At 60.1% G+C, this 42,624-nt stretch carries 36 protein-coding genes and 1 pseudogene; 12 read left to right on the plus strand and 25 right to left on the minus strand.

What is annotated here, in order from left to right:
- Positions 1-232, plus strand: a 232-nt coding sequence (locus PMI32_RS28300; RefSeq protein WP_032828538.1) for a LysR substrate-binding domain-containing protein, incomplete at its 5' end; no start/stop codon positions are given.
- 45 nt (positions 233-277) lie between these two features.
- On the opposite strand, the gene PMI32_RS28295 is transcribed toward PMI32_RS28300, so the two are convergent.
- The 14 genes from PMI32_RS28295 to PMI32_RS28230 form a co-directional block, all read right to left on the minus strand.
- Positions 278-1,564 carry an MFS transporter gene (locus PMI32_RS28295; protein ID WP_008023993.1) on the minus strand — a complete coding sequence of 429 codons (1,287 nt, stop codon included), beginning with the start codon at positions 1,562-1,564 and terminating at the stop codon, positions 278-280.
- 82 nt (positions 1,565-1,646) lie between these two features.
- Positions 1,647-3,008 carry an outer membrane beta-barrel protein gene (locus tag PMI32_RS28290; protein ID WP_008023994.1) on the minus strand — a complete coding sequence of 454 codons (1,362 nt, stop codon included), beginning with the start codon at positions 3,006-3,008 and terminating at the stop codon, positions 1,647-1,649.
- A 98-nt stretch (positions 3,009-3,106) separates the two neighbouring features.
- Positions 3,107-4,234, minus strand: coding sequence for an NAD(P)-dependent alcohol dehydrogenase (locus PMI32_RS28285; RefSeq protein WP_008023997.1), 1,128 nt, complete (start codon positions 4,232-4,234; stop codon positions 3,107-3,109).
- Between the two features lie 18 nt (positions 4,235-4,252).
- Complete coding sequence (locus PMI32_RS28280) at positions 4,253-5,722, minus strand: aldehyde dehydrogenase family protein (protein WP_008023998.1); 1,470 nt, start codon at positions 5,720-5,722, stop codon at positions 4,253-4,255.
- Between the two features lie 49 nt (positions 5,723-5,771).
- Positions 5,772-6,767 carry an amidohydrolase family protein gene (locus PMI32_RS28275; protein WP_008024000.1) on the minus strand — a complete coding sequence of 332 codons (996 nt, stop codon included), beginning with the start codon at positions 6,765-6,767 and terminating at the stop codon, positions 5,772-5,774.
- 14 nt (positions 6,768-6,781) lie between these two features.
- Positions 6,782-7,711, minus strand: a complete 930-nt coding sequence (locus tag PMI32_RS28270) for an MBL fold metallo-hydrolase (RefSeq protein ID WP_008024002.1) — start codon at positions 7,709-7,711, stop codon at positions 6,782-6,784.
- Between the two features lie 50 nt (positions 7,712-7,761).
- Complete coding sequence (locus PMI32_RS28265; RefSeq protein ID WP_008024004.1) at positions 7,762-8,610, minus strand: VOC family protein; 849 nt, start codon at positions 8,608-8,610, stop codon at positions 7,762-7,764.
- Between the two features lie 20 nt (positions 8,611-8,630).
- On the minus strand, positions 8,631-10,289 hold the full coding sequence (locus PMI32_RS28260; RefSeq protein ID WP_008024006.1) for a bifunctional 3-(3-hydroxy-phenyl)propionate/3-hydroxycinnamic acid hydroxylase: 1,659 nt from the start codon (positions 10,287-10,289) through the stop codon (positions 8,631-8,633).
- Positions 10,290-10,307: 18 nt separating this feature from the next.
- Positions 10,308-11,147: an IclR family transcriptional regulator gene (locus PMI32_RS28255; RefSeq protein WP_008024008.1), complete on the minus strand. Its 840-nt coding sequence runs from the start codon at positions 11,145-11,147 to the stop codon at positions 10,308-10,310.
- 3 nt (positions 11,148-11,150) lie between these two features.
- Entirely contained in the window at positions 11,151-12,002 is an 852-nt protein-coding gene (locus PMI32_RS28250; RefSeq protein WP_008024009.1) for a fumarylacetoacetate hydrolase family protein, read from the minus strand.
- A 19-nt stretch (positions 12,003-12,021) separates the two neighbouring features.
- A complete protein-coding gene (locus PMI32_RS28245) occupies positions 12,022-13,377 on the minus strand; it encodes an MFS transporter (protein WP_008024012.1) in 1,356 nt (451 codons plus the stop codon).
- 334 nt (positions 13,378-13,711) lie between these two features.
- Entirely contained in the window at positions 13,712-14,911 is a 1,200-nt protein-coding gene (locus PMI32_RS28240; protein WP_008024014.1) for an MFS transporter, read from the minus strand.
- 22 nt (positions 14,912-14,933) lie between these two features.
- The gene (locus PMI32_RS28235; RefSeq protein WP_008024017.1) at positions 14,934-15,605 is read right to left on the minus strand and encodes an SDR family oxidoreductase; all 672 of its coding nucleotides are present in this window, start codon (positions 15,603-15,605) and stop codon (positions 14,934-14,936) included.
- Complete coding sequence (locus PMI32_RS28230; RefSeq protein ID WP_008024020.1) at positions 15,592-15,990, minus strand: VOC family protein; 399 nt, start codon at positions 15,988-15,990, stop codon at positions 15,592-15,594. The genes PMI32_RS28235 and PMI32_RS28230 overlap by 14 nt, the downstream gene beginning before the upstream one ends.
- A 97-nt stretch (positions 15,991-16,087) precedes the next feature.
- Between PMI32_RS28230 and PMI32_RS28225 the strand changes: the two genes are divergently transcribed.
- On the plus strand, positions 16,088-16,984 hold the full coding sequence (locus tag PMI32_RS28225) for a LysR family transcriptional regulator (protein ID WP_008024023.1): 897 nt from the start codon (positions 16,088-16,090) through the stop codon (positions 16,982-16,984).
- A gap of 19 nt (positions 16,985-17,003) precedes the next feature.
- Here the strand turns inward: PMI32_RS28225 and PMI32_RS28220 are convergent, their stop codons facing one another.
- The 3 genes from PMI32_RS28220 to PMI32_RS28210 form a co-directional block, all read right to left on the minus strand.
- Positions 17,004-18,116 (minus strand): alkene reductase, encoded by a 1,113-nt coding sequence (locus PMI32_RS28220; protein ID WP_008024024.1) that lies wholly within the window; start codon positions 18,114-18,116, stop codon positions 17,004-17,006.
- Between the two features lie 91 nt (positions 18,117-18,207).
- A complete protein-coding gene (locus PMI32_RS28215) occupies positions 18,208-19,410 on the minus strand; it encodes an alpha/beta hydrolase family protein (RefSeq protein WP_008024026.1) in 1,203 nt (400 codons plus the stop codon).
- A 41-nt stretch (positions 19,411-19,451) separates the two neighbouring features.
- Complete coding sequence (locus PMI32_RS28210) at positions 19,452-20,621, minus strand: FAD binding domain-containing protein (RefSeq protein WP_008024028.1); 1,170 nt, start codon at positions 20,619-20,621, stop codon at positions 19,452-19,454.
- 184 nt (positions 20,622-20,805) lie between these two features.
- Between PMI32_RS28210 and PMI32_RS28205 the strand changes: the two genes are divergently transcribed.
- Positions 20,806-21,729: a LysR family transcriptional regulator gene (locus PMI32_RS28205; protein WP_008024030.1), complete on the plus strand. Its 924-nt coding sequence runs from the start codon at positions 20,806-20,808 to the stop codon at positions 21,727-21,729.
- A gap of 23 nt (positions 21,730-21,752) precedes the next feature.
- On the opposite strand, the gene PMI32_RS28200 is transcribed toward PMI32_RS28205, so the two are convergent.
- Positions 21,753-22,610 (minus strand): oxidoreductase, encoded by an 858-nt coding sequence (locus PMI32_RS28200; protein WP_008024032.1) that lies wholly within the window; start codon positions 22,608-22,610, stop codon positions 21,753-21,755.
- A 134-nt stretch (positions 22,611-22,744) separates the two neighbouring features.
- On the opposite strand from PMI32_RS28200, the gene PMI32_RS28195 reads away from it, so the two are divergent.
- From PMI32_RS28195 to PMI32_RS28185, 3 genes are all read left to right on the plus strand, one after another.
- A complete protein-coding gene (locus PMI32_RS28195) occupies positions 22,745-23,692 on the plus strand; it encodes a LysR family transcriptional regulator (protein WP_008024034.1) in 948 nt (315 codons plus the stop codon).
- Between the two features lie 205 nt (positions 23,693-23,897).
- Positions 23,898-24,377, plus strand: coding sequence for a (2Fe-2S)-binding protein (locus tag PMI32_RS28190; RefSeq protein WP_008024036.1), 480 nt, complete (start codon positions 23,898-23,900; stop codon positions 24,375-24,377).
- Positions 24,374-26,539 (plus strand): xanthine dehydrogenase family protein molybdopterin-binding subunit, encoded by a 2,166-nt coding sequence (locus tag PMI32_RS28185; RefSeq protein ID WP_008024038.1) that lies wholly within the window; start codon positions 24,374-24,376, stop codon positions 26,537-26,539. The genes PMI32_RS28190 and PMI32_RS28185 overlap by 4 nt, the downstream gene beginning before the upstream one ends.
- Before the next feature lie 33 nt (positions 26,540-26,572).
- Here the strand turns inward: PMI32_RS28185 and PMI32_RS0128545 are convergent, their stop codons facing one another.
- From PMI32_RS0128545 to PMI32_RS28170, 6 genes and pseudogenes are all read right to left on the minus strand, one after another.
- Entirely contained in the window at positions 26,573-27,430 is an 858-nt protein-coding gene (locus PMI32_RS0128545; protein ID WP_008024040.1) for an XdhC family protein, read from the minus strand.
- Complete coding sequence (locus tag PMI32_RS30505; RefSeq protein ID WP_008024042.1) at positions 27,409-27,744, minus strand: XdhC family protein; 336 nt, start codon at positions 27,742-27,744, stop codon at positions 27,409-27,411. The genes PMI32_RS0128545 and PMI32_RS30505 overlap by 22 nt, the downstream gene beginning before the upstream one ends.
- Before the next feature lie 24 nt (positions 27,745-27,768).
- The gene (locus PMI32_RS30970) at positions 27,769-28,632 is read right to left on the minus strand and encodes a methyl-accepting chemotaxis protein (protein WP_443216489.1); all 864 of its coding nucleotides are present in this window, start codon (positions 28,630-28,632) and stop codon (positions 27,769-27,771) included.
- Positions 28,624-29,694: pseudogene (locus PMI32_RS30975) on the minus strand (methyl-accepting chemotaxis protein); the annotation flags it as partial. The pseudogene PMI32_RS30975 and the gene PMI32_RS30970, both read right to left, overlap by 9 nt.
- A gap of 136 nt (positions 29,695-29,830) precedes the next feature.
- Complete coding sequence (locus tag PMI32_RS28175) at positions 29,831-31,312, minus strand: aldehyde dehydrogenase family protein (protein ID WP_032828541.1); 1,482 nt, start codon at positions 31,310-31,312, stop codon at positions 29,831-29,833.
- Between the two features lie 57 nt (positions 31,313-31,369).
- The gene (locus tag PMI32_RS28170) at positions 31,370-32,302 is read right to left on the minus strand and encodes a DMT family transporter (RefSeq protein ID WP_008024049.1); all 933 of its coding nucleotides are present in this window, start codon (positions 32,300-32,302) and stop codon (positions 31,370-31,372) included.
- A 411-nt stretch (positions 32,303-32,713) separates the two neighbouring features.
- Here PMI32_RS28170 and PMI32_RS28165 point away from each other — a divergent pair, with 411 nt between their 5' ends.
- Entirely contained in the window at positions 32,714-34,156 is a 1,443-nt protein-coding gene (locus PMI32_RS28165; RefSeq protein WP_008024051.1) for an aldehyde dehydrogenase, read from the plus strand.
- 9 nt (positions 34,157-34,165) lie between these two features.
- On the opposite strand, the gene gcvA is transcribed toward PMI32_RS28165, so the two are convergent.
- Positions 34,166-35,068, minus strand: a complete 903-nt coding sequence (gcvA, locus tag PMI32_RS28160; RefSeq protein ID WP_008024054.1) for a transcriptional regulator GcvA — start codon at positions 35,066-35,068, stop codon at positions 34,166-34,168.
- Positions 35,069-35,237: 169 nt separating this feature from the next.
- Here gcvA and PMI32_RS28155 point away from each other — a divergent pair, with 169 nt between their 5' ends.
- The 5 genes from PMI32_RS28155 to PMI32_RS28135 all read left to right on the plus strand — a co-directional run bounded on the left by PMI32_RS28155 (position 35,238) and on the right by PMI32_RS28135 (position 42,539).
- Positions 35,238-36,584: an MFS transporter gene (locus PMI32_RS28155; protein WP_008024057.1), complete on the plus strand. Its 1,347-nt coding sequence runs from the start codon at positions 35,238-35,240 to the stop codon at positions 36,582-36,584.
- Between the two features lie 103 nt (positions 36,585-36,687).
- Positions 36,688-37,482, plus strand: coding sequence for an enoyl-CoA hydratase/isomerase family protein (locus PMI32_RS28150; RefSeq protein WP_008024059.1), 795 nt, complete (start codon positions 36,688-36,690; stop codon positions 37,480-37,482).
- A 4-nt stretch (positions 37,483-37,486) separates the two neighbouring features.
- Positions 37,487-39,577, plus strand: a complete 2,091-nt coding sequence (locus PMI32_RS28145; protein ID WP_008024061.1) for an acetate--CoA ligase family protein — start codon at positions 37,487-37,489, stop codon at positions 39,575-39,577.
- Positions 39,574-41,628 (plus strand): 3-hydroxyacyl-CoA dehydrogenase NAD-binding domain-containing protein, encoded by a 2,055-nt coding sequence (locus PMI32_RS28140; protein WP_008024063.1) that lies wholly within the window; start codon positions 39,574-39,576, stop codon positions 41,626-41,628. Before PMI32_RS28145 ends, PMI32_RS28140 begins: the two co-directional genes overlap by 4 nt.
- Positions 41,629-41,651: 23 nt before the next feature.
- Positions 41,652-42,539 (plus strand): NAD(P)-dependent oxidoreductase, encoded by an 888-nt coding sequence (locus PMI32_RS28135; protein ID WP_008024065.1) that lies wholly within the window; start codon positions 41,652-41,654, stop codon positions 42,537-42,539.
- The last annotated feature ends 85 nt before the right edge of the window (positions 42,540-42,624 follow it).

The raw sequence follows: 42,624 nt of genomic DNA on the forward strand, positions 1-42,624 counted from the left end.
GGTGGCGGCGGCCGCCGCAGGTCTGGGCGTGCTCTACGAGCCGGAGTTCATCGTCGCCGATGCCATTCGCCAGGGGGCGCTTGAACGGGTCACGCTTGACGCCCCGGCCGCCGATCTGGGGGGCATTCACCTGGTGCGTTCGTCCGATCGCATGCCGCCGGCGAAGGTTCGAGTGATGATCGATTTCCTGGTTGGAGCCTTCAATCCTGTTGCGCCGTGGTCACTGCCTTGATGTGAGTGACCCGTTGCGACCGGTAAGCCGCAACGGGAAGCGGGATCAGTCAGGTTTGATGTTGCTCATGCCCAGTCCAGAGGCCGGGAACCCTTGGTCCGACAGCGATTTGCGCTTGCTCAGCAGGGTTTCCTTCAAGAACAGGCTCACCACCAGGCCGATCCCCAGACTGCCCAGCGCCAGCAACAGGGTTTTCTCGATGCCGTAGTGTTGGGCGATGAAACCTGCCAGTGCGGGAGCCACAGCACCACCGAACAACTCCGCCGCGCCCACCACCAGCCCGGTCGCGGTGGCGATCTGCGAAGGCGTTACCGACTCGCTGGTCAACGGTCCGTTGATCACGCAAATCATGCTGAAGTTAAAGAAGGTCGTCATGAACAACAGGCCGAACAGCTTCAGCGGTTCGGCGCCGGTGTTGGTCAGCAGCCAGAGGAACAAGGCCGTGGCCACGAATGAAATCAGCAGCACCGGTTTGCGTCCGAAGCGATCCGACAGCGAGGGCATGATCATGTCCCCGGTGAACCCGCCGAAGCCGATGGCCGACATGACGAAGCCCATTTGTGGAATGCTCAGGTGCAGGTAATCGGTCAGGTAGTTGGCCGTCATCACGCTGACCACGAACAGGCAGGTCAGCGCGCAACACATGCAGATGATGTTCAGCGGCATGTTGCGGTGGCGCAGAACGGTCAGCCAACTGTGTTTCTCGACGGGTTCAGCGGTGGTGGTCGCCTTGGTGGTCTGCGGCCGGGTTTCCTTCAGGTTGCGGTAGATCAACCAGGCCAGGACGAACCCCGGCAGCGCCACGATCGCAAACACCCAACGCCACGACGGCACCACGGCGAGCAATTGTGTTGCAATGATCGGCGCCAGCCCCAGCCCGAGCAGGGGAAAGAACCCCAGCTGGATGCCCATGTTTCGACCGCGCCGCAGCGGATGAGAAACCTCGGCGTTGGTGGCGATCGAAGTGGTGGTGAACGCACCCTCGGCTACCCCCATGACGGCCCGGATCATCAGCAGCGAGGCGATACCCGAGGCCAGCCCCGAGACGCCGGCCAACAGTGAAAAGATGATCAACGAAGGGATCAGCACTTTGCGTCTGCCGATCGTGTCCGAGATACGACCGATCAGGATGGACGACAGCGCCCAGGCTAGAGCCAGTACTGCTGAAATGTTGCCCAGGTCCTGATAGTCCAGGGCCAGGTCTTTCATGATCGCCGGGAACAGCGGCAGGATGATGAAACGGTCCAGGCCGACCAGGCCAAAACCGAACGCCAGGAGCAGCACGGCTTTCCATTCGTAACGCGAGTCCCATGCAGGTTTGTTGTTGTTCATGGTTCGGGTTTCCAGTTTTCAGGGATGAGAGGTGCCCATGGCCCGGGGTTTCCAGGGCCAGGTGCGGCTCGGGAACAGCGGTTTAGAAGTAGAACAACGCATCCACGGTGGCGGTCATCTGATTGCGATCGCGGCCGTTTCCGAAGGGGTGATCCTCACGATTGCCGTCGAACCAGTCGTAGCGAAGTTCCGGGCGCAGCGAGAGGTAGCGGTTGACGTCATAACGAAAGCCGGCGGTGACGGCATTGAAGTCGCCGTGAGCGGCGCTGACCGGGAACAGGGCGAAACCATCCGGGTCGCTGAAGTGCTCGCCACGCACCGAGAAGGCCAGGTCTTTGCGATAGCGATAGGTCACCACCGCGTTCGCTCCCCACCACTTGGCGCCGTCAAAACCCGGACCGTTGACGATGTCGACAGTGCTCTGTTTACCGTCGCCCGCCTGATGGCCGTAGACCATTTCCGCGCCCATCGACCAATGCTCATCGAACGCATGCCAGCCGTTCACCGAGTGCTGTTGCTTGAGTTGACCGTCCGGAGAAATCAGCCGTTGGATCGGTGCCTGAACATCGTCGGTGCTGGAGTTCTCCTCATTACCGACGACGAACTCATAGTCGACCCACGTTTTCATGTCTGGCGTGCGCCAGCGCACGGCGCCAGTCAGCGATTTGCTGTCGTTGTTGTCACGCAGGTTGTTCCAGCCTTGCACCACGCCCAACTCGACACCCAGCACACCGCTGGCGTTGCTCATCAAGCGAGTGCCCATCAACACACCGGAGAACGTTCCCGGCTCCGAGACCAGGGCGTAAGTCTTGGTGGCGAAAGCGTTGCGCGCTTCGCGAATGTCCGGCGGGATTTCATAGCCGATTCCCGGGCCAAAGATCCCCGCCATGACGGTCAGGCCGGTGCCGATCGGCACGTAGGCGGTGGCGGCCAGGTTGGGTACGGCCAGGAACCGTTGTTTGTCCCGTTGAGCCTTGGCCGGATCATCGTCGCCGGGGGAGTTCACGCCCCAATGCATGTCCCAGCCGAAGGTGCGGGCGAACTGGGCATTGCGCCCATAGTTGCCCTCGAAGGTGAGACCGAACGAGAACTGCTCGGGGGTCGGACCGGGCAGGGGCGTGACCCTGGGAATGACGTTCGACTCCAACGGCTTATCGATGAACAAACGCAACGAGCCGAACTCCACGTTCTCGTCACCGGCACCGATGATCGGGAAATTGCTCATCCCGTCGTGCCGTTCGGAATGGGTCGAATTGTTGTTTCGCGAGAAGGTGGTCTCCGACAAACCGGAGACGATGATCCCGGTTTCTTTCTCAAAGTTGTCGCCGAAAATCGAGGTAAATAGCGCGCCTTCGCCCCGGTCTTCGGTCGGTGCGGCATGGGCGATGAGCGTTACGCAGGCGGCCAGAGCCGCACCAAGCTGAGTGATCTTGATGGTATGCATTGCCTTTTCTCTTGTTTTTTTAGGTAGGCGAAATCACTGCCCGCCCGGTTCAGGCGATGGCCTGAAGACGGGAGGGCAGCCTGTTGCTTGCGCGAGGTCTATCCCATACGCAGGATCGGTTTGACGGTCAGGCCGCTGTGAGCGTCGGCAACGGCCTGGTTGATGTCATCGAAGTCGTAGAAGCGCACCAGCTTGTCGAAGGGGAATCGGCCCTGGCGATACAACTCCAGCAAGCGCGGTATGAATACCGAGGGAATGCTTTCACCCTCGATGACGCCGCGAATAGTCCGGCCCTGGGTCATCACTTCGTTGACGTCGAAGCTCGCCTCCGTGCCGGCCGGTGGTGCCCCGACGATGGCGCAGGTGCCGCGTGCCCGCAGCGCGTCGATGGCTTGACGCAACACGGCAGGGCGACCACTGGTTTCAAGAGTGGTATGCGCACCGCCGCCAGTGATTCGGCGAACCTCCTGCACCGGGTCGACGTCGCGGCTGTTGATCACATGGGTCGCTCCCAACTCTTTAGCCAGTTCCAGGCGCCCGGGGGTGATGTCCACCGCAATCAGCGTGGTTACCCCGGCGATCCGCGCGGCCATCAGCGCGCTCAAACCCACGGCCCCGGCCCCGAACACCGCAAATGAAGTACCAGCCTTCGGCTGCAAGACATTCAGCACCGCGCCGGCACCGGTTTGCACGCCACAGCCCAATGGGCCCAATAACTCCAGCGGCAAGTCCTTGTCGACCTTGACGATGTTGCGGCGGTTGGCAATCGAGTAGGTGGCAAACGATGACTGACCAAAGAAGTGATCGTGGATCGCATGCCCGTGGCTATCCTGAGTCGAACCGCTGCCATCGAGGCGGCGGCCCCCAAAATTCAACGGGAAGGTGTGGGTGCAATACGTCGCCTCGCCGGTGCTGCAAGGTTCGCAGTGGCCGCAGGAGAGGTAGGTCATCACCACGTGGTCGCCGACGCTGAAGTCCTTCACATCGGCACCGACCGCCTCGATCACACCCGATCCTTCGTGGCCGAGAACCATCGGCAACGGGCAAGGGAAGTATTGGTCGCGCACGATCAGGTCGGTATGGCACACCCCGCAGGCCACCACCCGCACCAGCACCTCATCGGCGCGTGGCGCTTGCAGTTGAATCTCTTCCATCAGGAAGCGACCGCCTTTTTCCCGGATCACCGCTGCTTTGGCGCGGCGCAGGTTTGACTGTGGCTGTTGCATGAGCAATCACTCCTCGGGTCAGAATGGATAAGGACGTGGCGCGTGCTGCACGCTGATCCAGTGGTCGGTGGTGAAGGCTTCGATGATCCAGTCACCGTTGAAACGTCCCAATCCGCTGTTTTTCACCCCGCCGAACATACTGTTGGGACTGTCGTTGGCCGGAATGTCATTGATGTGCGCCATCCCTGCCTGAAGCTGCTGGGCAAAGCGCAAGCCACGGCCTTCGTCGCGGGTGAATACCGCGCTGCTCAAGCCATACTCGGTGTCGTTGGCCATGTTCAAGGCGTGGATTTCGTTGTCGGCGCGGATGATCTGCGCAATCGGGCTGAACAGCTCGGCCTGGGCCAGCGCCGAGTCGTTGCTGACCGGGCCGAACACATGCGGCGGCAACACCAGCCCCTGCGGCTCGCCGCCGAGCAGTTGCGGCAGGCCGTCGGCGCGGGCCTGGGCGATGTGCGCCAACGCACCGTCCATCTGACGTCGATTGATCAGCGGGCCGATCACAGTGTCGGCGGCGTCCGGGTCGCCAAACTTCAAACGCGACACCCGTTCGACGAACAGCTCGACAAAGTCGCTGTAGAGCGACCGATCAACAATGATCCGGTTGGTGCTCATGCAGATCTGGCCCTGGTGCAGGAAGCGCCCGACCACCGCGGCATGCACCGCATGCTCCAGATCGGCGTCATCGAGGACCACCAGCGGCGCGTTGCCACCCAGTTCCAGCGCGACATGCTTTAGGGTGCTGGCGGCGGCGATCTGCGCATTGATATGGCGGCCGACGTTGTTCGATCCGGTAAAGGAGATAAAGCGCAACGCGGGATGTTGAACGAACGCATCGCCAATCTCACTGTTCTGGCCGACCACGACATTCAACAGTCCGGCCGGCAGCCCGGCTTCTTCGTAGATCCGCGCCAGCAGCAGGCCGCCAGTGATCGGGGTTTCCTGCGATGGCTTCACCACCACGGCGTTGCCGAGGGCCAGCGCCGGGGCGATGGAGCGGTGTGACAGGTGCATTGGCCAGTTCCACGGGCTGATCACTCCGATCACCCCTAGCGGTTTGCGATAGACGCGGCTTTCCTTGTCGGCGATATCGATCGGCAGGATCCGCCCCACGACCCGGTTGGGGAAGGTTGAGGCTTCGAGCATGCCGTCGCGCACGGCAGCCCATTCCATGTTGGCTTTGGTGCGGGTGCTGCCGCTTTCGCGGATCAGCCAGCTGACGATTTCCTCGCGGCGGGTCTGCATGATCTGCACCGCCCGGTGGAATACCGCGCTGCGTTCGGCCGGCAATGTGCGCGCCCAATTCAGCTGTGCGGCCTGCGCGACCTGGCAGGCGTGCTCAAGGTCCGTGAGGTCGGCCAGTTGCAGTTCGGCGATCACGTCGCCGTTGTACGGGTTGGTGTCCAGCAACGGGCGACCGCTGCCGCCGCTGCGTTGCTCACCGTCGATGTATTGACCGGCAAAACCGGTGTAATGACTGGTGCTCATGATCTTCGCTCTCTATAGGATGGCGAGCGCCAGGCGCTCATGGGCGTTCTCAGCCTCGGCGCAAACGCGGGAACAGGCGCAGCGCATTGCCTCGGGCAATCGCTTCGTGCTCGCTGGCGCTCAAGCCTTCGAGCGCGCGGAAGTTGTTCACGTTGGCTTCGACGTTGGCGGCCGGCTGGAACGGAAAGTCCGTGCCGAACAGGATCTGCGACAGCGGCGCCAGCGTGCGTAAACCGTCGAAGGTCGGCTGGTTGGCCGACATCGCCACGTCGTAGTACAGCCGTTGCAGTTCCTCGATCACTTCGGTCCCCGGCTTGGGGGCCGGCTTCATCGCCGGCATGCCGGACAACAGCGCGATGCGTCGGGCAATCGAGGGCAACACACCGCCAGCGTGGGGCAGGATCAGGTTCAGGTCCGGGCAGCGCTTGAAGGTGTTGGAAAACACCAGGTCGATCACCGTCCGTGCGGTGTCCACCGGGAATTCAAACAACGGCGCCGGACGACCCAGGCCGACCGCGTCGAAGCATTGCGGCGAGGTCGGGTGCAAAAACACCGTGGCCTGACGACGGTTCAGCTCATCGAAAATCGGTGCCAGGTCTTCACTGCCCAGGTACTTGCCGTCGGCGTTGGTTTCGATCACCACACCGTCGAATTTCAATTCATCGAAGGCGTAGGCGATTTCTGCCAGCGACTCCTCAACGTGGGGCAGCGGCAATGTGGCGAAGCCGCCGAAACGGCCGGGGTGTTGCTGAATCACGGCGGCGGTGTCTTCGTTGATCGCACGGGCCAGGGCCACGCGTTCATGTTTTTCTTTGAGAAAGCCAACGCTGGGCGACGACACGGACAGGATCATCGTGTCGATATTGCCGGCGTCCATCACCGCGAGGGCTTTCTCCGGTGACCACTCCGGCACTGGATAACCGCCGTCCAGGGTCAGCAAGCCGGCCTTGGTCAGCGCGGCCTTATAGGTCGGTGACAGGCAATGGGCATGAACATCGATCAGGCCGCAGTGACAGCGCGCTGTCGAATCGGTTGGCAGGGACATGGGTAATCCTCGACTCAATACAATTGCAATTCGATCGGCAACCAGCGGTAGCTACCATCGCGTTCGACCAGATGGCCATGCCCGGGGAACGGGAAGTGATAGGACAGAACGGCGTAGCGTTTGCGTGCTACTTCTTCCAGGACTTTCATGCGGGTTTGGGCGGCCGCCGCATTGTCATAATCGAACAGGAAGCCCCATTGCGGCCGCTGCAACAGCAGGATCTGGTGGTGACACAGATCGCCCCAGAGCACGAGCGTCTGCGCCTGGCTTTCGATTTTGTACACGGTGTGGCCCGGGCTGTGGCCGGGGGTGCTGACGGCGGTGATGCCCGGCAGCAGTTCGAAACCGTCACCGATCAGGATGATGCGTTCCAGCTCCACGTACGGCGTGAGGTTCTTATGCGCACCCAGGAAGTGGTCGCGCATGTGTGGGTTCATCGCTTCGCCCTTGGGCGTCGAAAGAATGCTCAGGTCGGTCCAGTAATCCAGCTCCCGTGGGTCGATGGCGATCCGCGCATTGGGGTAGAGCAACTGACCGTCATCGTCCACCAGGCCCCAGCAGTGGTCGGGGTGGGCGTGGGTCAGCGCGACGATGTCGATGTCCGCCGGGTCGATCCCTGCGGCACGAAGGTTAGTGATGGCCTGGCCGGTTTGAGCACCGAAGGTCTTGATGCCGAACTCGGCGTTGACCCCGGACCCGGTATCGAACAGCACCAGTTGGCTGCCGGTGTTGACGATCAGGATATTCTGGTTGAGTGACATCCGGTCTTTGGGCAGAAAGTTGTCTTCCAGCAACTGGTCGATTTCCTTCGGATCAGCCCCGATGAAGGTCGGATGCGGGGCGCCCATGTGCAAGGGGCCGTCGGTAATTACCGTGCATTCGAATTCGCCATGCATGAAACGGGTCCAGCCACCTTGCAGTTGCTGAGTGAATGAAGCGCTCATAGGTCACCTGTCTGTTGTTTTTGTCGAGTTGATTGAGAGGGGGGCGCTGCTTAGCTTCTGATCCAGGCCTTGCCCCAGGAGTTGAGTGAGTATTCGCAGTGCGGCCAGACACCGGCTTCGCGTTCCGGGCCGGTCACTTCCAGTTCGCTGGAGATCTCCAGACGGTTGCGGTCGGCATCCACCACCATGAAGAACAGGTTGTTGCCGGGACCATGGCGGCCGGGGCCGAAGAAGATCGTGATGCGCTCTGTGGCGAAGCGATCACCCCAGTCGCGAATGTCGTTCCATTCGTTGGTCTCGTAGCAGTGGTGATCCAGTTCGTTGCGCGAGCCACGGAAGAACGCCAATGAATGGTGTTCGTTGTCCGAGCGCATGAAGCGGGTCATGAGTGCGCCGTTGGCCTCATCGACGACATCGTCGGACACGGTGAAACCGACCTTGTTGATGTAGAAGTCCAGCACCGCTTCCAGCTCGGTGGTCTGGAACACTACGTGCTGCAAACGGCCGGGCATGCCGGGGTGGCTGGCGTCGGGAATGTCCCGGCCAACGCCGAACAGCAATTGCCGGCCCTGGGGGTCGCGGATGCTGAAGGCGTTGTCTTCCAGCAACGGCGAGCGGACGTCCTCGGTCTGGCAATCGCGAGCCTGCAGGTTGATGCGCAAACGGCTGAGGCTGGCCTGGTCGGCGACACCATAGGCGGCGGCGAGAAAGCCGTTACTGTCGGCCGGGCTGATCAAGACCGCGCGTTGCGGCCCGGTCAACACCCAGGTGCCATCGGCTTGTCGGTAGCCCTGCAAATCGAGCATGCGTGAGTAGAAATCGACCTGGCGCTGCGGCTCTTTGCTGGAGAGGTGCAGGTATAACAGGCGCGCGGGGGTTTGAGTCTGCAACGTATGCATGACGGTCTCCTTGGCGGTGATTACGGAGTAAGGGTTTCGACGAGGGGGCCGGGCAGGTCGATCGCGGCACTGGCCGGGACCTGGTGAATACCCAGCAGAGCGGCGAAACCGTCGGCGATGGTTTGCTCCTCGGCGAGGGGGAAAATCGCCGCGACATACCGGTCGGGACGCAACAGCAACAGTTGCCCCGATGGCTCGCCGAGCAAGGTCGCGAGGGCGCCGTCGCGGTCTATCCAAACAGGGTCTGTGCAGGCAGAATCGATCGTGCTGCCCTTGGGCAGAACCAGGATTCGCCGTGCTTCGAGGCGATCCCACAGCGGGTGTTGCAATGCACTTAGTCGACTGTCGACGCGGGAGGCGTATTGCAGCAGGGCGAAACCGGTGCCGAGGACTTTATCCAGCAGCACTGAAGTGCCCGTGGCGTCCACGACCGTCGGCTGCGGGAACATCTGCCCGCAACTCAATTGGCCGCTGCTGCCGGTGCCGATCACCAGGCCCTGGGTGAAGCGTGGCTTGGGCTTGAAGCGCATTTGCAAGAAGTAGTCGCGCAGCGGTGGCAGCAGGCCGATCACTCGGAAGGCCGCGCTGATCAGGTTCGCCCGCCAGACACTGGAAGGTGCCATGACCACACCCAGGCCCAGGGCCAGTTTGATCAATGCCCAGGCATGATCGCGGCGTTCGGTTTCATAGCTGTCCAGCGCATCGCTGCTCAGGTGTCCCTTGAACACACCGGCCAGTTTCCAGCCCAGGTTGTGGGCATCACGCACACCGCTGTTCATGCCTTGCCCGGCGTAGGGCGGGGTCAGGTGCGCGGCGTCACCGGCGAGGAAGATCCGGCCTTCGCGCCAGCGCTCGGCCACCCGGGCGTGGAAGGTGTACACGGTCTTGCGCACGATGCAGATCGGCTTGTCACCACGAAAGGGTTTGACCAAGCCTTTGATCCGCTCTTCGTCGAGCATCTCTTCGTCGCTTTCATCGGCCTTGAGCATGAACTCGTAGCGCCGGGTGCGATGGGGCCCAGGAACATCCACGGTCGGACGGCGTGCGTCGCAATACATCCGGCATTGCCAGAACGGATCGTCGTCCTGATCGGTGTCCACCACCAGCCAGCGCGACTGGAAGCTCGAACCGACCATGTTGATACCCAGCTGTTTACGCACCGGGCTGCGGCCGCCGTCGCAGGCCACCAGATACCGCGCCTTGACGGTCAGGATTTCTCCATTGGCATCGCGCACGCTGGCGGTAACGCCCGTCACGTCCTGCTCGACATCCAGCAATTCATGGCCGAAGCCCACGCGCAGGTTGTCGAAGCGATGCATGCCTTCATGCAGGGTGGCTTCGAACAGTGGCTGGCGAAATGCGTTGCGTTTGGGGAAGCCATACAGGGTTGAAGTCGGCTCGACCTTGCCGAAGCAACGGCCGCCCGGGCGAGTGTAGTAATGCACGCCGTAGCCGGGCACGACATCTTTGAGCACGGCTTGATCCATGCCCACGGCCTGCATGGTGCGCAAGGACTCATCGTCGATCGACACCGCCCGTGGTTCTCCCACCGTGCTCTGTTTGCGATCGATGATGAACGTCTCCACACCTGCCTGGCCCAGGTAGTTGGCCAGCGTCAGACCGGTGGGGCCGGCGCCGCTGATGAGCACGCCGGTGTTGATAATCTTGGAAGTGGTCATGATCAATACCGATGCTGTTTAGTCCAACGGCCGGGGACGTCCGGAAAAAGCCTGCATGAGTTGCGAAAGCTTCTGTGCCAGTTCCGCCACTTGCTGCCCGTATTCGTCATCGCGTTCGGGATCGCATTCACTGTCCTGACGTACGCAACTGATACTGCCGATGGCCTTGCCGTCGCTGTCGAAGATCGGCGCCGCGACCCCGCAAATGCCGCTGTCCACTTCGGCCCGCGAGACGACATAACCCTTTTTGCGCAGGCGCTGCATCGAGCGACGAAATTCCTCCCAGTTCTGCCCCAGATTGCTCAGGCGAACCTCTTCGTGCTTCTCCAGGTACAGGCGGTTGTGCTGGCGTGAACCCAGGTTGGCGAGAATGGTCTTGGAGGTCGCGCCGAGGAACAACGGGCGTGGCGTGCCACGGGTGTAGCTGACTTCACTGGCGAGGCTGCCGCTCTGGTGCACGCAGACCACCTGGTCCTTGAACAACCGGCAGGTCAGCCAGACTTGTTCTGCGCTCCATTGCGGGAACTCGCGCTCAAGTTGATTGGCGGCGCGCACCAGCGGATCGCTGACGCGCAGTTGCCGATCCCAGGTGATGATCCGCGCACCGAGTGCATAGCGGCCGGCTTCAACCTGGAACAGCAAATCCACGTCGGCCAGTTCACGCACATAGCGGTAGATCGTCGAGCGGGTGAAGCCCATGGCAGCGCCCAGGTCGTCGACGGTCCACACCGGTTGGTGCTCGGTGAACAGGTCCAGCACTTTGAGCATGCGCTCCAGGCTGGAACCCTTGGTGTCGGCGGCGCTTTCTGTTGCCTCGGCCAGCGCTTGGGCCGCAGCGGGTTTGTTGGCGTCAGTCATGGTTCAAATCTCGTCCGTGATGGTGTTGCGAAGAATGTCGAGGCCGGAAATTTCCACTTCGACCACGTCGCCCGGTTTCATCCACACCGGCGGTTCACGGAACGCGCCGACGCCGCCGGTAGTGCCGCTGACGATCACGTCGCCGGGTGCCAGTTCAGTGAAGGTGGTGCAGTACTCGATGAGTTTGCGCACGTCGAAAATCATGTCGCTGGTGTTGGTGTGCTGCATGATTTCGCCGTTCAGCCGTGTGGTCAGTTCCAGCGCCTGCGGATCGGGGATCTCATCGGCGGTCACCAGCCATGGACCGAAGCCACCGGTTTGCGGGAAGTTTTTACCGGGCACGAACTGAATCGTATGTTTCTGCCAGTCACGCACGCTGCCATCGTTGTAGCAGGCGTAACCGGCCACATAGTCGAGGGCGTTTTCGGCTTTGACATGGCGCGCTTTCTTGCCGATGACGATCGCCAGCTCACCTTCGAAGTCCAGCTTGTGCGAGGCCTTCGGGCGCAGGATGGATTGCAGGTGCGCGGTCTGGCTGTCGGCGAAGCGGGTGAAGATCATCGGGTAGGTCGGCATGTCCCGGCCGGTTTCGCGGACATGGGTGGCGTAGTTGATGCCGATGCACAGCACTTTGCCTGGGTTGGGGATCACCGGCATGAAGGTGACGTCGCTCAGGGCCACCCGTGGCAGTGCGGCAAGGCTGGCCGGGGTCAGGCTGTTCAGCAGACCGTGGGTGATCGCGGCTTTCAAGTCGTAGCCCAGGTCGGCCTTGAGCGGTTGCAGGTCGATGACCTGGTCGCCTTCGACAATGCCGTAGGTCGGGATTCCCTGGTAGAAGAAACTGGCAATTTTCATGGTGTGTCTCCTGAAAGGATTAATAAGTCGGGGTAGGGTGAGAAGCGTTGTAGCGGCGCTGGCTGAAATGAATCGCCAGCAGCGCGCACAAGGCAATCAGGCTGGGAATCAGTGCCGCCATGAAAACCTGCTGGACATGCCAGCCAAGGCCGACCATCAGGCCGCCGAGCAACGGACCGAGGATCGATCCGATCCGGCCGACACCCAGCGCCCAGCCGATACCGGTGGAGCGAATTTCTTGTGGATAGAGTTCGGCGGCCAAGGCGTTCAGCCCGGCCTGAGCGCCCTGAACCAGCACGCCCATCAAAAACAGAATGGTCAGGAAACTGGCGGCCTGGAGCGGCAACATCACCAGCAGCAGAACCAGCACCTGATAGGCCAGAAACTGCGCAATCAGCACACGATGGGCGCCGAGTGCATCCATCAACTTGCCTTGCACCAGGGAGCCGATGACACCACCCAGGCTGAACAGCACGATGGCCTGGATGCCGGTATGGGCGGGAAGTTGGGCGCTGCTCAATACCGTCGGCACCCAGCTCATGATCGAGTACAAAATCAGCAGGTTCATGGCATAGGGCAGCCACAGCAGCAGGGTACGACGCCACATGCCTTGCTCGAACAGGCGGCGTGGCGAAACACGCGGCGCAGTCGTCAATGGGCGATTAAACAGCGAGTCGGGAAGGGTTTTCAGATTCGGTGCCAACCGTGAAACGATTCTGAGCACGTGATCGCGGTTGGCCGGTGTACGCGACAGGAACTCCACCGACTCCGGCAAACTGCGCCACAACAGGTCGGCGATGATCAGCGGCAGCAGTGCACCGCAGATAAACACTGCCCGCCAACCCAGGGCCGGCAACAGTTGTTCGGCAATCAAGCCAGCCGCCATAGCCCCCAGTGGCATGCCGCAAAACACCAACGTGACTGCACTGCGAGCATGACGTTTGGGGGTGTATTCGCAGACCAGGGCAATCAGATTAGGGATGGCGCCGCCCAAGCCCAGGCCGGTGAGAAATCGCGCCAGCAACAATTGTTCGTAGGTCTGGGTCACGGCGGTGAACAGCGAGAACACACTGAAGGTCACGACGCAGCCCAGCAGGACTTTTTTGCGGCCGATGTGATCAGCCAAGGGCGCCAGGCTCAACGCACCCACCATCAGTCCCAGCAGGGTACTGGCGAACACCGGGCCAAAACTGGCCGGTTGCAAGCCCAACGATTCAGCCATCGGGCCGACCAGAAAGCCCATGACTTGCGTATCGAAGCCGTCGATGGCGGCAAGGATCACGCACAGGCCGATCAATTCAAGCTGCAGACGCCCCATGGGACGTTGGTCAATCACGTCACTCAGGACGTTTTCTGTTTCAGGCACGGTTTGCATGGCATGGACTCTTCTTTTTGTTTTAGCGGCCCGTTTTTCGGCAGGTGGGCCATGGAGTCAATCTAGCGCCGATCAAAAATTCTGTAAATAGAGATTTAACAAATATTTCGTATTGTGGGATTTTTATAAAATATTGCTGTGGGAGAAGTGTGGCTGCTGGAGGGATGAAAAGTCGTCGAGGGGCGAGCGGGCGCGCGCAGGGAGAGTGGCGGGGAAGGGGGAAGGTGGCAGGTTTCGAAAACCGGCGATGGTCAAACGAACGCAGGGTGGTATTCGCCAATGCGATTCAAGGCGCATTGGCGAATACGATGGATCGATTACGTGATACTCGGCATCAGTTTCCAGGCGCTGCACAGGCCGCAGCCACCGTGGGTGTTTTCGACGACCGTGATTCTTGCGACAAAATGAACAGCAGACCGAGCACCGGGATGATCGCTGCGGCGAACGGGATGGCGGCGGCACCCAGGTGGCTGTCGATCACGGCGCCACCGATGAAACCGCCCAGGGCATTGGCGATGTTGAAGGCCGAAATGTTCGCCGTCGCCGCCAGTTCAGGCGCCTTTGAACCGTACTTCATCACTCGCATTTGCATCGGCGGCAGGTTGGCAAACGTCGTCACGCCATAGATGAAGGCCGCGATCAGGAACAACCATTTGTAAGGGGCCAGGAAGCCGACCAGCACCAGCGCGGCGATCATTGCGATCGGCCAGACGATCAGCGAGCGGTGAAGGTTGGCGTCAGCGGTGCGGCCGCCGATGCTGTTGCCGACGACCAGGCCGGCACCGACAACCACCAGCACCCAAGTGATTGCACTGCGGTCAAATCCGGCGATCTGTTCGGCAACCGGTGCGATGTACCCGTACAGCGTCATGAAGCCGACCCAGCCGAGCATGGTGAAGGCCAGGCTGGCCAGAAGGTTGCGGTCACGAAAAACCGAGAGCTGGGCCAGTACCGAGGCCGGTTTGTCTTCGGGGCTGCGTTGGATCGTGACAGCGATCATCAGCATCGCGACGACCCCCATGACCGCGACGACGAGAAACGTGCTGTGCCAGTCGAAGGCATTGCCGATCCAGGCACCCGCCGGTACGCCCAGCACGTTGGCGAGGGTCAGGCCGCCGAACATCTGACCAACCGCTCTGCCGGCCATGTTGTCGGCCACCATGCGTGTCGCGACGACCGCGCCGATCCCGTAGAAGGGGCCTTGGGTCAGGCCCGCCACCACACGGCTGATAATCAGCGTCGTGTAGTCGGTGCTAAAGGCGGCAATCAGGTTACCGGCGACAAACAGTCCCATGAGCACGATCAGCACATTGCGTTTTTCGAAGCGTGCCAACCACAACGTCAGGAGGGGGCCGCCGATCACAATGGCGAGGGCATAGGCGGTGATCAGGTTGCCTGCTTGTCCGGTGCTGATTTTCAGGCTGTCGGCCACCTGGGGCAGGATGCCCGCGATAAGAAATTCGGCGGTGCCGATCGCGAAGGCGGAAAGGGTCAGGATCCAGATCTGAATCGGCATTCTTGAAGTCAGTGACATGAAAGCTCTCCTTTCGTAAAAGTCAGTTGATCAGTGCACCGCCATCGATATCGATGACGGCGCCAGTGATAAAGGGATTGTCGATAACGCTCAGGTAGCCCATGGCAAGGTCTTGCGCACGACCAAACCGGCCCGCCGGCAAACTGGCGGCGGCGCGTTCGAGCATGGCGTGGCGAGCCTCGCTGTTCATCGCCTGGTAAGCCTCGGTATCCGTCAGGCCAGGGCTGATGACGTTGACGCGAATGGGGCTGAGCTCCCGCGCTAGGATCTTGGCCACGGCTTCAAGCGCGGCGTTCATGGCGGTCTTGACGAAGGTGCCGGGTACGGTTCTGCGAGCCAGAAAGCCTGAGGTCAGCGTCAGCGTGCCGCCAGGGCGGATATGTTTTGCGGCCGCCTTGGCGACGGCGAGCGAGCCCCAGAACTTGACGTCGAAAGCGGCTTTCGCCTCACTCATGTTGACGTCCGTCACTTTGCCGCCGGGGGCCTGTGAACCGGCCGTGAAGACGACGTGATCGACCCGGCCGAGGGCGGCGAAGTACTGCTCCACGGATTGTTCGTCGCTGATGTCCAGCCCGGTGCGGCGACTGGCGCTATTGACCTGGCCAGGTCGCGCGGCCAGTGCGGTGACCACTGCCTGGCCGATCCCGCTGTTACCGCCGATGACGACAGAGACGGTGTTTTCAGTGAAAGTCATGGTGAGTCTCCTGTGGAACGGGTTCGGAAAAGACGGCTTCGAGAAGGGGCCCACCGGGGGCGCGGAAGAACAGGCGACGTTCCTGCAGCTCTTCCAGGTCCATGGTTGAGTAACGAATGCCCAGGCGTTCAAGCTTCTGCCGGAATGCGCCGTACCCTTCGATGCGAAAACCCACGTGGTCAATCGCTTCGGCGGCGTGGTCGATGCCATAGCCTTGGGTGCCGATGATGTGAACCAGTGGCTGGCCATCGGTGTACAGCCAGTGGCCGGGAATTCGTTTGATGGCTTGCGGACGTTCGCCGTCCTGCAAATCGAATACGGTACGAAAGAAATCGCGGGTGCCAGCGATGTCGCGAGTCCTGATGGTGAAGTGATCAAGGTGCATGGCTATCTCCTGCCGGTTGTTGTTGCGAAGATAGACATTGCGCAGAAATTTGATAATTGCTTAGGATTCGAAATTATATTTCGGGAATTCCGAAGAAATGACCCTGGATAACCTGGCGCTGTTCCTGATGATCGTCGAGAAGGGCGGCCTCTCTGCCGCAGGCCGGGAGCTGGGGCTGTCTCCCGCTTCAGTCTCCGAGCGTCTGGCGATGCTCGAGGGCTATTACGGCGCGAGTTTGCTCACCCGCACAACGCGCTCTATCAGCCTGACTGACGAAGGTCGACTGCTGGCCGATGGGGCCCGCCGCCTGCTGGCCGAAGCCGATGAACTGGAAAGCAGCATCCGCTTGGGGACGCAAAAAATCTCCGGGCTCATTCGTCTAAGCGCGCCGGTCGATCTCGGGCAATCGCAGATCGTGCCGATCCTTGACCGGTTTCTGGCCGAGCATCCCTCGGTGACAATCGACCTCAATCTCACCGATGGTTTCGTCGACCTGGTCAGTCAAGGGATCGACTTTGCTGTGCGTTACGGGCTATTGGCAGACAGCACGCTACGGTCCAAGCCGATTGGCGAGAACCGGCGCGTGGTCTGCGCGGCACCTCAATACCTTGAGCGCAATGGCACCCCGGAACACCCGGACGATCTGGCGCAGCATGACTGCATCGTCATGCGTTTTGGCACCAACATCGATCGGGTCTGGACGTTCCGTGTGGCGAGCGAGGCTTATCGCGTAGTGGTCAGGGGGCGGAGGGTGGCGAATAACGGGGGGCTGGTCAGGCAGTGGTGCCTGGACGGGCACGGCATCTGCAACAAATCCGTTTGGGATGTCCAGGCAGATCTCGCCGCTGGACGACTGGTGGAAGTTCTGCCTGATTATTCGCCCGGTCAAACGGCGCTGCAGATTGTGTATCCACCGGTTCGTGTCCTGCCGCGCCGTGTCCGGGCATTGATTGACACCATCAGCTCGGAACTGGCGCTGGAAGCGGGCGGCTGACCGGCAACGCCGTACCGTCTTAAGAATGGGCTGGATAGTCGATATAACCGCGGCTGTCGCCACCGAAAAAGGTCGCGGGGTCGGGTTCGTTCAACGGTAGGTTGTCTCGCAGGCGTACAGGCAGGTCCGGATTGGCAATAAACGGCCGTCCGAACGCGATGATGTCGGCTCGACCCTTTGCCAACGCCTGCTCGGCACTTTCGCCGGTGTAGCCGCCGGCCAACATCAGCACGCCACGGTGCAGCGTTCTGAGCTGGTGGATGATTTCATCCCAGCGCGGGTCGAAATTTTCATCCTTCACGGTCCCGACAACGGCCGGTTCCACCAGGTGCAGATAGGCCAGGTTCCAGTCGTTGAGCCGGCTGACGATATGGCTGAAGGTGGCTTGCGGTGTTTCGTCCCCCATGCCCATGAATCGGCCCATCGGTGTCAAGCGCACCCCGACCCGTTCCGCACCCACTTCGTCGACAACGGCCTCGACCACTTCCAGCAGCAGACGGGCGCGGTTTTCAATGTTGCCGCCGTAGCTATCCTGGCGATGATTACTGTTGCTGTTGATGAACTGGTCGAGCAGGTAGCCGTTACCGGCGTGAATTTCGACCCCGTCCATGCCCGCGCGGATGGCGTTACGTGCCGCGCGGCGATAGTCGCCGATGATCTCCTGGATGCCCTCGAAGGTCAGTTCCTGAGGGACAGGAACATCACCCCAGATGCCATTGCCTTGATCATCGACAATGAAGGTCTTACCGGGTACCGGCAGTGCGCTCGGCGCGACCGGCAGTGCGCCATCGGGCTGGAAGGTCGGATGGGAGACGCGACCGACATGCCACAACTGCATGAAGATCGTGCCGGCGCGGCTGTGAACGGCCTCGCTAACGGCTTGCCAGGCCTGGACCTGTTCTTCGCTGTAGATGCCCGGGGTCCATGCGTAGCCCTGGCCTTGTCGGGAGATCTGCGTGGCCTCGGTGATGATGAAGGCCGCGCCGGCGCGTTGCCGGTAATACTCGACATTCATTTCGGTCGGTACATCGCCAGGTTGGCCGGCACGGGAGCGTGTCAGCGGGGCCATGGCCACCCGGTGTTGCAAGGTGGAAGCGCCCAGCGCGATCGGTTGAAAAAGATGAGTGCTCAAGGTGTTACTCCTTGGAAAAGTTGTCACGTTTTGCGTAAGGTAAGAAAGGCGCTCGGCCGGGCATGGGCCAGCGGCAAAGCGCGCAGGGTGGTCAGAGGCCGGCCAGGGTTTCGTCCAGCCAGTCGAAGATGGTCTGATGCGCGCGAAACATCGCGCCCATATGGCAATGCTCACCGGCACCTTCTGCCTCGGTCAGCGTCACCATCTGTTTCGCTGAATTCAGCGCGGCGTGGATTGCCTGAGGCTGGCCTTTGAGGAACTGGTCGCTCTCGGCATCGAGCACCAGCGTCGCCGCGGTGATATCGCCGGCAATACCGGCCAGCGTGTAGAGCTTGCTCTTACGGACGAACTCGCTGGGTGAGGAGGTGCCGAAGGTCCACATACCGTTCTGCATGGCCCAGCGCGGGCCGGTTTTGAGGGCCATGATCATTCGCAGCACCGAATCGGCCTCGTCGTCTTTCTGCGCATGGATCCACGACACCAGGTACGGCGGCAGCATGTGTTCGAAGGCGGTATGGAAGTCCAAAATGCCGTCGTCGAGGATGATTGCCGCAGGCCGGTGATCGAAGGCGGCGGCACGGGCGACAAGGTAGCTGCCCAGGCTGTAGCCGAACAGAGCGATCTTGTCTGGTGCCACTTCCTTGCGGGTCAGGGCGAAATCGATGACCGGCGTGATCACTTTTTCCCAGTCATGACGGAACGTCAGTTTCGACTCGCGGATGGCCGCACCCTGGCCAGGGCCGTCGAACGCGAGCACGTTGTAGCCACGACTCAAGGCTGCCGCACCGATGGCGACATACGATTCCTCTTGGGTCGAATCGAAGCCGTTGTTGTAGATGATGGTTGGTTTGGGTTCGCCGGTGCGGTCGGCCAGGAACAGATAGCCGGGCAGCGTCGTATTCTCGTAGGGGATCTCGACGATCTCGAAAGGCGTATCGAGCAGTTGGGCGGCCTGAATGAAGGTCTGCGTTGAGCGACCGGATAACCGGGCTACATCGGCATCGTTGACCGGACTGACGCGCTTGAAGAACTCTGCCGTACGGTAGTAATTCGAGGCGCGAAAGAAGGCTTGGCACGCACTGACGTGATGGCCTGCGGCAAGTGATTTCTCGCCGATTTTCGCCACGCGATCGGCCGTGGCTTCCCACTGTGTCAACCAGGCGTTTTCATCGCCTTCAGGAATGGCGCGTGCCGTTACCAGGACCTCACCGAGGTCGGCGCCGCCGTAGTTGGCGAAACCGGCCGTGCGCAGGGTTTCGAAAGAAAAAGATTCGTCTTCAAACAGGAATTTCATGGACGTCCTCCTAGGGCTTGGCGAAAGAAAAGCGATTGCGTTTATCGGGTGGCGACTGAGCGTGACGTCTGGAACAAAAGGTGATTACCGATGCGGCTGCCCTGGTCGCGCAGATACCTGCCGAGCGCCAGTTGCTGGGGTTCCCAGTGGATGAGCGCCTGGTCGGGATCGTCTGGAAAGGTTTCCAGGACCGTCAGCAACGAGAGGGCGTTGGCAGCGGCCTTCGATGTACTTGCAGCGGTGTGAGGCCTTGGAATGGAGGCGGCATCGCCGAGCAGAATGACGCGACCGTCGACCATGTGATCGACCGCAAGATCCCGGATCGCCTGGGCAAAGGGTTGCGTGGTGGCGCTGACCACGGCACGCAAAGGCGCCGGCAGCAGCGCATCGGCCTCACGATAAAGGTGCTCGCGCCAACGGGACGCGAGCTTTCCCTCGGGAATCGAATAGCCACGGTCGCGACCCTCTGCGTCGGTCATGATGTTGTGCAATTGCGCGTTATCGGCGACGCGATACCAGACCCAGTTGTAGAGCCGGTGTCCAGGGCGCGTATCGTTGTCATCACCGGGAACGAGATAGCCGAGGATGTGCGAGCGCACGTTGCTGGCGAAACTGAAATCACCCAATAAGGCTTCACGGGCGACGGCCGGCATTTCGTCTTCGCGGACCAGGCCACGCCAGGCCAGATAACCGGCGTAGGTCGGTTGTTCATCGGGCCACAGCAGATGGCGCACAGTGGAGTTGCTGCCATCGGCACCCACCAGAAGGTCAGCCGTCTCTTGGGTTCCGTCCTCGAACAGCGCCGTTACGCGGTGGTCCGGCGTTTGGCTGACGCCATTCAGTTTGCGGCCCTGGTGATAATGTTCCTCACCGAAAGCCGCCCTCATTGTCGAGTAGATGAGCGACCACGATGTTTGGGTCTGGGGCGCAACATGCTTGCTCTGGATCGAGCCGTCAGGCCTGAATACAGTGCGTGTCCGGGACTGGACGCCGAGCTCAAGCGCCTGGAGGTCCACACCGGTCTGACGGAAAACCTCGATGACTTCGGGTTGAAGAACAATGCCTCCACCACGGCTGTCGAGGTTGTGCGGCGAGCGCTCATAAATATCGACCTCCCACCCGGCACGTCGCAGCAAGTTGCCCGTGAACAGGCCGCCGAGCGATCCGCCGATGATCAGTGCACGTCGATGAGACAGTCCAGGCGTCTTCATGGGTTCACGCTCCGACGATCGCTTTCGCGGCTAAAAAAGTACTGAGGAAAAATGAACGTTGATGTGACATCGATCAGAGTTGGCATGATTGCACCTCGCTTGGATGTCACTGTAGGTCGTAGCGGCAGGCTTGATAATTGGGCAAAATCGGCGAGGCTCATTGCACAAAACGCAAAGGTGGTACATGGACACATTCGCAGCGCTGAAGGCCTTTGTCGCGGTTATCGAGAGCGGCGGTTTCGCGCCCGCCGGGCGGCAGATGGGGGTGGCCACTTCGTCGGTGACACGCCAGGTCGACGCCTTGGAGAGAAGCCTCGGGACACAGCTGCTCAACCGATCGACACGCAGCGTGACCTTGACCGGCATGGGCGAGAGCTATTTCGAGCATGCGGTGCGTATTCTGGGAGACCTGGAAAACGCCAACCTTGAAGTCAGTGAGGCGGCAGGCCCGCCTCGTGGGCTTTTGAGGGTGAGCCTGTCTGTGACGTTCGCGCGCCTGCATATCGCTCCTGCCATCCCGGCCTTTGCCAGGCTGTATCCAGAGATTCGGCTGGATCTGACGTTGTCGGACGACGTTGTCGATCTGGTGGGGGAGCGGCTGGACCTGGCCATCCGCCTAGGCAGCGTCGAAACTTCAAGCGTTGTCGCACGCAAGATTGCACCTCATCGCCGGTTGGTGTGTGCGAGTCCGGAGTACTGCGATCAGTGGGGAACACCTCGATCGCCCGCCGATCTTGCCAGCCATAATTGCCTGACCTTCTCCTACACCCGAGGCCATAGCCTCTGGCGGTTTTCGGGACGTTCCCAGGAGTCCGTCCGCGTCAGCGGCAGTCTGCGCACGAACAATTCCGAGGTGCTTCGAGAAGCGGCGATTGGTGGCATGGGCCTGGTTCTGCTGCCTAGCTGGCTCGTCGGAGCCGATATCGAGGCCGAGCGCCTGCGCGTCGTTCTACCTGAATGGGAGGTAGGGCTCGGGGGGGATGGCGGCGCCATTTACGCGGTGTACCAGCCTAATCGTCGGGTCTCGAAAACGGTCCGTGCGTTTGTCGACTTCCTTGTCGAGCGTTTCGGTTCTCCACCGTATTGGGATGCGTCGAGTGACATCTGAGTCGTCGAATAAATGCTTTGCCATCAGGCGAAATCGGTTCTCTGGGAAACCGTTTCCCATTGCGCTATTTCCGCCTGCAGCGTCGCGAGCTTTTCTTTCACGAATTGCAGCGCGTCGCGACCTAGCAACAGGTGGGCAGGAGGCGTCGGCGAGGCCACGACCTGCATGATGGCCAGGGCTGCCTTGAGCGGATCGCCGGCTTGCTGGCCGCTGCGTTCCAGTCGTGCCTTGCGTTGACTGTCGAAAGTCGCGTCGTAGTCGCCGATGGAGCGTTCTGCCCGGACCATGGAGCGGCCGGCCCAATCCGTGCGAAAGGCACCGGGTTCAATGGCGGTGACCGCGATGCCGAACGGCCTGACCTCTTTGCCCAGAGTCTCGGAAATACCTTCCAGCGCGAATTTGCTGCCGTGATAAACCCCAAGTCCTGGGAACGTGGTCAATCCGCCCATCGAGGTAATGTTCAGGATGTGCCCGCTGCGACGCTCACGCATAAACGGCAGCACAGCCTTGATCATGGCCACGGCACCGAACACGTTGACCTCGAATTGCTGGCGAAAATCTTCCAGCGATGATTCTTCGATCAAACCCTCATGACCGTAGCCGGCGTTATTGACCAGTACATCGATGGCACCAATAGTGGTTTCGATGTCTGCGACCACACCCGGGATGGTGGTGCTGTGGGTAACGTCCAGCAGGCGTCCGAACGAGTAGCCGGGTTTCAGTTGATCGAAATCTTGGCGTGCGGCCTTGTTGCGCACCGTGCCGACGACGCGGTGTCCGGCTGACAGCAGGGTCGTGGCCAGCGCCTTGCCAAAACCGGAGCTGACGCCGGTGATCAGCCAGGTTTTCTGTGGTTGTCGAGTCTGGTGTTCGATAGACATGATGATTCCTCCGATGATGCGCAGAGTCTTCAGGGTTCCCTCGGGACGGACAATACGCCGGATTTGACTCAGGCCTTGAAGTCATTCTTCATAATGCATGTGGTATAAAAATCGATTTTGCGGGGGGGGCGATCATGCGCCAGGATCAACTTGATGGGCTCGTGACCTTTGTCTGTGTCGCCGAGCATTCCAGTTTCTCCGCAGCGGCGGTCAGGCTGGGTGTTTCACCTTCGGCCGTCAGCCAGGTCATCCGCAATCTTGAGCGGCGTCTGGGAACCGCGTTGTTCAATCGCACCACCCGTAGCGTGGGGCTGACCGAGGCCGGTATCGGATTTTTGGCCAAAGTACAGCCCGCCGTGAACGTGTTGACGTCAGCGGCGCTGGAACTGGGCGACACGACGGGATCGCCCTCCGGGCTGCTGCGCTTGAACGTCCCTCGCTCAGCCTACATGTCGATTCTGCAACCCATGTTGTCGGCCTTTTTAGAGACGTATCCGCAGATCGATCTGGAAATCAGCATGGAGAATGCGTTCGTCGATATCGTTCGGCTGGGCTTTGACGCCGGCATTCGCTTTGGCGATTTTGTCGAGCGCGACATGGTTGCCATCAAGGTCGGCCCGAAAGTGCGCATGCGCATTATTGCTTCTCCCGCCTATCTGGCGCGTCACGGCATGCCCGAGCATCCCACCGACCTGCTCAATCACAACTGCATTTGCTTTCGATCCTCCGGCGGCGTGATCGAGCGCTGGGATCTGGCCAAGGGCAAGGAAACCCTGCAACTGCCCGTGCGCGGCCGACTGATTGTCAATGATTCGGCCGCCCTGGTGCAAAGTGCGCTGGACGGCAACGGTATCGGTTACATGATCAGCGGCTACATCGACCGGTTCATCGAGCGTGGCGAGTTGGTCAGCCTGTTCGAAGACTGGGGGCCGGAACTCCCCGGGTTCACGTTGTATTACTCCGATCGCCGCCGGGTGACCCGCAAGCTCAGGGCGCTCATCGACTTCTTGCGTGATCCGTCGGGGGGGCATTTTTCCGATGCGCCGCCGTTACACCCATCGGAGTCGCTACGAATTCTTTGAAGGCTGAACTCAGTCTGTTGCCATCGTTCATGCGGGCCCCGTCATTAGTTACCCACGTTTGATCACTCTTGTTAGTCGGACTTCAAAGCCTATGAAGGCTGTGTAAATTCTCTGAGGGCCGAGTTGGTCCTAGGATGGCCGGTAGCGTTTTGATCAGTGGCGGAGTCTGCCGAGCCGCTAACCCATTGACTGGCAAGAGGTGAACATGGCTCAGACTTTGAAGATAAATGGAACCGTGCACACGGTCGATGTCGACGACGACACCCCGTTGCTCTGGGTTCTGCGAGATGTACTCGGTATGACGGGCACCAAATTCGGTTGCGGCATGGCCTTGTGCGGTGCGTGCACGGTGCATATGAATGGTGTGGCGTTGCGCTCTTGCGTATTGCCGGTGAGTGCGGCCGCCCAGGCCGACATCACCACCATCGAGGCGGTCGGCGATACCACCGCCGGAAAGAAAATCCAGCAGGCCTGGCAGGCGCTGGAGGTTGTGCAATGTGGCTACTGCCAGTCCGGGCAGATCATGTCCGCCAGTGCGTTGCTGGCGAGCAATCCCAACCCGAGTGACAGCGATATCGATAACGCGATGTCGGGCAATATTTGTCGCTGCGGCACCTATGTGCGAATTCACGCCGCGATTAAACAGGCCGCCGGTCAGACGACGTTCGTCAAGGTGGGGGCATGAGCATGAAGGTCGATACAGTCACAGTCTCGCGCCGAGGATTTCTGAAAATCGGTGCGGCCAGCGGCGGCGGTTTGCTGCTGAGTCTTGCGTTGCCAGGGGCCATCGGTGACAGCTTCGCCGACTCTGCCCAGGCGTTCGAGCCCAATGCATTCATCCGGGTTGACCGCCAGGGCAAGGTAACCTTCACCATCGCGCAGGTGGAGATGGGGCAGGGGACTTACACCTCGATCCCGGTGTTAATCGCTGAAGAGCTGGCGGTGCGGCTCGATCAAGTGGTGATCGAGCACGCCCCGGCCGATAACAGTCGTTACGCCAATCCGTTGCTGGGGTTTCAAGTGACTGGTGGGTCGACGTCGATCCGTAGCGCCTGGGAGCCATTGCGTCAGGCTGGCGCGACTGCCCGCACGCTGTTGATTCAAGCGGCAGCGCTGCAATGGGGGGTTGCCCCCAGCGGATGTGTGGCCCGCGAAGGCGTTGTCCGTCACGAGCCCAGTAAGCGCACCCTTGCCTATGGCGAGTTGGTAGAGAAGGCCGCGACGTTGCCGGCCCCGGAAAAGGTTGAGCTGAAAACCCCGGAGCACTTCCAGTTGATCGGGCTCACGAGCAAGCGCACCGATTCGCCGGGCAAGGTCAACGGTAGCGCTTTGTATGGCATCGATGCCCGGCCGGACGGGGTCAAGGTCGCCGCAGTGATGGCCTGTCCGGTCATCGGCGGCACCCTCGCCAGTGTCGATGAGCGTGCCGCCATGGCGGTCAAAGGCGTGCTGCGGGTCATTCGGATCGAGAACGCGGTGGCTGTGGTTGCCGAGCATATGGGCGCGGCGCGCAAAGCGCTGGCCCTGCTTGATATCCAATGGAACGAAGGCGCCAATGCGCAATATTCCACGGCGCAAATGCTGACGGCGATCGAACAGGCGTCGCAGCCGGCCGGCACGGTGGTGCGCAACGTTGGCAATGCCGAGCAGGCGCTGGCGCAAGCCGACAAAAAATTCGAGGCGGTCTATCAGGTGCCCTTTTTGGCCCATGCCTGCATGGAGCCGATGAACTGCACGGTGCATGTCCGGGCGCACGGCTGCGACCTGTGGCTGGGGACTCAAGTGCCGGCTCGCGCGCAAGCCGTGGCCGCGCAGCTGACCGGGTTGGCCGAGGCCCAGGTTCAGGTGCACAACCACCTGTTGGGCGGTGGCTTTGGTCGTCGACTGGACGTGGATTTTGTCGCCCAGGCTGTAGCGTTTGCGAAGCAGGTCGCGTTCCCGCTCAAGGTCATTTGGTCCCGGGAGGAAGACACCCGTCACAGCACGTTGCGCCCTTATCATTTCAATCACCTGAGTGCCGGGCTGGATGCGCAGGGCCGGCCGATTGCGTGGACGCACAAAGTCACCGGCTCCTCGATCCTCGCCCGCTGGTTGCCGGCGCGTTTCGCCAACGGCGTCGATGGCGATGCCACGCGCGACCCGAGCGGCCCCTACGATTTTCCCAACATCGGTGTCAGCTACATCCGCCATGAGCCGCCAACAGGCATCACCACCGGTTTCTGGCGGGGCGTCGGGCATACGCAAAACGTGTTCATGGTCGAAGGGTTCATCGATGAACTGGCCGCCAGTGCCGGCCAGGATCCGGTGGCCTATCGCCTGGCGCTGTTGGACAAGCATCCTCGGGCGCGCAAAGTGCTGGAGGCTGTCGCGCAAAAGTCAGGGTGGGGAACGCCCCTGGAAAAGGGTCATGGCCGGGGTGTCGCCCTGACATTCTGCTTCGGTACTTATGCCGCCCAGGTGGCGGAGGTGAGTGTCGATCCACGTGGGCAGGTCAGCGTGCACAAGGTGACGTGCGTGGTGGATTGCGGTCGATCCATCGTTCCCGACAGTGTTGTGGCGCAGATGCAGGGCGGGGCTGTTTTTGGTCTGAGTGCCTCCTTGTTCGGCAACATCACCTTCAAGGACGGGCGAATTGAACAGGGCAATTTCGACACCTATCGCGTGTTGCGGATGAATGAAACGCCCGTCATCGAAACGCACCTGCTCGACAGCAATGAAACACCCGGCGGGATCGGTGAAGTGTCCACGGTGACGATTGCGCCGGCGGTGGTGAACGCGGTGTTTGCGGCGACGGGAAAGCGGCTGCGCAAGCTGCCTGTCGATCCCCGTGAACTGGCAAGTTCCTGAGTCGGATCGAGCCTTCTGAACAACGCTGCGCGATCAGCTTGAGGCTGTGATGCGCAGCTCTGAATCGTGGATCGGACGTTCCCGCCACTTCAACATTTGGCCGCTGCGCTCATTGAGCACAGCGGTCATTTCCGCCAGCACCGCCAGCGCCACGGCCTCCGGGCCGTCTCCACCGATGTCCAGGCCCATGGGGTAATGAAGCCTGGCCAGTCCTGGCAGCAGAGGGGTGGTTTCCTGGATGTGTGCGAGCAGCCTTTCGGTACGGTTTCGTGGCCCGAGTTGGCCGATGTAGGCGGCGGGGCCATTCAACACCCGATGCAACCAGAACAGGTCTTGGGAAAAGCTGTGAGTCATGATCGCGACAGCCGCGCCGTCTGTCAGGGTTGGCAGATCAGGGGCATCGGCATCGATGGCATCCGGATTGATCGCTACGGTCAGAACCTGGTCGGCTTCGGGAAACCGTTCCGGACGGGCGAAATGGCTTCTGCTGTCGATGATCGTGACTCGCCAGCCTTGCATTTTTGCGATCAGCATCAGCGGGGTAGCGTCGTGACCGGCACCGAAGATCACCAGTCGGCGTGGGGGCGGGATGAACTCGATCAATACTTCGATTTCGCCGTCGTCGTAACGGTAGCGATGCACTGCGGTGCGTCGTTGTTCCAGCACTCGATCAAGGTCTTCGGGTAATTGTGCAAGCTTACCCAATGCAGTGGACTCCATACGGAGTTGACCATTGCAGTCAAGGGCTATCCGTTCGGCAATGTTCGCTCGGGTATGTCCATTGATACCGATGACGGTCGCCAGTACGGCGGGTCGACCGCTGGTCACCACGTCGCGTAGCAGGTCGAACGGCAAGTAGGGCGCATCGGTCAGCAGGCGCTCCAGCAACACGTGCACCGTCCCGTTGCAACCCAGGCCGAAGGTTTGTTCGATCTCATCAAGGCCTCGTCATCCGTTGCTGTGCTGTAGCGTTGAATGCTCGGCTGGCCGCTGGCCGTCAACCACCAGGCCTTTTTTGCCACGTCCGATTCCAGGCAACCACCGCTGATCGTGCCGATTCGCACGCCTTGCTCGGCAATCATCATCCGTGCGCCGGGACGTCGATAGGCCGAACCTTCTACTTTGACCACGGTGGCCAGTACCTGGGTGGCTGTGCCGGATTGCATCGCTTGCATCATTGCTTTGAATTGGCTCGCGGTGTTCATGGGACGGGTAACTCCGGGTCCGGCTTACAGTCGAAAATGGTTGGTCAGCAATTGCAATTGATTACCCAGGCCGGCGAGTTCGACGCTGGCGCTGGCCGTTTCTTCGCTGGCGGCGGCCGTTTGTTCTGAGATGTCCCGTACGTTAAGGACATTGCGGCTGATCTCATCGGCCACCGAGCTTTGCTGTTTGGCGGCGGTCGCGATTTGCAGGTTCATCGCCTCGATGTTGGACACCGTTCTGGCAATGCTTCCCAGGGACAAGCCGGCCTTTCGGCTCAGAGCGACGCTGCTATCGGTCAGGCTTCTGGCATTGACCATGGTTTGCGACACCTGGCGCGAGCCATTCTGTAAACCGCTCACCAGGTTTTCGATTTCTTCGGTGGATTGCTGGGTTCGCTTGGCGAGGCTGCGCACTTCATCGGCGACTACCGCGAACCCTCGACCGGCTTCACCGGCACGAGCGGCCTCGATGGCCGCGTTGAGGGCCAGCAAATTGGTTTGTTCGGCCACGGCCTTGATCACATCCATCACTTTGCCGATCCTGCCGCTTTCCTGTTCGAACACCTCCATCGCATCGGAAGAGCGTGTCACTTCTCGGGACAGCTGCTCGATCTGATCAATGACTTCACCGACGAGCCTGTCACCGTCGCGGGCCTCTTTATTGGCCTCGGAAGTGGCGAGCGAGGCTTGCCCGGCATTGCGTGCGACTTCATGCACGGTGGCTGACATCTCATGCATGGCCGCGGCGACCTGGTCAGTCTCAGCCTTTTGGTTGTTCACCCCGGCGCTGGTTTGCTCGGTGACAGCCGACAGCTCTTCGGCAGCACTGGCTATCTGGGTGACGCTGTCACGAATGCCGCCAATCAGGTCGCGCAACGTCGTGCCCATGCGCTGGACGTCCTGTTGCAGGACCCCCATCTCATCGCGCCGGACAACCAAGCGGGTTTGCGACAGATCCCCGGAGGCGATTCGATCGACAATCTCCAGGGTTTCTCGCAAAGGCCCGGTGATCTGCCTTGTGATGATGACGGCGGCTAACACGCCAAGGATCAGTGCAATCAAGGCCCCGGCAATTTGCAGGCTTCGTGCCTGGCTGACGTCCTGATCCCGCAAGTTGAACTGCGCGTTGTACAACGCCTCGCTCAGTTGGATGATTTTGGGCGCGTTATCCAGCATGTCGGTTCTGGCTGCCGCGATGTCAGTGGTGGCCCGTTTGAAGTGCAAAATCGATGTGCGATAGGCGAGCAGCACGGTTTCCAGCTGTTTGATGCTTTCGACCCGGGCTTGCCCGATGGCGGTTTTCAACGGCTCTAGCCCGTTGAGGGCTGCATCGAGTTGATGGAGAGCCGCTTGCTCGGTCGTCGGCAAGAAATTGCTGGTGCGGGTGTAGTCACGTACTTGGTAGTGCGCCAGCAACAGGCTTTCTTTTACTTTGGCGATCGCCAGGTTTTGCTCGGGATGGCTTTCACCAGTAGCCTCTTGTGGTGGCGACATCGGGATGGTGGCGACCAATGCATTGGCTTTTGAGTCGTTCGTTTCTATCTCGGCGACAGCGGTTTGCGCCGAGCTATAGGCGGCACGCATTTGGTTGATTACCTTTCGATAGTCGAGAATGACCTCGCCTATTTGTTCGAGCAGTTTCAGGTTTTTCGGGTTGGTAAAGTGTGACTGAAGGTTCTGTTGATTGGTCTTGAAACCCTCCAGTGCGGCTTGCAGATCTTGAGCCTTGCTCTCATCGCCATTGGAAAGCATGTACTGCAGACGGGCTACGCGAAATGTCGTCAAGTCTTCATTGAGCCGGGCAATGTCCATCATGCGGTCGGTTCTGCCGATCAGGCTGCTGATGCTAGTCCAGCCTGCCAACGCCAGTAAGACAGTCAGGATCAGCACCATGCCAAACCCCAGTGCCAGTTTCATTTTGACGCTGATGTTCGCTAACCAGTTTTTCATGCGTGAATCTCCAGTTTTTCAGGTGCGGATTGCTGGAAGATTATTTTTTTTGGGCCAGCGAAACGGTGAAGTTGTCGGTTGCTTTACAATCCCGGTCGCCGCTTCTTTCGAGCGTCCTTGAGCCGGGTTTGTGCTATCAGAACGGGTATTGGCGCGGCGTGTGCTGCACCGACATCCAGTGTTCGGTCGTTAACTCATGAATCAGGCCTTCGCTACCGAAGCGGCCCAGACCGGAGTTCTTTTCCCCACCGAACGGCATGTTGGGCAAGTCAACGGCGGTGATGTCGTTGATATGCGTCATGCCTATTTTCAGACCGGCAGCAAAGCGTTCTGCCCGGTAGGTGTCACGGGAGAAGACCGCACTGGAAAGACCGAACTCGGTGTCGTTGGCCATGTGCAGCGCTTGGGCGTCATTAGCGAAAGAAAGGATTGGCGCGACGGGGCCAAACAGTTCGCTGCGACCCAGCGCCATTTGCGGGGTAATGCGATCGAACACGTGAGGCGGCACGATCAGGCCGTCTGCCGGGCCACCCAAGCGTTGCCGAGCACCTTCTGCATGGGCGGCCGCGATTGAACGCTGCACGTTGAGCAATTGCTTTTGGCTGATCAATGGGCCGATGACGGTATCCGGCTCATCAGGATTGCCTACTTTCAAGTTCTGGACGCGGGCGACATAACGTTCGACGAATTCGTCGTAGAGCTTTGCATGCACCAGTATTCGGTTGGCAATGACGCAGATTTGGCCCTGATGCAGGAACTTGCTGACCACCGCCGCCTGCACGGCCAACTCGAGATCGGCATCGTCAAGCACCACCAGCGGAGCATTGCCGCCGAGCTCCAGCATCATCTTCTTGAGCCGTGGGCTGGTAGCGATGTTGCTCACGATGCGTCGACCTACGGCCAGCGACCCGGTGAACGATACGACCCGAGGTATAGGGTGTTGAACAAAGCCATCGCCAATCACCGCAGGATCACCGACCACAACGTTGAGGACACCCGCCGGCAGCCCGGCTTCTTCAAAGATCCGGGCGATCAGCAATCCGCCCGTGATCGGCGTTTCACTCGCAGGCTTGACCACGACGGCGTTGCCCAAGGCAATCGCTGGCGCGAGCGTGCGGCACGTCAGATGCAGTGGCCAGTTCCACGGGCTGATGACCGCGATGACCCCGACCGGGTTGCGATAGATGCGGTTCTCTTTACCGGGGATATCGCCGGCGATGATTCGACCGTAAACCTGGGCCGGGAGCGTAGACGCATCTAGAATGATGGCGCGGGCGGCCCCCCATTCCATTTCAGCCTTCATGCGGGTACTGCCGGATTCGCGAATCAGCCAGTCAACGACTTCGGCATGGCGTGTATCGAGGATTTCGACGGCTCTGCGCAAGATGGCCGCGCGCTCTCCCGGTAAGGTTTGCGCCCATTGTGATTGCGCCGATTCAGCCGCGTGGCAGGCCCGGTCAACATCGTCCAGATTGGCCTGATGTATCTCGACAAGGCGTTCATTTGAATAGGGGTTGTTGACTTTCAGTACGGAGCCTGCGAGGCCTGCGCGCCATTTTCCGTTAATAAACAGTCCGTCGAACGAGTAGGGCGCAGGGGGCGTCTTGATGCCCGACATCAATGATTCAGTCATGGGAGTTCCTTAATATTCAGGTAAGCAACGAAGGAAGGCGGTTCAGCGAGCCCGGGTGGCGCCACTGCGCAATGCGATCAGCAATCCGAACGTACAGACGACCAGGCCGCACCACTGGCCAATGGTGGGTAGTTCTCCCACTAACGGCACGCCGAGCAAAATCGCGACGGCGGGAGCCAGTTCAGGAAAGAGGGCGGCTCGACCGGCGCCGAGGTAATGCACGGCGCGGGCGAACATGAAGAGCGCAACGATGCCCGAGAGAAGGCCTTGAACAACGCCTTGCTCGATGAGCAGGGCGATCGGCGCTGCAGTCAGGCGCTGGGTACCCGTCACTGCCAAATACAGAGGGGAATAAAAGACACCGCTGAGAGCCGACACGACGGCGGTTGTGGCAAAGGCATCCAGCTTCCAGCGGCGAACCAGCACCGTGAACACAGCGAACATCGACCCTGCGACAGCAAACAGCAAATCCCCGATCCAGGCTTGGGACTGGCCATCCAGGATCCCTGGGCCTGCAATCGTCACCAGCCCAGCGATGATGACGCCGAGCCCGATGATCCGTGATGCTCTCAGGTGTTCGCGAAGCAGCAGGGCGGCAAGGCAGACGCTCATGAGTGTCAGGACGCCGAGCTGAATGACTGCGCCGTGGGCGAGGGGGGCGAACAGGTAGCCGCTTGCGCCAATCAGTACAAAGAGCGGACCGGCCAGCAGCGATAAAACGATGCCGCGTCGCCAGCCGATACCCGCCAGAGTGCGAGGTGAATGGATCAGCACCCACGGCAGCAGAACTGCACCGGCGACGACATAGCGAATGAACGCAAGGTCACTGGCGTGCAGTCCGGCACCAATCCCGTGGCGGGAAACGGCAAGAAATGCGCCCCAGATAACCGCCGCTATCGATCCGAAGGCAATGCCGTAGTGGGTGCTACGGCGATGTGACGCTAAGCCCGATACAAGTGCAGTTTGGCCTGACATTGTCTGTTCATCGCTCCTGGACGCCCTCAAAACATCATTGTTTGGTAAGGGGCGCTTCATGGTAGGGGCGGGTCGTGCGACGGATAACCCCTCTGAATGGCTATGCCCTTTGAAGAAAAACTTCATAAACGATAGTGCGGCCGTAAGGAGGTGACTCGAATGCTACAGATGCGTTACACACTTTTATTAAGGTGTGGGCCAAGTGGGTGTGAATGAGCTTTTATCGCTGCAGCTACCACAATCCGCCGCCAAAACAGCTGGAGAGATCAGCACGGGACATGTACTCAAGCCCAACTTAATGTTGGGCTTGCAGTGCCATTAAGTCATTTGAGTGGAGGTTGTCTGGACCGCTAGAGTCGAGCCACAGAGTTCGTTTTTCGAATAACAATGATCTGAAGTGGAGTGTTTTGAATGTCTATCCAGCCTTTTTTGATTGGCGGCGAATGGATCAAGGGCAATGCTGTGCCCATCGAATCCGTCAACCCTGCAACCGGTGAGCTTAACGGTTACGTGGGATCGGCTAGCGCCGCTGATGTCGATCACGCAGTGACTAACGCATTGCAGGCGCAACGGCAGCCCTCCTGGCGCAACATGCTCCCTCACGAACGTGCACGTCTGTTGTACCGGGTCGCCGAGTTGATCATCGAACGTGGCCCGCAGCTGTCGGCTCAGCAAATGCGCGAAAACGGCAAACTGCTCAGCGAATGCTCCTTTCAGGCGGCTGCGGCTGCCGGTGCCTTTCGCTATTTTGCGGGCATCTGCGAAACCATGGTTTCGGAAGTTGCGCCATCACGCGGGCAATACCTGTCGACCGTAGTTTACGAACCCTTTGGTGTTGTGGCAGCGATTACGCCCTGGAACTCGCCCTTGACCCTGGAAGCTCAGAAAGTCGCTGCAGCTGTCGCTGCCGGTAATGCTGTGGTGCTCAAGCCTTCCGAATTCACGCCGACCCTGGCGCTGGAGTTGGGGCGAATTTTTATCGATGCCGGTTTTCCGCCTGGCATTCTCAACGTTGTGACCGGGTCCGGCCCAGAGGCCGGACTGGCACTGGTACAACATCCTGATGTGCGCATGATCTCGTTCACGGGTGGCACCGCCACGGGGCGGACCATAGCCAAAATCGCCGGTGAACGCCTGGTGCCGACAGCGCTGGAACTGGGCGGAAAGTCGCCACACATCGTCTTCGCCGACGCCGATCTCGACGCGGCGCTCGATGCGGTGGTGATGGGTATTTTCAGTTCCTCCGGACAATCATGTATTGCCGGTTCGCGGTTGTTCATCGAACGCTCTATCTACGACGAGTTCCTGGGGCGTGTCGTTGAGCGTACTCGTGCACTGCGTGTCGGGCCACCTGATGCGCCACAGAGTCAAGTGGCGTCACTGTCGTCCTTTATTCACCGCGAACGGGTTGAACGTTACGTCGCCTCAGCGTTGGAGGAGGGCGGTCAGATTCTAGTGGGCGGTAAACGTCCGGATGCACCAGAACTGGAGAAGGGGGCGTATTACGAGCCGACCATCATTGCCGGTCTGCCGAGTACGGCGACGGTGTGTCAGGAAGAAATTTTCGGCCCTGTGCTGTGTGTGCTGCCGTTTGATGACGAAGCCGATCTGATCGACCAGGCCAATGGCACCGTTTATGGCTTGGGCTGCGGCATTTGGACCGAGTCGTTCAAAAAAGCCTGGCGCGTTGGCCGGGCAATTGAATCTGGTACGGTCTGGATCAACACCTACAAAGCCTTGAGCGTTGCCACGCCGTTCGGTGGCTTCAAAGACAGCGGCATCGGTCGGGAGAAGGGTTTTTACGGCATTCGCGTCTACCAGGAAGCCAAGACCATTTACCTGGGCCTTGGCTGACCCTGGCGCTCAAATCGCGCCCGCGCGTTGCAGGTCTTCCATCAGGTACTGACGGAAGACCCTCAGCGCCTGTGATTCAGGGCGATTGTTAGGTCTCACCAGGTAGTAACCGGTCGGCAACCGCACCGAATCTTTGAAGGGTGTGACCAATGCGCCGCTGGCCAGGTATTGGGTGACCAATACCCGTATGCCAATGGCAATCCCCATCCCCTGGATAGCCGCTTCATAAGCCATGGCGGAGTTTTCGAATTTGATGCCTCCATGACCATTGAGTGCGTGCGCACCGCTGGCTTGCAGCCATGAGGTCCAGTCCTCGGAGCGGGCGATGGAGTGCAGCAAGGTGTGTTTGCTCAAGTCCGCGGGGCTCGATAACGGTGGACCGTTTTCGAGCAGGCGAGGGCTGATGACCGGCATCAGCTCCAGTGGGGCGACGAAATCGGCGCTGAGGGTAGGCCAGTCCTTGGGCATACCGGAGCGGATGGCTGCATCGATATTTTGCCGTTCGAAATCCACCGGGTTCAACGAGGCTGTCAGCCGCACCTCGATATTGGGAAAGTCCTGATGGAAGCGTGACAGCAGCGGTATCAGCCAGCGCTGGGCAAAGGTGGTGTAAGCCTGGATCGACAGGATGTCGCGTCGACCACGGACGCTGATGGCTTTCGTCACGGTTTCAATTTCATCGAAGGCGTGGGTGATGCCGTTTTGCAGTTGTATCCCTTGCGGCGTCAGACTGATGGAGCGGTGGCCACGGTGGAACAACTGCACGCCGAGGTTCTCCTCCAGGAGCCGCACTTGTCGGCTGATCGCAACCTGGGTGACGTGCAGTTCATTCGCGGCCTGAGTCAGGCTCAGGTGGCGAGCAGCGGCTTCAAATGCTTTGAGGGGGTTTAGCGGGGGCAGGTGACGCCTCATAAAATGTACTCGACGATGGCTAACATTTTGTTGGCCAAACTATAACCATTACTCATTTGCGTCAATGTCTGTCCGAGTAAAGAATTCATCGGCACCGTCGTGTTTAACAGCACATCAGCGCGTGCAGTGTGAAAATAAAAATAAACGACTGCCTAACAAGGAGACAGTCATGAACACCGGAACTTTGGATACGCCACTCATTGCTAATGCATCCTCGGATATCGATAAACAAAATACATATAAAACCATTGCCTTCAGATTGTTACCGATTTTGTTTATCTGCTATTTTTTCAACTATCTGGACCGAACCAATATTGGCATTGCCCAACTTCAGTTGAAATCCGATCTGGGTTTTAGTGATGCGGCTTATGGTCTGGGCGCCGGCTTGTTTTATGTGGGCTTCATCCTGTTCGAAATCCCCAGTACGCTGATGCTGGACAAACTCGGTGCGCGCAAGACGTTGTTGCGCATCATGGTCTGCTGGGGCCTGGTGACGTGCCTGACTGCCTTCATGCGTACACCGACCGAGTTCTACATCGCGCGTATTTTGCTCGGTTGTGCCGAAGCCGGGTTCCTGCCAGGTATCGTTTTGTACTTGAGCTATTGGTTCCCGGCACAGCGCCGCGGCCGCATCACCGCGATGTTCTTTATCGCCATTCCCATGTCCGGTATTTTCGGCAGTCCGCTGTCGGGCTGGATCATGCAGAACTTCCAGGCCTACATGGGCATGCACGGCTGGCAGTGGATGTTCATCCTTGAAGGTCTGCCTTCGATCATCATGGGTGTCGTCGCCTATAGCTTGCTGGCGGATCGCCCGGAGAAAGCCAAATGGCTGACGCCTTCCCAGAAAGCCATCGTTGCCGATGCCATGAGCGCAGAGCACCGCAATAAGTCCGATCGTAGCCACAGCTCGTTATGGAGCGTGCTGCGTGACCCTCGCGTCTATGTCATCAGTTACGTCATGTTTGCCAGTTTCATCTGTGCCAACACCCTGACGTTCTGGACGCCGACCATCATCAGAAACTCCGGAATTGCCGAAATACTCAACGTTGGATTCCTGGCGGCCATTCCACCGTTCATGGGCATCATCGGGATGTTGATGGTCGGCTGGCATTCCGACCGCAAGATGGAGCGACGCCTGCACACCGTGATTCCTGTGCTGTGCGCGGCGATCGGGTTGGCGTTGCTGCCGGAGTTTCGTAACGATCCGATCATGTCCATTGTCTTGTTGTCGATGATTGCTACCGGACATTACTCTTCCTTGCCGACGATCTTTTCCATGCCGTCCAGCTACATGACGGGCGGCGGTGCCGCGGCGGGTATCGCATTGATTACCACCCTGGGCTCGATCGGCGGCGCGGTGGCCCCCTCGTTGCTGGGGTTGATCAAGGACTTGTCGGGAAGTTTCGATCTGGGGTTCCAGATCTATGCCGGTGTTATCACCCTGGGCGCTGTAATGCTGATGGTTTTTGTGCCAGGAAAGTTGCTGGGTGAGAAACCCAAGCCCCTCAATTGATTGAGTGCGCTCGCACTGATCTTCACGGTTTAAATGTGGTTGGCTAGACCCTTCTGTTAGTTGGGTTGATTGAAGTTTCATTCAAAATTTCAAGGTTTCTTATATGGAAGCATTACAACTTATCGACTTGCGTATTGAATCTGGCATTGCAATCTTGGTACTTAATCGTCCCGAAAAACGCAATGCAGTCAGTGACGCAATGCGCAGTGAATTGATTGTCGCGCTGGAATACCTGGCACAGGAAAGTTCGGTACGTGCTGTTGTTTTGACGGGTAACGGCAAAGGCTTTTGTGCAGGCGGTGATATCAGTGGCATGAGCAAACGCATGCAGGCACCGGCAGGCGAAGTGGCGTTTAACGGCTGGAGTCGACAGCAGCGCGTGCATCACACGGTTTCGCTGTTACACAAGATGCCCAAGCCAACGATTGCAGCCGTAAATGGTGCCGCTACCGGGTTGGGGGCGGACATGGCCTTGAGCTGTGATTTTGTCATCGCCTCGCAGGCGGCCAGTTTTACCTGGAGCTATATCAAGCGCGGCTTGATTCCGGACGGTGGAGGTTTGTATTTCCTGCCGCGACGGGTGGGCCTGGCACGGGCCAAAGAGCTGATTTTCAGCGGGCGACCGGTGGCCGCAGCCGAGGCATTGACGCTGGGTATCGCCGACCGCTTGAGCCCGGCGGACTCCTTGCTGGCCGACGCACAGGCCTGGGCGATGGAGTTGTGCCAAGGGTCGGCAGCCGCGCTGGCGCTGGGCAAATCAATTCTGGATCAAAGCTTCGAGCTCTCTGCGGCACAAGTGTTTGCTCAGGGGAGTCAGGCGCAAGCGGTGTGTTACAGCACCAGCGCGCACCGTGATGCCGTGACTGATTTTTTGAATGCCGCCTCGCGTAAGGAATAACCCGATGAACGCTATTTCTCGTCTGTTGCGTCCGCGCAGCGTCGCCGTCATCGGCGCGTCGTCGGATCCGAGCAAAACCGCTGGCCGCCCGATCGCGTATCTGAAAAAACATGGTTTTGACGGGACGATTTACCCGGTCAATCCGCGATATCAGGAAATTGCCGGCCTGCCGTGTTATGCCGACATTGCAGCGCTCCCGGAAGCGCCGGACGTGGGCATCGTCCTGCTCGGCGCTGAAAAAGCCCACGAAGCAGTACGGGCCCTGGCGTTACGTGGCACAGCAGCTGCGATCGTCCTGGCCAGCGGTTACACCGAGCTGGACGGTGAGGGTGGAAAGCGCCAGCAAGCGCTACTGGAAGCGGCAGGCAGCATGCGTTTGCTGGGACCCAACACCATCGGCCTGGTGAACCTCACCGACGGTATTACCCTGTCAGCGAGTGGTGCTCTGGAAATGGAGCATTTTCCCGTCGGTGGCATCGCTGTTGTCTCACAGAGCGGGGGCATTCTTGGCGCATTGCTGTCGCGCGCTGCGTCGCGGGGCATCGGTCTGTCCAAGCTGATTTCCACCAGCAACGAGGCGGATCTGGACCTGGCGGACTTCGTCGACTACCTGGTCGACGACGACGCGACCTCAGTGATCGCGCTGTACATGGAAGGCCTGCGTAACCCGGAAAAATTTCGCCAGGCTGCCCTTAAAGCCGCGCGTGCCGGCAAACCGATCGTGGTGTTCAAGATTGGACGCTCCGAGTCCGGTGCGCGCTCGGCGGTATCCCATACTGGCGCGATGGCTGGCGCCGACCGGATGTATGACGCGCTGTTCCAGCAACTGGGCATCATCCGGGCCCAGACCTTTGCCGACTTACTCGATCTGCCGCTTGCGCTGTCATCGGCCCGTCAGTTGCGTGGCAAGCGAGTGGCCATCCTCACCTCGACAGGGGGGGCCGGCACATTGGTTGCCGACAGTCTGGGGATGGCCGGTTTCGATACGCCAGCCCCCGATGAAAGCACTGCCGCGCGTCTGCGTGACTTGCAGCAAGGTGGCCCGGCCGCGCTGGATCGTAACCCCATCGATGTGACCCTCGCCGGCCTGCAACCGGATCTGTTGCGAGGCGCTATTCGTATTCTGTTGGACAGCCCTAACTACGATGCGGTCGTGGTGATTGTCGGTTCGTCGGGCCTGGCAATGCCGGAGTTGATGGCCAACGCCATCAAGGAGTGCCTGCCTACCAGCGACAAACCGGTGCTGGCCTATGTCAGCCCGCATGCGCCGGAAGCGACCAGCGTACTCAATGCTTTTGGGGTGCCGGCGTTTACGACGCCGGAAAGCTGCACCTCGGTACTGGCTGCGATGTTCGACAAAGCGTCGCGTCCTGCTGTTGTAACGTCACCAGCGATGACTCAGACATCGGTGGACCTGGCAGACCTCGGGCATGGCTCGCTGAATGAAGTGCAGGCCAAGCAATTGTTTGCCCGTTTCGGTGTGCCCGTGGCACGGGAAATCGTCGTTTCCAACGCGGACGAAGCGCAGGAAGCGACCCGTGAGCTGGGCGGGCGCGTGGTGCTCAAATTGCTGTCCAGTCACATCACCCACAAAAGTGAAGTCGGCGGCGTCGCGGTCAACCTTTACGCGCTCGACGTCGGTCCACGACTGGAGCGGATGCGAGAAGAGGTCAAGGCCAACACCGGAGAAACCGTGGGGCATTTCATCGTTCAGGAAATGGTGCCGGGTGGCGTTGAATTGATTCTCGGCCTGCGCCGTGACCCGTTGGGTATTGCCGTGTTGTTGGGCATGGGCGGCGTCACCGCCGAGCTGTTCAACGACACCAGCCTTCGCATGTTGGTACCCGGTGCCGGACTGGATCGCGAACAAGCGCTGGCCATGATTCAGGAGCTGAAAACCTGGCCGCTGCTGAATGGCTTTCGTGGACGTCCGCAATCTGACGTTCCAGCATTGGTGTCGGCCATCGTCGCATTCTCGAACATGGCCGCGCAGTTGGGCGAGCGCCTTGAGGAGGCTGAAATCAATCCGCTGTTTGTCTTGCCGCAAGGCCAGGGTGTGATTGCCGCCGACGGCGTCGCGGTGCTGAATCCATGAACCTCGCGCCAGTGGTGCATATGGAGCGGGACGGCGACGTTGCAGTGTTGATTATCGACAACCCTCCGATCAACGCCGCCTCTGCGCAAGTTCGCCGGGAACTGCTGTTAGCCATCGAGCGGGTAAGCGGTGACGACAACCTGCGTGCGGCAGTGATCATCGGGCAGGGGCGAGGATTTATCGCCGGCTCCGATTTGCGCGAATTCGGTCAGCCGTTGCAGGACCCGCAATTGCCGGAGGTGATTGCCGCGATTGAGGCGTGTGCCAAACCAGTGGTTGCCGCGCTACACGGCGCGGCGTTAGGGGGTGGTTTTGAATTGGCCATGGGCTGCGATGTACGAATCGCCAGCCCGGCCTGTCTGCTAGGGCTGCCAGAAGTCACGCTGGGCATCATTCCCGGTGCTGGCGGTACGCAACGTTTGCCGCGTCTGGTGGGAATGGCAGCAGCCATCGAGTTGATTTGCTCAGGCATGCGGGTTAACGCTGTCGATGCGCTGAAGTCGGGAATGATCGATGCCATTGCTGACGACGATCTACGTACGGTGGCGGTGCGTTTTGCTCACCAGGCGCACAAGCGTCCGGTATTGGAGATGCCGATTCCTGAAGAAAGTCCCAAGAAGCTGGAGGCGACCTGCGCCACGGCATTGCGTAAAGGGCGCGGCCGCCCGGCAGTTCAGGCGGCCATCGAGGCGGTGCTCGATGCTGCGCGGCTACCTGCCGCACTGGCATTGAGCAACGAACGTGAAGCCTTTCAACGGTTGCGGCTGAGCCCGGAAGCGGCAGCGTTGCGTCATCTGTTCTTCGCCGAACGGGGCGCGGGACGTCTGCCGGAGGCTGATAGAGCCCGATCGATTGACGTCGAACAGGTCGGAATCATCGGCGCTGGCACCATGGGGGCCGGTATTGCTGTGGCGTTTCTCGACGGTGGCTTCAGTGTGACTTTGATCGAGCAATCACCCGCGGCACTGGCCGCCGGGCTGGAGCGCATCGACGCGTTCTACGCCAGACAATTGCACAGTAAAAAACTGACTGAGAAGGACATACACGAGCGATTGCAGCGCTTGCATCCGTCCTGTGCCTTCGAGGCGTTGGTCGCGTGCCAATTAGTGGTGGAGGCCGTGTTCGAAGACATGGCGGTGAAGCGTGAGCTGATGATGCGGCTCGATGCGGTGCTGTCGGCCGAGACGATCATTGCCAGCAACACGTCGTATCTGGATCTGGATGTCATCGCCGCCGCCAGTGCCAGGCCTGACAAGGTCTGCGGGCTGCATTTCTTCAGCCCGGCCAATGTCATGCCACTGCTGGAAGTTGTCCGTGGTGCCGCGACCACCTCACAAACACTGGCCACTGCGTTGGCGGTCGGCAAGCGTCTGGGCAAGGTGCCGGTGATCGCGGCGAATGCCTTCGGCTTTATCGGCAATCGGATCTACGCCGCCTACCGCCGACAATGCGAGTACCTGCTGGAAGATGGCGCCTCACCGCAGCAGATAGATGCCGCGATGCAGGCGTTCGGATTTGCCATGGGGCCGTTCGCGGTGGCCGATCTGTCTGGACTGGACATTGCTTGGCGTATGCGCAAGGCCGCAGAGGTGGATCGTGATCCGCGTGTGCGTTACGTCGCGATTGCGGATCGACTCTGCGAAGCCGGACGTCTGGGCCGCAAGACGGGGGCCGGCTATTACCGCTATGCCGATGAGAAGCGTCTGGTCGATCCGTTTGTCGAGACGTTGATTGCGCAGGAACGCGAGAAAAAAGGCCTCGTTCCCCAGACATTTTCCGACGCCGAAATTCAACAACGGCTGCTGAGCAGCATGGTCAGTGAAGCCGTTTTGCTACTGGCACAAAAGGTCGCGCAACAGGCTGGTGATATCGATCTGGTGTTGGTCAACGGTTACGGCTTTCCACGCTGGGAAGGCGGCCCACTGTTCTGGGCGCGTCGCCAAGACCCGCAGTGGCTTGGCGCTTCGTTACGGGCATTGACCTCGGCCAGTCAGGGCATTCCGGTGGCCAGTGTGGAACAGGTCATGGCCGTGCTTGGCGCAAAGATCTGAACAATAAAAATGAGGCTAATACCATGCAGGAATCTATCGCTGCTGTGGGGTTTGTCGGTTTGGGTGTCATGGGCGAACCGATGTGCATCAACCTGACATGCAAGGGTGACGTGCCAGTGCATGTCTTTGATCTGGATGCACAGGCGGTCAATCGCCTGCAGGCACAGGGGGCTCATGGTTGCGGGAGCCTGGCCGAACTGGCGGCTGGGGTCGATGTGGTTTTCCTGTCCTTGCCAGGCATAGACCAAGTCGAAAAGGTCTGCCTGGGGAAGGGTGGACTCACCGAAACACCGGGGCGCCTGAAACTGATTGTCGACACCAGCACCAGTGATGTAGAGCGCTCACGCAGCCTGGCCAGAACCTTGCGCGACAAGGGTATCGGGTTTGTCGATGCGCCGGTGGCGCGCTCAAGGGAAGCGGCGCGTCAGGGCACGTTGATGATCTCCGTAGGTTCGACGCCAGAGGAGTTCGCCACCTTGAATCCGCTGCTCGGCAGCATGGGCACGGATGTGCTGCATTGCGGTCCGGTCGGCTGCGGACAAGTGATCAAGATCATGAACAACATGGTGGTGCTGATGACGGTCAACGCACTGGCCGAGGCGCTAGCCATCGGGCGCCGTGCCGGGGTCGAGCCGGCGTTGTTGTTCGACGCACTGTCCAAGGGTTCCGCCGACAGCTTTGTGTTGAGGGTGCCGGGCATGAGTTCGCTGCTGCCCGATGAGTTTCCGGTGAAAACCTTTCCTGTCGATTACGCCCTCAAGGACATCCGCCTGGCGCTGGAATTGGCAGCCAGTGGTGGCATCGACGCGATCTCTGCGCAAACCACCGCCGCTTTGCTGGAGCGGGCGTCGGCGGCGGGTCATGGCGATGCTTATTACCCGGTGATGATCAAACTGATCGAGCGTCGCTAAGGGGCGCGAGCCCAACTGAAAAACACAGCAATGCCCTGTTTTACCTATTGATACCCCATAAAAATAATGACTCCCCCCCCCCCCC

Source organism: Pseudomonas sp. GM60 (assembly GCF_000282415.1).
In the GTDB taxonomy this organism is placed as follows: Bacteria; Pseudomonadota; Gammaproteobacteria; order Pseudomonadales; family Pseudomonadaceae; genus Aquipseudomonas; species Aquipseudomonas migulae.

Excerpts from the sequence above, each read along its gene's own strand:
- PMI32_RS28295 (WP_008023993.1), bottom strand. The coding sequence starts at position 1,564 with ATGAACAACAACAAACCTGCATGGGACTCGCGTTACGAATGGAAAGCC.
- PMI32_RS28290 (WP_008023994.1), bottom strand. The coding sequence starts at position 3,008 with ATGCATACCATCAAGATCACTCAGCTTGGTGCGGCTCTGGCCGCCTGC.
- PMI32_RS28285 (WP_008023997.1), bottom strand. The coding sequence starts at position 4,234 with ATGCAACAGCCACAGTCAAACCTGCGCCGCGCCAAAGCAGCGGTGATC.
- PMI32_RS28280 (WP_008023998.1), bottom strand. The coding sequence starts at position 5,722 with ATGAGCACCAGTCATTACACCGGTTTTGCCGGTCAATACATCGACGGT.
- PMI32_RS28275 (WP_008024000.1), bottom strand. The coding sequence starts at position 6,767 with ATGTCCCTGCCAACCGATTCGACAGCGCGCTGTCACTGCGGCCTGATC.
- PMI32_RS28270 (WP_008024002.1), bottom strand. The coding sequence starts at position 7,711 with ATGAGCGCTTCATTCACTCAGCAACTGCAAGGTGGCTGGACCCGTTTC.
- PMI32_RS28265 (WP_008024004.1), bottom strand. The coding sequence starts at position 8,610 with ATGCATACGTTGCAGACTCAAACCCCCGCGCGCCTGTTATACCTGCAC.
- PMI32_RS28260 (WP_008024006.1), bottom strand. The coding sequence starts at position 10,289 with ATGACCACTTCCAAGATTATCAACACCGGCGTGCTCATCAGCGGCGCC.
- PMI32_RS28255 (WP_008024008.1), bottom strand. The coding sequence starts at position 11,147 with ATGACTGACGCCAACAAACCCGCTGCGGCCCAAGCGCTGGCCGAGGCA.
- PMI32_RS28250 (WP_008024009.1), bottom strand. The coding sequence starts at position 12,002 with ATGAAAATTGCCAGTTTCTTCTACCAGGGAATCCCGACCTACGGCATT.
- PMI32_RS28245 (WP_008024012.1), bottom strand. The coding sequence starts at position 13,377 with ATGCAAACCGTGCCTGAAACAGAAAACGTCCTGAGTGACGTGATTGAC.
- PMI32_RS28240 (WP_008024014.1), bottom strand. The coding sequence starts at position 14,911 with ATGTCACTGACTTCAAGAATGCCGATTCAGATCTGGATCCTGACCCTT.
- PMI32_RS28235 (WP_008024017.1), bottom strand. The coding sequence starts at position 15,605 with ATGACTTTCACTGAAAACACCGTCTCTGTCGTCATCGGCGGTAACAGC.
- PMI32_RS28230 (WP_008024020.1), bottom strand. The coding sequence starts at position 15,990 with ATGCACCTTGATCACTTCACCATCAGGACTCGCGACATCGCTGGCACC.
- PMI32_RS28225 (WP_008024023.1), top strand. The coding sequence starts at position 16,088 with ATGACCCTGGATAACCTGGCGCTGTTCCTGATGATCGTCGAGAAGGGC.
- PMI32_RS28215 (WP_008024026.1), bottom strand. The coding sequence starts at position 19,410 with ATGAAATTCCTGTTTGAAGACGAATCTTTTTCTTTCGAAACCCTGCGC.
- PMI32_RS28210 (WP_008024028.1), bottom strand. The coding sequence starts at position 20,621 with ATGAAGACGCCTGGACTGTCTCATCGACGTGCACTGATCATCGGCGGA.
- PMI32_RS28205 (WP_008024030.1), top strand. The coding sequence starts at position 20,806 with ATGGACACATTCGCAGCGCTGAAGGCCTTTGTCGCGGTTATCGAGAGC.
- PMI32_RS28200 (WP_008024032.1), bottom strand. The coding sequence starts at position 22,610 with ATGTCTATCGAACACCAGACTCGACAACCACAGAAAACCTGGCTGATC.
- PMI32_RS28195 (WP_008024034.1), top strand. The coding sequence starts at position 22,745 with ATGCGCCAGGATCAACTTGATGGGCTCGTGACCTTTGTCTGTGTCGCC.
- PMI32_RS28190 (WP_008024036.1), top strand. The coding sequence starts at position 23,898 with ATGGCTCAGACTTTGAAGATAAATGGAACCGTGCACACGGTCGATGTC.
- PMI32_RS28185 (WP_008024038.1), top strand. The coding sequence starts at position 24,374 with ATGAGCATGAAGGTCGATACAGTCACAGTCTCGCGCCGAGGATTTCTG.
- PMI32_RS30505 (WP_008024042.1), bottom strand. The coding sequence starts at position 27,744 with ATGAACACCGCGAGCCAATTCAAAGCAATGATGCAAGCGATGCAATCC.
- PMI32_RS30970 (WP_443216489.1), bottom strand. The coding sequence starts at position 28,632 with ATGGGCACGACGTTGCGCGACCTGATTGGCGGCATTCGTGACAGCGTC.
- PMI32_RS28175 (WP_032828541.1), bottom strand. The coding sequence starts at position 31,312 with ATGTCGGGCATCAAGACGCCCCCTGCGCCCTACTCGTTCGACGGACTG.
- PMI32_RS28170 (WP_008024049.1), bottom strand. The coding sequence starts at position 32,302 with ATGTCAGGCCAAACTGCACTTGTATCGGGCTTAGCGTCACATCGCCGT.
- PMI32_RS28165 (WP_008024051.1), top strand. The coding sequence starts at position 32,714 with ATGTCTATCCAGCCTTTTTTGATTGGCGGCGAATGGATCAAGGGCAAT.
- gcvA (WP_008024054.1), bottom strand. The coding sequence starts at position 35,068 with ATGAGGCGTCACCTGCCCCCGCTAAACCCCCTCAAAGCATTTGAAGCC.
- PMI32_RS28155 (WP_008024057.1), top strand. The coding sequence starts at position 35,238 with ATGAACACCGGAACTTTGGATACGCCACTCATTGCTAATGCATCCTCG.
- PMI32_RS28150 (WP_008024059.1), top strand. The coding sequence starts at position 36,688 with ATGGAAGCATTACAACTTATCGACTTGCGTATTGAATCTGGCATTGCA.
- PMI32_RS28145 (WP_008024061.1), top strand. The coding sequence starts at position 37,487 with ATGAACGCTATTTCTCGTCTGTTGCGTCCGCGCAGCGTCGCCGTCATC.
- PMI32_RS28140 (WP_008024063.1), top strand. The coding sequence starts at position 39,574 with ATGAACCTCGCGCCAGTGGTGCATATGGAGCGGGACGGCGACGTTGCA.
- PMI32_RS28135 (WP_008024065.1), top strand. The coding sequence starts at position 41,652 with ATGCAGGAATCTATCGCTGCTGTGGGGTTTGTCGGTTTGGGTGTCATG.